Below are 54,264 nucleotides of genomic sequence, written 5' to 3' on the forward strand. Positions count from 1 at the left end.
CCATACTGTGCCGATGTCGCGCTACACCGCCCTCGTCCGGCGCCTCGGCGCCCAGCGCTGGTTCGCCGCCCTCGGCCGGCGGCTCACCCCGCTGGACCGGCGGTTGCACCGGCTCACCGGCGGCCGCTGGTCCGTCATCGGCCGGCACGGGCTGCCGTCGCTGCTCATCACCACCACCGGCCGCACCACCGGCCTGCCCCGCACCCAGCCCCTGCTGTACGCCACCGACGCGGGCGGCTACATCGTGGCCGGCTCCAACTGGGGCCAGCCTCACCACCCGGCCTGGACCGCCAACCTCCTCGCCGACCCGTCCGCCCGCGTGACCGTCGGCTCCCGCGACCTCGACGTCCGCGCCGTCCTGGTGACGGGCCCGGAACGCGACCGGCTGTGGCAGCTCATGCGCTCGATCTGGCCGGGCTACGGGGCGTACGCCGACCGGGCGGAGGGCCGGGAGATCCGCGTCTTCCGGCTGACCCCCGAGGAGTGACCCCCGGCGATCACCAGCCGGAGAACTCCTCGTCGGCCTCCCGCCGAGCTTTGCGGGCCCTCTTGCGGTCCCGGCGGGTCGGTGTGCGCCGCAGGGTCGACGGATGCGGGCGGTCGGGCCGCCGGTACTCCCGACGCCAGTCGAAGCCCCACGCGAACTCGTTGCGGGCCCACAGACCCAGCAGGGCGACCGCGAGGAAACCGCCGCCCCAGATCAGACCGGACAGGCTGTCGCCGAGGCCGCCGCGCGTGTCGCAGGGACGCATGTTCTCCGGCCTGGTCGCATCGATCTCCACGCACACCATCGCGCCGACGTCGGGGTTGCCGGGGATGCCGCGCAGCGGTGTGCTGAACGAACGGTCCTGGTAGACGTACGAGACGTAGTGCTTGTCGTCGTGGAGCTTCCCCCTCTTGTCCAGCTCCGTGAAGATGCCGGGGAGGCGCACGGTGTTCGCGTCGATGCCGCGCTGGACCGGGATCTGCTGCACGATGCCGACCACTTCGGAGCCCAGGCCGATGACGCAGATGCCGATGAGGAACCAGCAGAACGGCACGACCCGGTCGAGAAACGACGACAAGAGATTCACCCATCACCCGGCTACGGCGATGATTGTGGCAATCCCCGGCAAGCGTGCTCGGCCGGCCCGACCGACATCATGAGCCTCCGCCGGTGCGGCGCGGCACGAAGCGGCACGCCACCGCGCCGGCCGGCCGCAGGGTGATCCCGGTGGCCAGCGGCACGGGCGCCGCCGCCGTGTGCAGTGTCCCCGCCCGCAGCAGCACCGCGAGCGCGACCACCGCCTCCGTCATGGCGACGTGGTTGCCGATGCAGGCGCGCGGACCCCCGGCGAACGGGAACCACGCGTAGCGGTGCCGGGCGGCCACCGCGGCGGGGGTGAAGCGGTCCGGGACGTCGGCCGCGGCCGGGACGGGGCCGGCCGGCACCTCGTCGGCCTCGGCGCGGGCGCGGTCCTGGACCTCGGGGTGGTGGCCGAGCAGGTGGCAGGCGAACGTCAGGGCTGTCGACGTCGTCTCGTGCCCGGCCAGCAGGAAGCCGCGCGGGAGGCGGAACGGGCTGAGGCCGCCGCCGGACGTGCGCGCTGAGGACCGGGAACATCGTCCGGATCGCCGGGACGGCCGCGTCGACGCTGGTGCCGAACGGGATCCGCGCCACCACCCGCAGGGTGAACTCGGTCAGCTCGCCGTGCAGGTCCACCGTGCCCGCCGCCGCCCACCGCCGCGCCAGGCGCTGCGACTCCTCGGCCATCGCCGGCACGTACATCGCCGTGCGGCGCGGCGTGAACAGCGGCGCGAGGGTGCGGCGCTGCTGCCGCCACCGCTCGCCCGCGCTGGGTGAGCAGCCCGTCGCCCAGGTGGGCGGCGATCTCCTCGTAGAACGGGGTGATCTTCGGGTAGCCCTGCGCCGAGCAACCGCGACCCGCGCGGGCCAGGGACTGCCGCCGCCGTCATGCCGGACCTCCCGCCGCCGCCTCCAGGCTGCCCGGCCGGGCCCGGCGGGTGAAGCGCGGCGCCGATCCGCGACAGTTCCCGGCGGCGTCAGCCGAGCGCGGCGGCGTCCGGCCAGGCCATGCGCAGCTTGGCGGGGGCGCCGACGAGCCGGGCCGGGTCGCCGCCGGGCGGGGACACCGCCGCGGTCTCCACGCACGTCGCGCCGCACGCCCGGTAGAAGCCCTGGGCGGCGGTGTTCTGCCGCAGCACCCACAGGTACATCCCGCGGCCGGACGCGCCGTCGAGCACGGCGGCGGCGGCGAGCGCCAGCAGCCGGGCGCCGATGCCGCCGCGGTGCCGGTCGTGGGCGACGTGCAGGTTGTCGACGAGGCTGCCCCACGTGGCGTCGCGGTCGAACACCACGTGGGCGAAGCCGACCAGCAGGCCCTCGTCCTCGGCCAGGATGGTGCGGGTGCCGGCCGGCGCGGCGAACCGCGACCGCCACACCGCGCGGCGCTCGGCCACCAGGTCGCCGTCGAGGTACGCGTCGGTGTACGCCCCGCGGTAGTGCCGCCGCCAGCTGTCGGCGTGCAGCGCGGCCACCCGGTCGGCGTCACCGGTGCCGGCCCGGTCGGCGGGGCGGAACGACAGTGCCATGGACGATCCTCCGGGCTCTCCAGACCCCGGCGAAAGTAGCAGCCGCCCGCCGGGGCGGCGATCATCGGTGCATGACGATCGTCGAGCAGCGCGGCGTGCGGGCCCTGCTGGCCGCGGCCCGGGCGGGCGTGTCCCGCGTCGAGCCCGCCCAGGTCGAGGCGGTCGTGCGGGCGGGCGGCCTGCTGGTGGACACCCGCACCGAGACGCAGCGCCGGGAGCAGGGCGAGCTGCCGGGCGCGCTGGTCATCGACCGCACCGTCCTGGAGTGGCGGCTGGACCCCGCCTCACCGCACCGCATCCCCGAGGCCACCGGCTACGACCTCATGGTGGTCGTGGCGTGCCGGCAGGGCTACAGCTCCAGCCTGGCGGCGGCGAGCCTGCGGGCCATGGGCCTGCACCGGGCGACCGACCTGGCCGGCGGGGTCGAGGCGTGGCTGGCCGCGGGCCTGCCGACGACCACCGGTCCGGCCGACGTCCGCCGCTGACCGCGGGTGCGGGCCGGTGCCAGAATCACGGCATGGCTGAGTGGATCTACTTCCTGCACCCGCCGCGCCCGGACTTCGCGGCGACCATGACCGACGAGGAGAAGGCCGTCTGGGGCACGCACTTCGCGCGCCTGCAGCAGCTGCTGGCCGACGGCGTGCTGATCCTCGCCGGGCCGACCCTCGGCGAGACGAACACCGGGGTGGCGGTGATCGAGGCCCCGGACGAGGCCACCGCCCGCCGCATCATGGAGGAGGACCCGGCCGTCGCGAGCGGGTTCGCGACGGGCGAGCTGCGGCCGTTCCAGGTGGCGCTGCTGCGCGGCCGCGACTGACGCCGTCCCGCGGGCCCGCCGGTCGTTGACGGCGGCGGGCCCGGGGAGCAGGCTGGGCCGATGGACAAGGTGGTGCACTTCGAACTGCCCGCCGACGACGTCGAGCGGGCCCAGGCCTTCTACCGCGAGGCCTTCGGCTGGCAACTGAACTCCATGCCCGGCATGGGCTACACCCTGGTGAGCACGACGCCGACCGGCCCCGACGGCGCGCCCAGCGAGCCCGGCGGCATCAACGGCGGCATGCTGAAGCGGCAGGCGCCGATCACCGCTCCCGTCATCACCGTCGGCGTCGACGACATCGACGCGGCGCTCGCCACGGTGGAGCGGCTGGGCGGCTCGGTGGCGCTGGGCAAGCAGCCGGTGGGCGACATGGGGTTCAGCGCCTACTTCGCCGACCCGGAGGGCAACGTCGTCGGGCTGTGGCAGAACGCCTGACGCCGTGCGGGTGCTGACCTGGAACCTGTGGTGGCGCTTCGGCGGTTCCTGGCGGGAGCGCCAGCCGCGGATCGCCGCGGTCCTGGCGGAGCTGCGGCCGGACGTGGCCGGCCTGGTCGAGACGTGGTCCGGCCCGGACGGCACGCAGCCCGCCGCGCTCGCCGCCCCGCTCGGCCTCCACCACGCCTGGGCGCCGACCGCGCTGCCGCCCGCGCCCGACCCGCCCGAGGAGCCCGGCCAGGCCGGGTACGCCGTCGGGCTGGGCCTGCTGAGCCGCTGGCCGATCGCGGCGACGGAGGTGGTGGAGCTGCCGCACGACCAGCGCCCGGGCCCGCCGCCGACGGCGCTGCTGGCCACGCTCGACCACCCGGCCGGGCCGCTGCGCGTCATCGTCGCGTGCATCGAGTGGGAGCCCCGGTACGCCGCCGACCAGCTCGCGCAGGCGCACGCGCTGGCGGCGCTGGCCACCGCCGGGCGCCTGGCCGGTGACCTGCCGGTGCTGCTGATCGGCGACCTCAACGCGGACCCGTCGCAGCCGGGCCTGGCGCCGCTGACGGCGGTGCTCACCGACGCCTGGGCGGCCGGCAGCGGCGACCCGGCCGCCGTCACGCTCGCGTCGACCCACCCGGACGCGCCGCTGGAGGCGGTCGCCCAGATCGACCGCCGCATCGACCACGTGCTGGTGCGGCCCGGGCGGGTGCCGGTCACCGTCGAGCGCGCGTTCCTGGCCGGCGCCGAACCCATCGATGGGCTGCACCCGTCGGACCACCGGGCGGTGGTGGTGGACCTGCGGGTGCCGGGTGGGTGACGCCGTCAGCCGGGCGTCGCCGTGGTCAGCAGGTAGTCGTCGGCGTCGTCGTCCCAGCGCAGGCCGACGGCCTCCGCGGTCGCCGCGGCCTTGCAGAACTGCAGGAAGCTGCGGTAGCCGAGCTTCTTCTCGCTGAAGTCGGGCGCGGCCTTGAGCACCCGGTTCTTGAGGCTGGACAGTGCCACGCCGTCGCGGCCCGCCACGTCGGCCACGACGGCGCGCAGCATCGCGAACGCGGCGTCCCGGTCGCCGTGCTCCGGCAGCGTCACGCCGGGGTCGCCCTTCGCGCCGCCGTCGGTCAGCTCCACCACGCGGCGGTCGGCCAGGTGGCGCAGCAGCTCGCCGAAGGCGCGGAAGCCGTGGTCGGCCTCGTTGAAGGTGGGGTCCTTGCGCAGCAGGGTCCGCTTGAGCGTCGACGCGCTGACGGCGCCGCCGCTGGAGCTGCGCTGCAGGCCGGCCACGGTCTGGGCGACCAGCGCGGCGAGGCCGTCGGCGTCGGGGGCGTCGGCGGCGGGGGCCTCGGGTGCGGCGGCCTCGGGTGCGGGGGTCTCGGGCGTCGCCGGCCGGGGTTCGGGCCGGGTCTCCGGCGGGGCGGCCGGCCGGGTCTGCTGCGGCGCCGCCGGCTCGGCGGCGGCCGGGCGGGACCGCCGCGCCTTCGGCGGCGGCACCTCCACGCCCTCCAGGCGGTCGTAGTAGAGGAACTCGTCGCACGCCGGGGGCAGCATCGCCGAGGTGGTCCGCTCGACGCCGACGCCGATCACCCGCTTGTTCAGCTCGCGCAGCTTGTGCACCAGCGGGGTGAAGTCGCTGTCGCCGGTGCACAGCACGAACGTGGAGATGTAGTCGCGTTCGAAGGCGATCTCGAGCGCGTCGACGACCATCTTGATGTCGGCGGCGTTCTTGCGCGACGCCCCCATGCGCTGTGGGATGTCGATCAGCTCGACGTGCGACCGGGTGAGCATGCGCCGGTCGGCGTCGAAGTACGACCAGTCCGCGTACGCCCGGCGCACCACCACCCGGCCCCGCTCGGCGAGCGCGTCGGCGACGGGCTTCAGCTCGAACGCGAGGCCACCGAGGTGATCGCGCGCGCCGATCGCCAGGTTCTCGTAGTCGAGGAACAGGGCGATGCGCTCCTCTTCGTGATCCACGCCCCGCAGCCTACGCCGACCGGCGGGCCGGACCGCCGCGGACCCGCACCGGCGCTCCTGGTTCGGAAATAGCGGTATTCGCAGGTCGAGAAGTGAATTGGCATTTACGAATGAGCATGAAAATTGTTTTTCCACCGCCCGGGTTTGCCGATTCCCGTCGTTGTCGATTACGTTGATCAGGACGCGTTAACGGACGTTAATCATCGGTGTGGCGCCCCACCGAAAGCCCCCCTTGCAGTCCACATGAAGGAGCACTTCATGAAGACCAGGAAGATTGTCCTGTACCCGCTCGCCTGCGCGGCCGCCGTCGCGGCGAGTTCGCTGGTCGCCGTCTCGCCGGCCGGCGCGCACGGATACGTCTCCAGCCCGCCGAGCCGCCAGGCGCAGTGCGCCCAGGGCGCCGTGGCCTGCGGCGACGTGACCTACGAGCCGCAGAGCGTCGAGGCCGCCAAGGGCTCGACGGAGTGCAACGGCGGCGCCGAGCGCTTCGCCGAGCTGAACGACGACGGCAAGGGCTGGCCGCGCACCAGCGTCGGCACCAGCACCGAGTTCAGCTGGACGCTGACCGCGCGGCACTCGACCGCCACCTGGGAATACTTCGTCGGCGACGACCTCGTCGCGTCGTTCGACGGCGGCGGCGCACAGCCGGGCGCCACGGTCACCCACACCGTCGACCTGAGCGGGTACACCGGCGACCAGACCGTCCTCGCCCGCTGGAACGTGGCCGACACCGCGATGGCGTTCTACGCCTGCGTCGACCTGCGCGTCGGCTGATAGGTCCGGCACGGCCGTGGGCCCGCGCGAATCGTCGCGCGGGCCCACGCCGGAATGCGGTGACTACGGTCCGGTCGTCAGGTACTGGATCTCCGCGCCGCGGCGGGCCGTGCCCCCCTTGTCGTTGATGATCCGGTTGATCGTGCCCTGGCCGCCCAGCGAGACGGTGACCATGTTGGTGAACCGGATGCCCGGCTTCACCGGCGCCTCGAACGCGCGCTCGCCCACCACCGACTCGTCGAGGGTGAACACGCAGTAGCTGCCGAGGCCCCACGCCTGGTGGTCGTTGACGCTGTCGGCGACCTTGTACGCCGCGTAGCCGCGGGTGGAGCCGTTCATCCAGGCCGCCTGGTTGGGCATCTCGTACGGCATCTCGTTCTGGTAGAAGTAGGTCCGGCCGCGCTCGCCGTTCCAGACGGTCTGGTACTTCTGGAAGTGCTCGACGAACAGGCCGTACATGGTGACGTCTGCGCCGTTGACGACGAGGCCCTGGTCGGCGGTGTTGACCGACCAGCCGACGCCGTCGCCGTGGTCCGCGCGCCACAGCCACATGTGGTCGCCGATCACGTGGTTGCTGTTGATGACGAGCGTGTTGGTGGCCCGCCCGACGCCCGGCCCGCCGATGCGGAAGAAGACGTCGTGCAGCGAGATCGGGTTGCCCGCGTTGTTCGCGTTCGCGCCGGGCGCGCCGACCTCCATCAGGGTCGGTGAGGTGGTGGGGCCGGCGTCGAACATGATGCCGGCGACCTTCACCCCGGCGACGTCGGCGACCTTCATCGGCACGACGCCGTTGTCGGCGGCGAACGTGGCCAGGCCGAGGCCGAGCACGACGGTGTCGGGCCGGTTCACGGTGATGGTCTGGTTGACGTGGTGGGTGCCGGGCGTGACGAGCAGGTGCTTGCCCTGGGCCAGCGCGGCGTTGATGGTGGCGGCGATGGTGCCCGGCCGGACGACGAAGAAGTCGGCGAGCGAGATCGACGTGCCGGCGGGGGTCTTGCCGAACCAGCTGGTGCCGGTGGTGTTCTGCCGCAGCGCGGGCACGAAGACCCGGTACTCGCCGTTGGCGACGTACAGGAACGGCTTCTCCCGCACGACCGGCGTGCTGGGAATGACGGTGTGCGACGGGTTGGGGAAGTTCGGCGGCGGGGCGCCCTGCACGCCCTGGAACACCATGTTCCACACCGAGCCGGACCAGCTGCCGAACTCGCTGTTGCGCGAGTACCACTGCTGCTGGCTGCCGGACACGACCGCGCCGTCGACCTTCGTGTCGGCCATCAGGCCGCCGGACGACCAGCCGTCGCCGCCGTTCCACAGCTGGATCTGGTTCTGCGCGCCCTTCAGGTGCATGCGCCGGTACGGGGCGGCCTGGCTGACCGCGTACCGCTCGACCGTGACGCCGGCCGGCAGCTGCACGGACAGGTTCTCCGAGGTGCGCCAGAAGTTCTGGGTGGCGTTGCCGCCGAACCAGTCGGCCTCGACGCGCACGTGGCCGTTGATGGTGACGTCGTCCGGGGACATGCCCAGGCCGGCGACCTGGGTGAAGAAGCCCAGGTTGACGTCGGCGGTGTAGGTGCCCGGCTTGAACAGCACGGCGTGCCGCTCGGGGCCGAACTGGTTGGTCTCCTGGGCGTCGAAGATGGCGTCGAGGCGGCTCTGGATCGTCGCGGCGGGCGTCGCCGGGTCGACGACGAACGTGTTCGGCCCGAAGTCCGGGTTGCGCGGGTCGGTGGGCTCCACCGGGGTGACCGTGCCGGGCGTCGACGTGAGCACCCGCAGCTCCCACAGCGAGTAGCCGTAGCCGGTGGCGCGGGCGGTGCCGGTGAGCCGCACGTAGCGGGCGTCCGCCGGGGTGACGGTCACCGTCTCGGTGCCGCCGGCGCCGGTGGTGGTGCTGTGCACGGTGGTCCAGGCGGCGCCGTCCGTCGAGGCCTCGATCCGGTACGCCCGCGCGTACGCGCCCTCCCACTGCAGCACCACCTGGCAGAGCCGCTGCACCGAGCCCAGGTCGACGCGGATCCACTGCGGATCGGCGAACCGGCTGGACCAGCGGGTGCCGGCGTTGCCGTCGACGGCCTTCTCGGGGCCGGTGTCGGCGCCCTCGGAGCTGGACGCGGTGGCCGGGCGGCCCAGGGCGGCGTTCGCGGGCAGGCACGGCCCGGCGGTCGGCCCGCCGGCGACGGTCCCGTACACCTTGAACTCCCACAGCGAGTAGCCGTAGCCGCTGCCGCGGGCCGTGCCGTACAGCCGCACGTAGCGGCCGGTGCCACTGACGGTGAGCGTCTCGGTGCCGCCGGCGCCGCTGGTGGTGGTGTGGATCGGCGTCCAGGCGCTGCCGTCGGGGGACGTCTCGATCCGGTACGCCCGCCCGTACGCGCCCTCCCACTGCAGCACGACCTGGCTGACGGTGGCGGTGGCGCCGAGGTCGACGCGGATCCACTGCGGATCGCTGAACTGGCTGGACCAGCGCGTCCCGGCGTTGCCGTCGAACGCCTTGTCGGCGGTCACGTCGGCGCCCTCGGCCGACGAGGCGAGGGCGGGGCGGCCCTGCGACAGCAGGGTGTCGGCGGCGCCGGCCGCGGTGACGGTGACGGCGGTGAGCCCGGCGGCGACGGTGAGCACAGCAGCCACGGCGGCGACCAGGCGGGACCGGCGCCGGGGCCGGGCGGGTGGTGGTGGCGGGGTGGGGACGGGGATGGGACGCATGGGCCTGCCTGTCGGGACGGGGTGGCGCGGGCAGCGGCTGGGGGGACGCGGCCCGCGCCGGAACAGGGCTCCGCTCGCGGCCGCTTTCCGGGGCCGCGATTGGAGAGCGCTCTCCAAGCGTCTCGAGTGTTACGCCGATGTTGCCGGACGTCAATACGCGCCGGTCCCGGGCCCGTGGTTCCGTAACAAGTGGGTCGTTGACACCCGCGGCGCGCGGCTCGGAGAGTGGGAAACCCGTCCCCCGGATCCCGGAGCGTGCCGCGATGACCGAAACCCGCCGCCTCCCGGCGCGGCCGGTCGAGCCCGCACCCACGACCACCCCGACGGCGGGGCGGGTGGTGGGCGGGGCCGCGGGCCGGGGCGCGGGCCGGGCGGTGGGCGAGGGCGCGGGCCGGGCCGCGGTGCCGGCGGTGGGCCGGGCCGCGGCCGCCCTCGCCTTGGTGCTGGTCGCGGGCTGTGGCGGGTCACCCGCGCCGACCGCGTCACCCACCGCGGCGGCACCTCCGTCGGCGACCGCCGGCCCCGCCGCGCCCGCCGGGTCCGCCGCCGGGCGGCTCAACGGGACCGACACGGCGTGGTTGCAGCTCACCATCGCGATGGACGAGGCCCTCGTACCCCTGCTCGACCTGGCCCCGCGGCAGAGCGCGGACGCCGCCGTCCGGGCCCTGGCCGCGGACGTGCGCGCCGACCACGTGGCGGCGCTCGCGGCGTTGCGGGGCATCCGGGACGCGGCCGGGCTGGGGGGCGCGAACCCGCACGCCGGGCACCGGATGCCCGGCATGGTGACGCCCGACGTGGTGGCGGCGGCGGGGCGCGCCACCGGGCCGGCGTTCGACGTGCTGCTGCGTGACGCGCTGCTGGGCCACCTCGACCAGTGCGTCAGGGTGGCGGCCGGCGAGCGGGAGGCGGGCGCGGATCCGGAGGTGCGGCGGTGGGCGGGGCGGATCGCCGCGGACCGGGCGGCCGACCGCGAGCGGGTCGCGAAGCTGCGCTGACCCGAGCGGGCGGCCGGGGATGATCGCCCCCGAACATCCCCGGCCGCGCTCGGCGGGGGCGGGCCGTGGCCGGCCCCCGGGTCAGTGGCCGCCGCTCACGGCAACCGGTAGTCCTCCGTCAGGGCGGCCCCCCGCTCCGGCTTGTAGAGGTCGAAGCCGCGCGGGTTGCACTGCAGGCCGCCGTTGATGCAGTGGGTCAGCAGAGCGTTCAGGATCGGAGTGTCCCACGCCTGATAGAAGTCGTAGTGGAACGAGTATCCACGACCGCTCGACAGTCGCACACGCGACATGTCCCCACTGACGGGGAAGGCCATTTTGAACTCGACCATCGGCACGGCCACCGGGTGGGTGGCGGGGCAGACGCCGACGACGGGGTAGGCCATGTGGGACTTGTGGTCGGGGGTGTCCAGGTGCCGCCCGTCCCAGCAGCTGGGCGCCTGGTAGCGGATGTTGAGCTGGGTGCCGGCCGGGCAGGTCGCCGGGAAGTCCCAGTTGAAGGCGCTGTCGCCGCACTCCCAGCCCTCGACGCGGCCGGGCGCGTGCTGGAACTCGTCCCGGGTGGCGGCGGGGCTGCCGACGACGTAGCGCAGGCCGGGCGGGAACATCCGCACGCTGCGGTAGTCGATCACGCCGGACTTGTAGTAGATGACCTGCGGGCCCTCCGGCATGACGGGGGTGTCGCCGTTGAACAGCGTCGGCATCCAGTACGCGCTCTTGTCGCCGGGCGTGACGCAGGCGGTGCCGCCGGCGCGCAGCGAGTCGAGTGTGGTGGCCGCGTTCGTGGTGCGGTTGCCCAGGAACGTGTGCAGGTGGGAGGCGCCGGGCAGGCCGGGGAAGATGATCGGGTCGTCGGGCAGGTTCGTGCGGCTGACCGCGCAGTTGGCCTGGAACTCGTGGTGGGAGGCGTACGGCGGGGTGGCGGTGGACGGCACGACGCCGGTGACGGGCGGGTCGGCGAGCACGTAGCCGGGGCCGCCGGTGGGGGCCGGGCCGGCCGTGGAGGTGCCGAAGACCTTGAACTCGTACAGCGAGTAGCCGTAGCCGGTGGCGCGCTGGGTGCCGAGCATGCGCACGTACCGGCCGGTGCCGTTGACGGCGATGGTCTGGGTGCCGCCGGCGCCGTTCGTGGTGGTGTGGACGGTGGTCCAGGCGGCGCCGTCGGGCGAGGTCTGGATCTGGAACGCCCGGGCGTACGCGGCCTCCCAGTGCAGTTCGACCCGGGTGACGGCAGCGGTGGCGCCGAGGTCGACGCGCAGCCACTGCGGGTCGCTCCAGGCGCTGCCCCACCGGCTGGCGGGGTTGTCGTCGAAGGCGCCGGCGGCCGGGGACTCGCCGAGCTCGGTGGACGAGGCGAGCGCCGGCCGGTTGAGCGACAGCAGGCTCTCCGCGGCCTCGGCGGGCCGCAGCGGGGCGGCCGCGAGCAGGGCGGACGCGACGACGGCGGTGGCGGCGGCGGCGCCGAGGCGCCGCCGTCTCCGGGCGGCTGGGGATGGGGACATGGGGGTCTCCCGTGGGTGAGGACGGGCAATGAGGCTTGGAGAGCGCTCTCCATGAGCGTCCTCGACGGGTTTGCCCTCGTCAAGGCCGCTACGGTTCCGGTACCGCCGCCCCCGGCGAGCGGAGAGCGCTCTCCCGTCGTGCTATAAATCCCCCATGGAACGTCTGCCGACGCTGGAGGATGTCGCCCGCGTCGCGGGAGTCTCCCGGGCCACCGTGTCCCGGGTGATCAACAACACCCGCAACGTCGACCCGCAGCTGCACGAGGTCGTGTGGAACGCGGTCGGCGCCACCGGCTACGTGCCGAACCGGGCCGCCCGCTCCCTGGTCACCCGCCGCACCGGCACCGTGGCGCTGGTCGTCTCCGACGCCGAGAGCCACGACGACGACCCGTTCATGAGCCGGTTCTTCGCCGACCCGTACTTCGGCCGCGTCGTCGGCGGGCTGATGAGCGTGCTGCGCCCCGCCGGCCAGCAGCTCGCCCTGCAGATCGTCGGCACCGAGGACGCCCGGGCCCGGCTCGTCGGCGACCTGCGCCAGGGCCAGTCCGACGGCGTCGTCGTGCTGTCGCTGCCGCCGCACGACACGCTGCCGCGCATGCTCACCGACGCGAGTCTGCCCGCCGTCATGATCGGCCGGCCCGCCGACCCGGTGCCGATCAGCTACGTCGACCTGGCCAACGACACCGGCGCCGCGCTGGCCGCCGAGCACCTTGTGGCCCGCGGCTGCCAGCGGGTCGGGCTGATCTCCGGCCCCGTCGACGTGCCCGCCAGCCAGGACCGGATCACCGGCTTCCGGCGGGCGATGGCCCGGCGCGGGCACGCGTTCGTGCCGTCGGTGGCCGGCAACTTCACCCACGACAGCGGCGAGGCGGGCGCCGCCCGGCTGCTCGCCGACCATCCCGACCTCGACGGGCTGTTCGTCGCCAACGACCTGATGGCCCAGGGCGCCCTGCTCGCGCTGCGCGACGCCGGCCGCCGGGTGCCCGACGACGTGGCCGTGGTCGGCTTCGACGACAGCAGCGCCGCGCTGGCCGCCCGGCCCGCCCTCACCACCGTCCGGCACCCGCTGGAGGACATGGCCGCCGAGAGCGCGCGGCTGCTCCTCGCCCGCATCGACGACCCGTCACAGCGTGTGACCTCGGTCATCTACGAGCCGACGCTGGTGGTCAGAGGGTCGGCCTGAGCACCGCTGTCCGGTTTCCGGCACCGGAGAAGGCCTCATCGGGCGTCACGCCCCGTCGATGATGGCGGGTGACAGCCGCCGCCCGACCCGTGAGGACCCGATGACGCCGCCGGAGGACGACCCGTTGATCCGGCGCACCGTGCGGCGCCGGACCACCGTCCCGGCGGCGCGACGGGGCGCGCGCCTGCGGGCCGCGCTGCGCGCCGGGCTGCGGCCCGACCGGGTGCTCGCCGTCGGCATGCCCCTGGTCGCCGCCGCCGGCGTGGTGGCAATCGTCCTGCTCACCGCCGCCCACTCGATCTGGCCCGGGCTCATCGCGGTCGTCGCGGCGCCCGTCGTGGTCACCTTCTACGTCGTCACGTCCCGCCGGGGCGGCCGCCTGATCGGCGAGCTCGGCGCGGAGGTCGCCGAGCTGCGCTCGCAGGCCGCCCGGTTCCGGCTGCTCGTGCAGAACTCCTACGACGTCGTCACCATCAGCCGCGCCGACGGCACCATCACGTACATGAGCGGCGGCTCGCAGCGCATGTTCGGCCGCACCCCCGGCCAGCGCCAGGGCGCGAACATCCTCGAGTTCATCCACCCGGACGACCAGGAGCGGGTGGCCGGCTACTTCGACGAGGTGGCCCGGACGCCCGACGCGTTCGTGCTCTACCAGTGCCGCTTCCGGCACGCCGACGGCAGCTGGCGGTGGATCGAGATCCTCAGCACCAACCTGCTGCACGAGCCCAGCGTGCGCGGCATCGTCTGCAACACCCGGGACATCACCGAGAACCGCGAGCTGCAGGACCGGCTCAGCCACGACGCCAGCCACGACGTGCTCACCGGCCTGGCGAACCGGGCGCTGTTCGCCGACCGGGTCGCCGCGGCGACCGGCCGCGCGCAGCCCGGCGCCACGACCAGCGTCGTGCTCGTCGACCTGGACGACTTCAAGACCGTCAACGACACCCTGGGCCACGCCGCCGGCGACGCGCTGCTCGTGCAGGTCGCCGAGCGGATGCGCCACGAGCTGCGCCCCGGCGACGTCGTCGCGCGCCTCGGCGGCGACGAGTTCGCCCTGCTGCTCACCACGTCGCAGCCCGCCGACGTGGACCGGCTGCTCGGCCGCGTCCGCGAGCGGCTGCGCCGGCCGGCCGACATCGACGGCCGGCCCATCGCCGCGCAGGCCAGCTTCGGCATCGCCGAGGCGCAGCCCGGCGACACCGCCGGCGAGCTGCTGCGCCGCGCCGACGTCGCCATGTACGAGGCCAAGGCGCGCGGCAACGGCGACTGGCACCGCTACACCGACGGCCTGGAGGCCCGCGGCGCCGAGCGCGCCCGGGTGACCGCCGAGCTGCGCCGCGCGCTCGACGCCGGCGAGCTGCGCCTGCACTACCAGCCGGTGGTCGGGCTGCCCGACGGCGACCTGCTCGGGGTGGAGGCGCTGGTGCGCTGGCAGCACCCGGAGCGCGGCCTGCTCGGCCCGGCCGACTTCATCCCGTACGCCGAGGGCAGCGGGCTCATCGTGCCGCTGGGCCGCTGGGTGCTGCGCGAGGCCTGCCGCCAGGCCGCGCTGTGGCTGCGCGCCCACGGCGACCGCGCCCCGCGCACCGTCAGCGTCAACGTGTCGGCCCGCCAGCTGCACGAGCCCGGCCTGGCCGCCGAGATCGCCGACGCGCTGCGCGACCACGGGCTGCCCGCCCACCGCCTCGTCGTCGAGATCACCGAGTCGACCGCCGTCGAGGGCGAGGCCGCCTGGGCCACCGTGGCCCGCATCCGCGAGCTGGGCGTGCGGGTGTCCCTGGACGACTTCGGCACCGGCCAGTCCACGCTGACCATGCTGGCGCACTGCCAGGTCGACCAGATCAAGCTGGACCGCTCGTTCGCGCCGGTGCCCGGACCCGACACCATCGCGACGGCGGTGGCGCAGGTCGCCCGCGCCCTCGGCATCGAGACGGTGGCCGAGGGCGTCGAGACGCCGGCGCAGGCCCAGCGGCTGCACGCGCTCGGGTTCGCCCGCGCGCAGGGGTTCCACTTCGCCCACCCGATGCCGGCCGCGGACATCGACGCGGCCCTGGACGACCCGGCCGTGCTGGCCGCCACCGCCTGACCCGGCGCCTCACCAGGTGGCGAACACCCGCGCCTGGCCCCCGGAGCCGTCCTGGAACGGGATCAGCCCGACCACGACCGTCGCCCCGGCCGGCGGGACGCGGCCCAGGTTCGCCAGGTTCTCCAGCCCGTAGCGGTCGGCCCCGGCCAGCAGCAGGTGGGCGTCGAACGTCGTGGACCGTCCCGGGTCGATGCTGAGCGTGTCCACCCCGACGCTGCGGATGCCCCGCCGGCGCAGCAGCCACTCGCAGGCCTCCGCCCCGAACCCGGGGAAGTGCAGCGTGCCGTTCGCGTCGGCGCCCCGGTACGCGGCGGCGTCGCCGGCCCGGGCGCCCCAGCCCGAGTACATGAGCACGGCGGCGCCGCGCGGGATGCGGCCGTGCCGGCGCTCGTGCGCGCGCAGGTCGTCGACCGTGACGACGGTGTCGGGGTCGCGCGCCGCCCGGGCCGCGACGTCGACCACGACGGCCGGGGTGACCAGCTCGTCGAGGCGCAGCTCGGTGGACGTCCGGCCGCCCGGCACGAAGTGGCCGGGCGCGTCGACGTGGGTGCCGTAGTGCTCCAGCAGGCGCCACTCCTGCAGGTAGTAGCCGTCGTCCTCGATGGTCACCCACGTGCGCTTCGCGGCCTCCTCGCCGGGCGCGAACGCGGGGAACGTGGTGGTGAGCGGGTAGGTCAGGTCGCGCAGCCGCGACCCGAGCCGGGCGGCCGGCGCGGGTGACGCCTGCGCGGGCGCGGCGGCTACGAGACCGGCGGCCGCGGCCGCGGCGCCGGTCAGCGCGGCCCGGCGGGAGAGGCGGCCGGCGCGGGACTGCTGCAGACACTCCTCGGTGCACATGCAGCAGGTGTCCCGCATCCGGGCCGATCTGTCAACCGCGGCCCAGGCCGGCGTCGCGGGCCCGGACGATGGCCTCCGCGCGGTCGGCGACCTGGAGCTTGGCGAACACGTTGGACACGTTGTTGCGCACCGTCTTCGGCGACAGGAACAGCGCGCCGGCGATCTGGGCGTTGGAGCGCCCGGCCGCGAGCAGCTCCAGGATCTCCCGTTCGCGGGCGGTCAGCTGCGGGAACGGCGTCTCCGGCACGGCCGGGCCGGCGGTGAAGAACTCGGCGATGCGGCGGGCCAGCGGCGCGCCGAACACGGCGCCGCCCGCGGCGACGGTGGTGATGGCGCGGACGATCTCCTCCTGCTCGGCGCCCTTGACGAGGTAGCCGCGGGCCCCGGCCCGGACGGCCGCGAACACCGTGCCGTCGTCCTCGCTCATGGTCAGCACGACCACGCCGACGCCGGGCGCCTCGGCGGCCAGGCGGCGGGTGGCGTCGACGCCGTTGAGGCGCGGCATCTGCACGTCCATCACGACGACGTCGGGCAGCAGCCTGACGGCCGTGGCGACCGCCTCCACGCCGTCGGCGGCGGTGCCCACCACCTCGACCCCGTCGACGGAGCCGAGCAGCATGGCGAGCCCGTCGCGGAAGACCGGGTGGTCGTCGGCCACGACGACCCGCACGTCGTCGTCAGGCACGGGCCACCTCCACGGCTGCGAGCGGAAGACGCGCGCGCACCACCGTGCCGCGCTCGTCGGGGCACTCTATCCGGGTGTCGCCGCCCAGCTCGGCGGCGCGCTCGCGCAGCGAGATCAGCCCGACGCCGCTGGCCGTGCCGGCCGGGATGCCGGTGCCGTCGTCGGCGACCTCCACGATCAGGTCGCCGCCCTCGACGGCCAGCCGCACCCGGCAGACCGACGCGGACGCGTGCCGGGCCACGTTGGCCAGCGCCTCGGACGCGATCCGGTACGCGGCCACCTCGACGGCGGCGGGCAGCGCGTCGAGCGCGTCGCCCCCGTCCACGGTGATGGTGAGCCCGGGGGCCCGCAGCCGCTCGGCCTGCTGCCGCACGGCGCCGAGCAGCCCCACGTCGTCGAGCGCGGGCGGCCGCAGGTCGTGCACGAGGCGGCGCACGTCGGCCAGCGCGGCCGTGACGTCGTCGCGGGCCTGCCGCAGCAGCCGGTCGGCCTCCGCCGGCTTCTTCGCCGCCAGGTTGCGGGCGGTGTCGATGCGCAGCGCCACCCCGCCCAGGCTGGGACCCAGGCCGTCGTGCAGGTCGCGGCGCAGGCGGCGGCGCTCCTCCTCGCGGGCGGCGACGATCTGCTCGCGGCTGCGCTGGAGTTCGCCGGCCAGGTGCGAGGCCCGGGCGGCCGCGGCGGCCTGGCGGACCACGTCGGCGAGCAGCCGCTCGTCGCGGGCGCTCAGCGCGGCCCGGGCGCCGCCGCGGGGCAGCACGAGCCGCCCGACGGGCTCGCCGCGCCAGGTGATCGGCAGCACCTGGGTGTCGGCCGGCTCGACGCCGTGCGCGGCGACGATGCGCTCGCCGCCGGCCCGGTCCACCTCCACGGCCACGTACGGCGACCGGAACGCCTCGGCGACGCTCTGCGCCACGGCGACGAGCTGCACCTCGGGGGTGGGCGAGCGTTCCAGCCGCTCGGCCAGCCCGGCCACCACCCCGTACGCGTCGTCGCGGCGGCCCAGCACGAGCCGCCGCACGGCCAGCCACAGCCGGTGCCGCAGCGGCCCGTACACGGCGGTGACCAGCAGCAGCGCCACGACGGCGGCGTCGCGCTCGGCCAGCCGCTCGCCCAGCAGGGCGCTGGCCAGGCCCAGCACGCACGCGTCGACGACCAGGACGGTCACGGCGAGCGCCGCGTACACCAGCGTGCCGCCGAGCAGCCGGTCGATGTCGACGAGCTGCGGCCGCACGACGCCGATCGCCAGCGCCAGCCCGGTGACGGCGACCGCGGCGGTGAGGCCGACCGACGTCCACGCCTCCGGCAGCACGGTCGACGACAGCATGACCAGCACGTCGACGATCGCGGCCCACAGCAGCCAGCGCATCCGGGCCCGGCGCACCGGGTCGCCGGCGGCGGCGCGGTAGCGGCGCACCACCACCAGGAACGGCACCACCAGGCCGAGGGGCACGAGCGCGCGCGCCACGGCCAGCAGCGGCAACCAGACGCCGTCGGGCAGCGGCAGGGTCGTGAGGTCGAGGTCCAGCCGGGCGAACGGGGCGGGCACCGCGCCGCCGGCGTCGGCCTGGGCGATGCCGGACGGCACCACGAGCAGCACCGCCGGCAGCAGCGCCGCCCCGGCCAGCCCGGCGATGGACGCCGCCCGCCACCACCGGCCGCGCGGCAGGCGGCCGTCCGGGTACAGCAGCAGGATCAGCGGCAGCGACAGCAGCAGGGTCGCGCCGAGGCGCTGGAACACCCAGAACGCGAGGTCGGCGCCGGGCAGCACGGGGTCGTGCAGGGTGGCGTACGCGAGCCACGCGGCCGCGAGTCCGTCCAGCGCCCAGTGCACGCCGGTGACGGCGAGCACCCACGCCACCGGGTGCCGGGGCGCCCGGCGCAGCAGCAGCGCCCCGGCCACCGCCAGGGCGACACCGGACAGCCCGGCGAACCAGCCCGGGTCCAGCACGGTCTCGGCCCGGTGCGCCGCCGGCACCTGCGCGTCGAGCACCGCCGCGGCGGCGATGGCGCCGACCCCGAGCAGCACGGTCAGCGCGGGCAGGACCCGGGGCGGGCGCGCGTCGTCCTTCACCGCGCCATCGTCGCAGCGCGGGCGTCCCCCGGTCTCTGGGACTCGTGTCCCGACCTGCCCGGGACACCGCGCGGGACCCGATCGGGGGCGCGCGGCCCTGCCGGCCCGGGACGGCGTCCCGACAGAGTTCTCCTCGTCAGCGGGGCACACCGCACCGCACGGAACGAGGGACCACAGCCATGACGATCACCGCAGCCCCCGCGACCACCACGACCACCGACGCCACCACCGCCACCACGGCCGCCGCCTCGGACACCGCCCGGTTCGTCCGGCGCACCGGCGTGGCGCTCGCCGCCGGCGCCGCCATCTGGGCCGGCGCGATGGCCGCCTACAGCCCGCAGACCACCGACCCGGTCGGCATCACCGTCGTCGACCTGGGCGCGCTGCCCTTCCAGGGCGCCCTGTTCGCGCTGGTCACCGCCCAGCTGCGCACGGCGGCGACCGGCACCTCCCGGTTCGCCCGGGGGATGCTGCGCCTCGAGTACGTGCTGCTGGCCCTCGCCACGCTGTGGACGGTGCTGCACGGCGCGTTCTGGTCGCTGCGCGGCGAGCCGTGGCTGGCGGTGCTGGACGCCTTCTGGCCGCTGTCGATGCTCGGCATGTTCGCCATCGGCGTCAAGATCGCCTTCGCGAAGCGCTGGACCGGCCCGCTGCGCGGCTGGCCGCTGGTCGCGGAGAGCTGGGCCGTCGTGTCCGTGCCCGCCCTGGTGATCTTCGGGGTCGGCGTCGGCCAGGCCGTCGGCTCCCTGCACGCCCTCATCGGCTACGGCGGCCTCGGCCTGCTGCTCGCCCTGCGCCCGCACCTGACCGGCGCCCGCTGACCACCCCCACCCACGACCGGAACCGGAGTCCTCGCCATGTCGCTCACCATCACGCCCGTCCCCGCCCGCACCGACGACCCCGCCGCGCCCGCCGCCGGCACCGCCCGCCTCGTCCGCCGCGCCGGCATCGCCGTCGCCGCCGGCGCCGCCGTCTGGGGCACCACGATGTTCCTCGTCAGCCCGCAGGCCACCGACCCCACCGGCATCACCCTCGGCGACGTGGGGGCGCTGCCCTTCCAGGCCTCGCTGTTCGTGCTGGTCACCGCGCAGCTGCGGACGATGGCGACCGGCGTCTCCCGGCTGGCCCGCGGCCTGCTCCGCGTCGAGTACGTGCTGCTCGCCCTGGCCACCCTGTGGACCGTGCTGCACGCGGCCGTCCCGGCCTTCCGCGACGACCTCTGGCTGGCGGTGCTCGACGTCTTCTGGCCGCTGTCGATGCTCGGCATGTTCGTCATCGGCGTGAAGATCGCGTTCGCCGGCCGGTGGCGCGGCGCGGCCCGGGTGTGGCCGTCGGTCGCCGAGAGCTGGGCCGTCGTCAGCGTCCCCGCGATGGTGGTGTTCGGGGAGACCGCCGGGCAGTACGTCGGCGCGAGCCACCTGTTCGTCGGCTACGGCGTCCTCGGCCTGATCCTGGCGCTGCGCCCGCACCTGACCGGCGCCCGCTGACCCGCCCCGCACCCCCGCCCGGCCCCCGGCCCCGGCCACGTCCCCCGACGTGACCGGGGCCGCCGGTGCAGGATGGGGGCATGGCTGACGGCACGTACGTGAACCCGTCCGGGGAGTTCACCCGGGACCAGAACTACATCGCCACGCGGATCACCGCCGACGGGCGCGACGGCTGGCCCGTCGAGCCGGGCCGGTACCGGCTGGTCGTGAGCCGGGCCTGCCCGTGGGCGAACCGGTCGATCATCGTGCGGCGCCTGCTCGGGCTGGAGGACGTGCTGTCGATGGGCGTCGCCGGCCCGACGCACGACAAGCGCAGCTGGACCTTCGACCTGGACCCGGACGGGCGCGACCCGGTGCTCGGCATCGAGCGGCTCCAGGAGGCGTTCTTCAAGCGCTTCCCCGGCTACGAGCGCGGCATCACCGTCCCGGCGATCGTGGACGTGCCCACCGGGCAGGTCGTCACGAACGACTTCGCGCAGATCACCATCGACCTGTCGCTGGAGTGGACGGCGCACCACCGCCCGGGCGCCCCGCAGCTGTACCCGGAGCACCTGCGCGAGGAGATCGACACGGTCAACCGGGTGGTGTTCGCCGACGTGAACAACGGCGTCTACCGGGCGGGCTTCGCCGGCACCCAGGAGTCGTACGAGAAGGCGTTCGACCGGTTGTTCGGCCGCCTCGACTGGCTGTCGGAGCGGCTGGAGCGCCGGCGGTACCTGGTGGGCGACACCATCACCGAGGCCGACGTGCGGCTGTTCACGACGCTGGCCCGGTTCGACCCGGTGTACCACGGCCACTTCAAGTGCAACCGCAGCAAGCTGACGGAGATGCCGGTGCTCTGGGCGTACGCGCGGGACCTGTTCCAGACGCCCGGGTTCGGCGACACCACCGACTTCGACCACATCAAGCGGCACTACTACGAGGTGCACCGCGACATCAATCCCACCGGCATCGTGCCGAAGGGCCCGGACCTGAGCGACTGGATGACGCCGCACGGGCGCGAGTCGCTCGGCGGTTCGCCATTCGGCGAGGGCACCCCGCCGGGGCCGGTGGCGGACGGCGAAAAGGTGCCCGCGGCGCATTCTCCGCTGCCGTAAAGGCAGGTCAGGCTTACCTAAGTGATTATCGGAATGGGTAGGCGAACCTTAGTCGGAACAATTGCGGAAATTTGGCGGGGCGGCCCGGCGAATAGCGCGGAAATGCATTATCGTCGGTGCCGGATGAAGGAGGTAGCACCATGACCGACATGCTTGAGATGCCCCGCGTCTCCGAATGTTCCGTGACCGGGTGCGGTTACAACCACGACGGCTGTCACGCCTTCGCGATCACCGTGGGCGGCTCGGCCGCGCGGTGCGACACGTTCATCGACACCACCGCCAAGGGCGGCCTGGACCGGGTCATCGCCCAGGTCGGCGCCTGCCACCGCACCGACTGCACGTTCAACTCCGAGCTCGAGTGCGGCGCGCCCGCCATCCGGGTCGCGCCCGGCAAGGACATCGCCGACTGCATGACCTACGAGCCGCGCTGACCGCTCGACAGCGCTGAGCGCACCGCGCGCGACGGGCGGCCCGGGACCGACGGTCCGGGGCCGCCCGCGCCGTTGCTGCGGCTACCATCGACGGCCATGACCAGCGCCCCGGTGACCATCGACGTCGAACACCGCACCGGACCGGCGCTCACTGTCGTGCGGGTGGCGGGCGAGCTCGACTTCGGCAGCACGCCCCGGCTGACCGCCGCCCTGGCCGGCGAGCCGCGCGACGGCGGCGCCCTCGTGCTCGACCTCACCGCGGTCGGGTTCTGCGACTCCAGCGCCCTGGGCGCCATGATCTCCCTGCACAAGGCGGCCGCCGAGCGCGGCGGCCGGTTCTACGTCACGGGCGCCAACCCGCAGGTGCTGTCGGCCATCCGGGTCACGTCGCTCGACCGGCTGTTCCTGATCCGGCCCGACGTCGGCACGGTGCTGGCCGAGGTAGCGGGATGACCGGGGGCGCCGACGGCGCCCGGCGCCTGCGCGCCGTCCGCGCCGCCGGGGCCGCCCGCCGCGCGGCGGAGGCCGCCCCCGACCTGGTCGCGGGCGCCGCGCGCGCCGCGGAGACCCTGCTCGCCGAGCTGGTCGACGACGCCGGCCGGCCGCTGCTGGCCGGCGTGCGGCTGCGCCTGTCCCCCGGCGCGGACCTGGCCACCGCGGGCCACACCACGGGGACCGGCGTGCTGGTGGACCAGCCGCTCGGCGACGGCCCGGCGCTGACCGCCGAGCTGCACCCCGTCCGGCCGGGCGCCTGCGCCGACGACGTGCTGCGCACCGCCGCCGCCGGGATCCGCGCCGGGCTGCTCGCGCACGCCGGCGACGCCGCCGGCCACCGCGACGCGCTGCGCGACCAGCTCGACCGCGCCGAGGCCGCGCTCGCCGAGCACGACGCCGGGGCGTCCCGGCCGGACCTTCTCGACACCCTGCAGAGCATCGGGCGGCGGCTCACCTCCCAGCTCGACCTGGACGCGCTCGTCCAGGACGCGACCGACGCGGCCGTGGTCGCGACCGGCGCCGCGTTCGGGGCGTTCTTCTACAACCTCATCGACGACTACGGCGAGTCGTACACGCTGTACACCCTGTCCGGCGTGCCGCGCTCGGCGTTCGAGCGGTTCCCGATGCCGCGCAACACCGAGGTGTTCGCGCCGACGTTCGCCGGCGCGGGCACCGTGCGCAGCGACGACATCACCGCCGACCCGCGCTACGGGCACAACGCCCCGCACGCGGGCATGCCCGAGGGGCACCTGCCGGTGTGCAGCTACCTGGCCGTGCCGGTGGTGTCGCCGTCGTCCGGCGAGGTGCTCGGCGGCTTCTTCTTCGGCCACCCCGAACGCGCCCGGTTCACGGCGCGGCACGAGGAGCTGGCCGAGGGCATCGCCGGGTACGCCGCGATCGCCCTCGACAACGCCCGCCTGTACGGCCGCCAGCGCGCGATGGCCACCGAGCTGCAGCGCAGCATGCTGCCCGTCATCGGCACGGTGCCCGGCTTCCAGGTCGTCGGCCGCTACCTGCCGGCCGCCACCGGTTCCGAGGTCGGCGGCGACTGGATCGACGTGGTGGAGCTGCCGGCCGGGCGCACCGCGTTCGTCATCGGCGACGTGATGGGGCGCGGGGTGCCGGCCGCCACGGTCATGGGCCAGGTGCGCACGGCGATCCGCGCGTACGCGCTGCTGGACCTGCCGCCCGGCCAGGTGCTCGCGCACGTGTCCGAGCTGGCCGCGGCGCTGTCCGGCCACCAGTTCATCACCTGCGTCTACGCGGTGCACGACCCGGCCGAGGCGACGATCACGTACGCCAACGCGGGGCACCTGCCGCCCGCGGTGGCGGACCCGGACGGCCGGGTCACCGTCCTCGACGAGCGCCTCGGCATGCCGCTGCGGGTCGGCGCCGCGTTCGCCGAGCGGGAGGTGCCGTTCCCGCCCGGGGCGTCCCTGCTGCTGTACACCGACGGCCTGGTGGAGCGGCGCCGCCGGGCGCTGCCGGACACGGTCACCGACCTGGCGGCGGCCTGGCGCGACGTGGTGTCCCGGCCGCCGGAGGAGGCGGAGGCCGCCTGCGACGCCCTGATCCGCGGCCTCACCCAGGGCCGCTACGACGACGACGTCGCCCTGCTGCACGTGCGCGACCTGGCGGCGGACCGGCGCACGGCCGCGATGGCGCTGACCGCGGACAGCGACGTGGCCGCCCGCGCCCGGCAGTTCGTGCGCGACAACCTCCAGCGGTGGGACGCCGCCGCGGCCGTCGACCGGGCGCTGATGATCGTGACGGAACTGGTGGCGAACGCGGTGCGGCACACCGGCGCGCCGGTGCGGCTGCGCCTGCACGCCGGCGCCCACCGGCTCGTCATCGCCGTGGCCGACGCCGACCACCGCACCCCGCGCCGGCACGACCCGGACCTGCTGGAGGAGGGCCACCGCGGGCTGCTGCTGGTGGACGCGTTCGCGGCCCGCTGGGGCAGCCGCCCGACGCCCGACGGCAAGGTGGTCTGGGCGGAGGTCCCGCTGCACGGCTGACCCGGCGACGTTCACATCCGTCGATGGATTGGGCTAGCGTGGCGATCATGGAGCAGATCCGGATCACCCGACGCGCCCTGCTCGTCGGCGGCGCGGCCGCCGCCCTGACCGCGACGGCGCTGCGCGCCGACGCGGCGACCGGGGAGCAGCGCTTCCTCCTCGGCACGTACACCCGGTCGGGCGGCCGGGGCATCGCCGTCGGCCGGCTCGACCCGGTGACGGGCGCGCCGACGGTCGACGCGTGGACCGACGCCGTCGAGGACCCGTCGTGGCTGGCCGTCTCCGGCCCGACCCTGTACGCGGTCAGCGAGACCCCGGCGGGCGCCGCGCACGCGCTGCGCCTGGGCGCGGACGGCGCCCCGCAGCCGCTGAACAGCCGGCCGACCGGCAACGGGCCCGCCCATGCGGCGGTCTCCCCCGACGGCGCGTTCCTCGTCACCGCCATGTACGGCGGCGGCACCGTGGCCGTGCACCCGCTGGCGGCCGACGGCACGGTGGGCGAGGCGTCGGACGTCCAGCGGCACGGCGAGGGCGCGCACCCGCACCAGGTGGTGTTCGCCCCGGACGGCGCGGTGCTGGTCGTCGACCTGGGACTCGACGCCGTCGTCAGCTACGCCCTCGACGGCGACGGCAGGCTTACCAAGACGTCGCGGGCCGCGTTCCCGGCCCGCACCGGGCCGCGGCACCTGGCGTTCGACCCGGCCGGCGACCGCGCCTACGTGGCGGGCGAGCTGAACTCCACCGTGACCGTGTGCGGCTACGCCGACGGGGTGCTGACCCCCGGTGCGAGCGTGTTCACGCTGCCCCCGCAGACCGGCGTCGCGAACTTCCCCGGCGAGATCGCCGTGGCCCCGGGCGGCGGTCACGTCTACGTGTCCAACCGCGGCCACAACTCCGTCGCGGTCCTCACCGTCACCGCGGACGGCCTCACGTTCACCGATGCGCACCCCTGCGGCGGCGACTGGCCGCGTCACCTGGCGCTCGACCCCACCGGCGGCTGGCTCTACGTCGCCAACCAGCGCTCCGGCGACGTCAGCTGGTTCTCCGTCGACCCGGCGACCGGCAGGCCGACCCCGGCCGGCACGCTGGCCGCGGCCGGCGTCGCCCAGGTGCTCATCGCCTAGAGCAGCTGCAGCAGGGCCTCGATCACCAGCCAGATGCCGAAGGCGAAGAACAGCAGGGCCGCGCCGATGCGGATCGTGCGCTCCGGCAGGTGCCGGCCGAGCTGGCGGCCCACCAGGATCGCCAGGGCGTCGGCCGCGACCATGCCGACGGTCGAGCCGAGCCACGTGCCGAACCAGCCGTGCTGGGTGGCCAGGGTGATCGTCGCCAGCATCGTCTTGTCGCCCAGCTCGGCGAGGAAGAACGCCACCGTGACGGCGATGATCGCCGAGCGCCGGGTGCGGGCCGCCCGCGCCTGCTCGTCCTCGGTGAGGCTGTCGCCGCGCAGCGTCCACGCGCCGAAGGCGAGGAACGCCACGCCCGCGATCAGGGAGATCCAGTCGGTCGGCAGGGTGGCGCCCAGCCCGTAGCCCACGCCGACCGACACCGCGTGCACGACGGCGGTGGCGACGGTGATGCCGATCAGCACCGGCCACGGCTTGAACCGGGTGGCGAACGTGAGCGCCATGAGCTGGGACTTGTCGCCCAGCTCGGCGATGAAGATGACGACGAAGCTCAGTACGGTCGCGGCAAGGACGCCGTCCATGAAGACCCTTTCCCGGTCGTGGGCCGGGAGCGGGGACGCGTGGCGACCTCGACCCGGCTGATGCAGCCAGAGCCGAAGGTCTCGCCCGCCGTCGCCCGTGAGGGGCGGGGCCGCGTGGCCGGGCGCCGGAGCGCCAGTGTGTCGACCACGACGTTGGGAGCTACTCCCCTTCGCTGCATCCGAGCCTAGCCGACCCGGCGGCCCTGCCGCGCCGCGGCCTTGGTCACAGCCGGTGGCGCCGGCCACGCTGCGCCGCCCGGCATGAGGTGCGCGAGCTGCTGGTACCAGCGGTACGCCATCAGCCGGTAGCCGCGCGGCGTCGGGTGCAGCCCGTCGCGGGTGTCCGCCCAGCGCACCACGGCCATCTCGGCGAGGCGGACCCGCGGCCCGCGGGCCGCGGCGAGCAGCCGCACCTGCGAGTTGTACGCCAGCATCAGCGGCGCGGCGCGGGCCCGGCCGGGGCGGGCGGCGAACTGGCCCTGGGTGGGCGTGACGATGAGCGTGGCCACGACCACCCGCACGTCGGGCGACCAGGCGAGGATGGTGTCGACCAGGTCGGCGAGGCGCACCGGCGCGTACCCGGGGTCGATGCCCTGGATCATGTCGTTGGTGCCCAGGTCGAGCAGCACGACGTCGGGGCGGGCGGCGGCCAGCCAGCCGCCGACCCGGCCGCGCGCCTCGGTGATCGTCCACCCGCTGTGGCCCTCGTGGTCGATGTCGGGGCCGGTGCCGTCGCGCTGCGAGCCGACGAAGTCGTGGTGCACCCCGGCCGCCGTCAGCAGGGCGCCCAGCTCGCGGCGGTAGCCGTCGCGCAGGCGGTCGCCGCGGCCCAGGGTGATGGAGTCGCCGAGCGGCATGATCCGCAGCGGGCGCAGGGCGCTGCCGCGGGGGGCGCGGGCGGCGGCGGGCTCGATGCCGGCCAGCGCGGCGGCGGCCGCCGGGGCGCCGGGTGCGGCGCCGGTCCCGGCGGGCGGCGGCGCGACGCCCGCGACGGGCGGGGCGGCGGTCGCGGCGCCGGCGGCGGGCAGCGCCGCGCCGGCGGGAGCGGTGGCAGGGGCGGCCGCGGGCCCGGCGGCCGGACCGGTGGCGGGAGCGGCCGCGGGTCCGGGGGACGGGGCGGCCGGCGCGGCCGGGGCGCGGGGCGGTGGCGTGGTCCCGCAGGCGGCGAGCGCGAGCACGCCGAGCAGGGCCAGCGCGCGCAGGTGGGCGACAGTCCTCACGTACTCCGTTCGGCCGTCTCCCCTGCGCACTGCAACATCATGATCTTTTCAACAATCGGCGCAAATCGGCACGCCAGGGACGGCCGAGACGTTACGGGGCAGCAACGCGCGCGGCAGGATGGAACGCGATCGTCCCGCCACCGGAGGAGCCACCGTGAAGCTCGGCCTGCACTACTGGAACTTCGCCACCCCGGCCGACCCGGCCCGCATCGCGCCCACCCTCGGCGCCACGGCGCGCCTCGCTGAGGACGCCGGGTTCGACTCGTTCACCGTCATGGACCACTACTTCCAGATGGAGGCGTCCGCCCCGGCCGACGAGCCGATGCTGGAGGGCTACACGACCCTGGGCTACCTCGCCGCCCGCACCGAGCGGATGACCCTCGGCCTGCTCGTCACCGGCGTCATGTACCGCTACCCCGGCCTGCTGGCGAAGATCGTCACCACCCTGGACGTGCTGTCCGGCGGCCGGGCCCGGCTCGGCATCGGCGCGTCCTGGTACGAGCGCGAGCAGGTCGGCCTCGGCGTGCCCGTGGTGCCCGTGGCGGAGCGCTTCGAGCGGCTGGAGGAGACGCTGCAGATCTGCGACCAGATGTGGAGCGAGAACAACGGCCCGTACGAGGGCCGGCACTACCGGCTCGCCGAGACGCTGTGCGTGCCGCAGCCGCTCGGCCGCCCCAAGATCCCCGTGATGATCGGCGGCGGCGGGGAGAAGAAGACGCTGCTGCTGGTCGCGCGGTACGCCCAGCTGTGCAACCTGTTCGGCACCTCCCCCGACGACGTCGCCCGCAAGCTCGACGTGCTGCGCGCCCACTGCGAGGCCGAGGGCCGCGACTACGACGACATCACCAAGACCGTGCTGATGGTGCGCCCGCCGCTGGCCGACGTGGACGCCTGGCTCGCCGACGCGGAGGCGTACGCGGCCCTGGGCGTCACCGAGGTGCAGACGATGCCGGCCGGCGATCCCATCGCGTTCACCGAGCAGTTCGCCGAGAAGGTCATCCCGCGGCTCGGCTGAACACCGCCCGCCACCGGGTGCGGCCGTCGTCCCCGGTGAACCGCTCGACGTCAGCGGCCGTCAGCCCGGCGGCCGCGAACGCGTCGACCTCGTCGCGGCGCAGCCGCCAGGGCGGGCCGTCCTCCTCGTCCACGCCGTCGGGCAGCACCCCGGCGAGCAGCAGCAGCGTGCCGCCGGGGGCGACGAACCCGGCGATGTGCCGGGTGACGAGCGGGCGCAGCGACCGCGGCACCGACTGCACGGTCAGGCTCTCGACGACCAGGTCCCACGCGCCGGCCCACTGGGCGGGCGGGTCGGTCAGGTCGGCGGTGCGGTAGCGCACGGCGGAGCCGGGGTGCCGGGCCCGGGCGGTGCGCACCGCGGTCTCCGCCACGTCGAACGCGGTCACCTCGAAACCGAGCCCGGCCACGTGCTCGGCGTCGTCGCCGAGCCCGCAGCCGACGACGAGCGCCCGCCGGCCGCGCCCCTCGACCCCCTCGCGGGCGAACCACCCGGCCACGTACGGGTTGGGCCCGCCCCGGTCCCACGGGATCTCCGCCTCCCCCGCCGCGGCCTGCCGGTACAGCCGCTCGAACCACGCCGCGGGCGCCTCGTCGCTCATCGCCCCACCGTAGTCAGGCCTCGACGACCTCCCGCCCGAGCGGCCACAGCGCCGCGGGCACGAGCTTGACGTTCGCAAGCGGTCAGCGGCCGGCGTTCCATTCGAGGACGACGCGCCGGTCGTGCTCGTACCCGAGGACCGACAGGGTGCCCGTGTCCAGGCGCAGGCGGCCGCCCGCGGACGCCGGCCAGCCGATCCAGCGGGCGCCGGCCACCCGCAGGGCGTGGCCGTGGGCGACGAGGGCGACGTCGCCGCCCGCGGTGTGGCCGACGGCGGCGTCGAGGACGCGGTCGAGGCGGGTGGCGACCTGGTCGGGGCTCTCGCCGTCGGGGCAGCCGTCGGTCCACAGGTCCCAGCCGGGAACGTGGGAGCGGATCTCGCGCGTGGTGATGCCCTCGTACCGGCCGTAGTTCCACTCGGTGAGGTCGTCGGTGACGTCGGTGACGGTGAGGCCGGCGAGTTCCGCCGTGCGCAGGGCGCGGGTGCGGGGGCTGCTCAGGACGGCCGCGAAGGTGCGGCCGGCCAGGCGCACGCCCACGTCGCGGGCCTGTTGCTCGCCGACCGGGGTGAGGTCGAGGTCGGTGTACGAGGTGTGCCGCCCGTTGGCGCTCCACTCGGTCTGGCCGTGCCGGATCAGGACGATCTCCGCCATGGCCTGGACGGTACGGCATCGGGCGCGCCGCGGCCCGGGAAAAAAGTTGTGAGTGAGTGACTCACTCACCTATAGTCGCCCGGGTGAGCCGCGCCCCCCGCATGACGCCCGACGAGCGCCGCTGCATGCTCGTCGAGGCCACCCTGCCCCTGCTCGCCCGGCACGGCCTCAAGGTGACCAGCAAGCAGATCGCCGAGGCGGCCGGCGTCGCCGAGGGCACGGTGTTCAAGGCGTTCGGCGACAAGGACAACCTGGTCCGCGCCGCCCTGTCGCGCGGGCTCGACCCCGAGCCGATCCTGGCCGAGCTGGCCGCGGTCGACATGGGCGCTCCGGTGCGCGAGCGGGTCGGCGTCGTCACCGACATCCTCCGGCGCCGGTTCATCGCCGTCTTCGAGCTCATGCTCGCGGTCGGCGTCCAGGGCCCGCCGGACGAGGCGCGGCGCTGCCGCGACGACGCGCAGACGCAGCACGCCCGCATCCTCGCCGAGGTCCAGCGCATCCTCGCGCCGGACGCGGGCGAATTCCGGTTGCCCCTGCCCGACGTGGTGCGCATCATGCGCCTGCTGACATTCGCGGGTTCGCACCCGCTCATCACCGACGGGCAGCCGCTGTCCGTCGACGAGATCACCGTCGTGCTCCTCGACGGCATGCTCCGATCCGACTCGAACGGGGGCAGCACCACGTGCTGATCAGGCTACTGAGGACCTACCTGCGGCCGTACACCCGGCTGCTCACCGCCGTCGTGGCGCTGCAGTTCGTCGGCACCATCGCCTCGCTGTACCTGCCGCGGCTCAACGCCGACATCATCGACCGGGGCGTCGCGCTCGGCGACACCGGCTACATCATGCGCACCGGCGGCTGGATGCTCGCCGTGTCGCTCGTCCAGATCGCCTGCTCGATCGGGGCCGTCTACTACGGCGCCAAGGCGGCCATGAGCTTCGGCCGCGACCTGCGCGCCGGCATCTTCCACACCGTCGGCGGGTTCTCCGCCCGCGAGGTCGGCCAGTTCGGCGCGCCGTCGCTCATCACCCGCACCACCAACGACGTGCAGCAGGTGCAGATGCTCGTCGTGGTCACCTGCACGATGCTCGTCATGGCGCCCATCATGTGCGTCGGCGGCATCGTCATGGCCCTGCGCGAGGACGTCGGCCTGTCGTGGCTGATGCTCGTCGCCGTGCCGGTCATGGTGCTCGCGATCGGGCTGATCATCCGCCGGATGGTGCCCGAGTTCCGGGTCATGCAGACCCGCATCGACACCGTCAACCGGGTGCTGCGCGAGCAGCTCACCGGCATCCGGGTGGTGCGCGCGTTCGTCCGCGAGCCCTACGAGACGCGCCGCTTCGGCCAGGCCAACGCCGACCTCACCGACACCGCGCTGCGCGTCGGCAAGCTGCAGGCGCTGATCTTCCCCGTCGTCATGTTCGTCTTCAACGCCTCCAGCGTGGCCGTGCTCTGGTTCGGCGCGTTCCGCGTCGACGCAGGTGTGATCGAGATCGGCGCGCTGACGGCGTTCCTGCAGTACCTCGTGCAGATCCTGATGTCGGTCATGATGGCCACGTTCATGGCGATGATGGTGCCGCGCGCGGCCGTCAGCGCCGAGCGCATCACCGAGGTGCTCGACACCGCGTCGTCGGTGGTGTCCCCGGCCGCGCCGGTGGCCGACCTGCCCGGGCGTGGCACCGTCGAGCTGCGCCACGTCGAGTTCGCCTACCCCGGCGCCGAGGCGCCCGTGCTGCGCGACGTCAGCTTCACCGCCGTCGCCGGCCGGACCACCGCCGTCATCGGCAGCACCGGCGCCGGCAAGACGACGCTGCTCGGGCTCATCCCCCGGCTGTTCGACGCCACCGGCGGCAGCGTGCTGGTCAACGGCGTCGACGTGCGGGAGGTCGACCTCGACGCCCTGTGGGACCGCATCGGCATCGTCCCGCAGCGGCCGTACCTGTTCTCCGGCACCGTCGCCAGCAACCTGCGCTACGGCAACCCGGACGCCACCGACGACCAGCTGTGGCGGGCCCTGGAGATCGCCCAGGCGAAGGACTTCGTCGCGGCGATGCCCGAGGGCCTCGACGCCCCGATCGCCCAGGGCGGCACGAACGTGTCCGGCGGCCAGCGCCAGCGCCTGGCCATCGCGCGGGCGCTGGTGCACGAGCCGGAGATCTACCTGTTCGACGACTCGTTCTCCGCGCTCGACCTCGGCACCGACGCGCGGCTGCGGGCCGCGCTGCGCCCGGTCACCGCCGACGCCACCGTCATCATCGTGGCGCAGCGGGTGTCGACCATCGTGGACGCCGACCAGATCGTCGTCCTGGAGGACGGCGCGGTCGTGGGCGTCGGCCGGCACGCCGAGCTGCTCGAGACCTGCCCGACGTACGTGGAGATCGTGGAGTCCCAGCAGACCGTGGGAGCGGCGGCATGAGCGAGCAACCGAAGACGTCCGCCGCCCCCGCCCGGCTGCCCGGCGGCAACCGCCGGCCGGCCGGCGGCCCCCCGTGGGCGAACGCCGGGATGCCGGCCGAGAAGTCCATGACGTTCTGGCCGTCGGCGCGGCGGCTCATCCACCGGCTGCGGCCGTACCGGATGGCGCTGCTGTCGGTCGTGGCGCTCGGCGTGGCCAGCGTCGGGCTCAGCGTCTACGTGCCGAAGATCCTCGGCCAGGCCACCGACATCATCTTCAGCGGCGTCATCGGCCGGCGGCTGCCGACCGGCAGCACCCAGGAGCAGGCCGTCGACGGGCTGCGCGCCGCCGGCAACGACAACCTGGCCGACATGCTCGCCCGGATGGACGTCACGCCCGGCGCCGGCGTCGACTTCACCGCGCTCAGCACGATCCTGGCCTGGGCCGTGGTGCTGTTCGTGCTGTCCAGCGTGCTCATGTGGGCGCAGGGCTGGATCCTCGCGGGCGTCGTGCAGCGCTCCATGTACGAGCTGCGCGCCGAGGTCGAGGCGAAGCTGCACCGGCTGCCGCTGCCGTACTTCGACAACCAGCCGCGCGGCGAGCTGCTCAGCCGCGTCACCAACGACATCGACAACGTGGCGCAGACCCTGCAGCAGACGCTGAGCCAGCTGCTCACCAGCCTGCTCACCGTCATCGGCGTCATCGTCATGATGTTCTGGATCTCGCCGCTGCTGGCGCTCATCGCGCTCATCGCCGTGCCGCTGTCGATGATCGTCACCCAGCAGATCGCGAAGCGCTCGCAGAAGCAGTTCATCGCGCAGTGGACGCACACCGGCACCCTCAACGCCCACATCGAGGAGGCGTTCACCGGCCACGAGCTGGTCAAGGTCTTCGGCCGGCAGAAGGAGGTCGAGGCGACGTTCGCGGCCCGCAACGCCGCCCTCTACGACGCCAGCTTCGGCGCCCAGTTCGTCAGCGGCATCATCATGCCGTCGATGTTCTTCATCGGGAACCTGAGCTACGTGGCGGTGGCCGTGGTCGGCGGCCTGCGCATCACGTCCGGCGCGATGAGCCTCGGCGACGTGCAGGCGTTCATCCAGTACAGCCGCCAGTTCACCCAGCCGCTGACCCAGGTGGCGTCGATGGCGAACCTGCTGCAGTCCGGGGTGGCGTCCGCCGAGCGGGTGTTCGAGCTGCTCGACGCCGCCGAGCAGTCGCCGGAGCCGGCCGCCCGCGAGGCCGCGCCGACCCGCGGGCGGGTCGCGTTCGAGGGCGTCGACTTCCGCTACCAGGCCGACACGCCGCTCATCGAGGACCTGTCGCTGGTCGCCGAGCCGGGCCAGACCGTCGCCATCGTCGGCCCCACCGGCGCCGGCAAGACGACGCTGGTGAACCTCATCATGCGGTTCTACGAGCTGGACGGCGGCCGCATCACCCTCGACGGCGTCGACGTCACCGAGCTGCGCCGCGACGAGCTGCGCTCGAAGATCGGCATGGTGCTGCAGGACGCGTGGCTGTTCGGCGGCACCATCCGGGAGAACATCCGCTACGGCCGCCCCGACGCGACCGAGGAGGAGATCCGCGCCGCCGCCACCGCCACCTACGTGGACCGGTTCGTGCACAGCCTGCCGGACGGCTACGACACGGTCATCGACTCCGAGGGCGGCAACGTCAGCGCCGGCGAGAAGCAGCTCATCACGATCGCCCGGGCGTTCCTCGCCGACCCCGCGCTGCTGATCCTCGACGAGGCCACCAGCAGCGTCGACACCCGCACCGAGGTGCTGGTGCAGCAGGCGATGGCGGCGCTGCGCACCGGGCGCACCAGCTTCGTGATCGCCCACCGGCTGTCCACCATCCGCGACGCCGACCTCATCCTGGTCATGGAGGACGGCCGCATCGTCGAGCAGGGCTCGCACTCCCAGCTGCTCGCCGCGGGCGGGGCGTACCGGCGGCTGTACGACGCGCAGTTCACGTCGGCGGCGGTGGACCTCGACGAGTCGGGCGCGGCGGCCGTCATGGCGCGGTGACGACCACCGCCACCGCGCCGAGCGGGATGGTGAGGGTGCGGCCGGCGCACGGGCCGGCCGCCGGGCGCACCCGCAGGTAACCGCGCGGCGCGGGGTCGTCGACGACGTCGGCCGCGAACGGCGCGGCGCCGGTCCCGCACGCCGCCGCGACGGCGCGTCCGCCCTCGGGCGTCAGGTGCACCAGCGATCGCGTCGCCGCGGCCGGGCGCGGCAGCAGCAGCCCGAGGGCCACCGCGGTCACCGTGGCCGCGGCGGCCAGGGCCGCGGCCAGCTGCCCGGCGCGGCGGCGCCGCTCGACGGCGAGGTACTCGGCCTCCACGTTGCGCAGGATGGCGGCCGCCAGCGCCTGCGCGCCGGGCTGGGCCCCGGCGGTCACCGGCTCGACCGCGCCCGCGACCGCCCGGGCGAACAGGACCGCGGCGACGGCCCACAGCACGAGGCCGGCGACCCCGGCGGCGCGGGCGGCGGCGGTGACCCCGGCCAGCGTCCCGAGCGCGCTGGCGCCGACCAGGCCGGCCGCCAGGAACCCGCTGATCGTGAAGGCGTTCTGCGCCCGTTGCCGCAGCTGGTCCGGCAGTCCGACGAGCCGGGTGTAGTAGGCGTTCGCCAGGGCGGTGGTGGCGGCGGCCGCGAAGGCGCCGGGCGCCGGGCCGTCCGGGGTCACGACGGCTCGTCCGCGCCGCCCACGGGCTCGGCGGTCCTGTCGGCCGGCACGGGGATGGACACGGTGGCGGGCGCGTCGGCCGCCGCCGGCGCGACGTGTCCCCACTGCCGCGCCTCGTCCGCGGTGAGGCGGACGTCCTGCCGCCCGGCCCGCGCCGCCTCGATCGCCCGCCGCCCGAACGCGCCGAGGCGGAACCGCTGGATCCCCGCCGGCAGCCGCGTCGTGTCGACCAGGACCCGCCTGGGGCGCCGCGGCTCCCGGCCGGCGAAGGTCAGCATCGGGTACACGCCGCCGTCCTGGGCGGGCAGCGCCATGCAGACCTCCGGCCCGGGCGCGGCGGCCCGCCGGTCGGCCTCCCGGCAGACCAGCATGACCACCGTGCCGTCGGCCCGCTCGTCCCGGATCCACACCTCGACGCCCTCGCCGGTGGCCGGCTGCCAGAACTCGTAGGACGGCATCGCGGGGCCCCTTCCGTGGCGCCGGACGGACCCGTCGACCGTCGCCCCGGGCGGCCGGTGGTGTCAAAGGGCGCGACGGTGATCCGACACCCCGCTCAGTGGCCCAGCAGGGCGCGCAGGGCCTCGGCGTCGCGCACGGCGTGGCCGTGACCGTCGTTATTGAAGTAGGCGTACACGTCGCGGCCCTGGGCGTCCCACTCGCCGATGCGGTCGGCCCACCAGCGCAGGTCGTCCGGCGGGTAGGAGCCGGCGTACAGGTGGTCGGGGTCGGGGCCGTGCAGGCGGACGTACACCAGGCTGGTGGTGGCGCGCAGCACGCACGGCAGCCGGGCGCCGCTCATCACGGTGTACGCGGCGCGGTGGCGTTCCAGCAGCGCGTACACGGCCTCGTCGTGCCAGCTGGGGTGGCGGAACTCGACGGCGACGCGGATCCAGGCGGGCAGCCGGCCGAGCAGGTCGCCCAGGCGGTCGTCGTCGCGCTCGTGGCCCGGGGCGAGCTGCACGAGCAGCACGGCCCGCCGGTCGCCCAGCTCGTGCAGGCCGGCGGCGATGCGGTCGACCCACTCCTGCGGGTCGGCGAGGCGGCGGGCGTGGGTGAGCCCGCGCGGCGCCTTCACCGACAGCCGGAACCCGGCGGGCAGCCGGCGCCGCCACCCGGCGAACACGGCCGGGCGGGGCCACCGGTAGAAGCTGGCGTTGAGCTCGACGGTGCCGAAGCGCCGCACGTAGTGGCCGAGCCGGTCGCCGACGGGTGTGCGCGGCGGGTAGAGCACGTCCTCCCAGTGCGCGTAGCTCCACCCCGAGGTTCCCACGTGGATCGCCATACGACGGTCGTGCCCGCCGGGTGCCCGGATCAATCGGCTCGCCGTGTGCCGGCGGCCGCGGGCCGCCACACTGGTGGGGTGATCCCGCAGAGCTGGCCGCTGTTCGCCACCCTCCCCTCCCCCGCCGACGACGACGAGGTGTGGGCGGTCATCGGCTGGGAACAGCCCGACCGCCCGGGCCAGACGATGCGCGCCTACCTGGTGGCGCTCGGCGCGGGCGAGGCGGCCGGGGAGCAGCGGATCGCGTTCCCGGCCGCGGTGTGGCCGTCGGCGCAGGCGGCGCGTGAGTCCGGGCCGGGCCCGGGCGACGGCGCCTTACCGGCCGGCAACGGGCCCCGGCATTGACCGGCGGCGCCGGGACCGGCCCGGCGTTCGGGGTGGTGCTGGTGCCGCCGCCGGACGTGGCGCGGGAGATGACGGCGTACGCCCGCGCCGCCGCGGGCGACGGCCCGGTCAGCGTGCTCGGCGAGCGCCGGCCCGCGCACGTGACGCTCGCCCACGCCCGGTGCGACGCGGCGACGTTCGCGGCGTGGTGGGACGGGGTGCGCGCCGCGGTGCCGGCCACCGTCGCGGTGCGGTTCAGCGGGGCGCTGGTGGCGCCGGTGCCGCCCGGGGACACCTACGTGCCGCAGGGCGGCACCTACGTCGGGCTGGAGGCGGTGCGGCGGCCGGAGCTGGAGCTGGCGCACCGGGTGGTGCTGGGGCTGGCCGCGGGCCTGGGCGCCGCGCCGATGGGCGCGGTCGGCGACGACTTCCGCCCGCACGTGACGCTGGCCGTGCTGGGCCGCGGCGTCACCGTGACGCTGCCGCCCGTGCCGCCCGATCTGGTGGCCGGGCCGGTGGCGCTGCGGCTCGCCGCCGGGCCGCTCGGGGAGTACGGCACGTTCCCGGACCTGCGCCTGGCGTAGCGCGCGGGCCCGGGAACGGTGCCGGTCAGAACTTCTCGAGGACCACGCCGGCGCCACGCGGGTCGCCGTCGTGCACCAGCGACTCCTGGGCGGCGACGTCGTCGAAGGCGAAGCCGTAGGCCTTGCCGTCGGCGTGCGCCTCGTGCACCACCTTCGAGTAGAAGTTGGTGACGTCGCCCTGGTAGAACTGCGCGGGCTCGTACGTCGGCGCGGTGTGGATCTTGCCCAGCGTCGAGCGGTTGAACGAGGCGCACAGGCTGCGGGCGATGGGGCCGCCGACCGCGTCGTTCGGGGCGACCAGGGCGCCGTCGCAACCCCACACGTCGGCGGTGGCCGGCTTGCGGATGGAGTAGACCTGCTTGCCGGCGCCGTCGGTGAAGTTCATCGTCTGGCCGGAGGCGTCGGTGCGGCCGAAGAACTTCTTGCCCGGCTCCAGCTGGAACGGCACCACGGTCAGGGTCTGGCTCTTGTACGTGTTCCAGACGCTGCTGATGTAGCCGTCCAGGTAGGTCCGGCTGAACGTGCCGGCGTCGGCGGCCTTGCCGGGCGCCAGGGCGCGCAGCTTGACGCCGTCGTCGCGGGTCACGACGGTGCCCTTCCAGTCGGGGTCGGCCGACAGGGCGGCGAACACCTTCTCGCGGCCGCCGGGCTTGATGGCGCCGGTGACCCGGGTCTTGCCGGCGGCGGTGGTGACGCTGACGGCGTGCGGGATGGCGAAGTGGTCCACCTGCGAGCTGTTGATCCACAGGCCGCTGCTGTTGAACGTGAACTCGGTCCAGTCGAACAGCACGTCGGCGTTGTCGTCGGCCGGGTTCTGCACGGCGGGCTGGACGAGGCCGTCGGGGGTCAGCTTGAAGGTGAGCTTGTCGCCGAACGAGAAGTACAGCCGGCCGGACAGCCCGCGCGGGACCTGCACGGTGACGCCGTCGCCGTCGCGGGGGCCGTCGACGGAGACGTCCGGGGCGGGCACGGGCGGGTTGGCGCCGCCGCTCCACGGCGTGAACGCGCCGGCCCTGTCGACGTAGCCGAGCTTGCCGTTGAGCTCGCCGAGCATGTACAGGTGCACGGCCTCGCCGCGGCCGGACTTGTTCGTCACGCGCAGCGGCAGCAGGTTGGAGCCGGGCCCGGTGGTCGGGTTCGCGGGGGTGTCGCCGGCGGGCGGCGCGGTGGTGGCGGGCGGCGCGGTGACCGGGGCGGTGGTCGGCGCGGCCGGCGGGGCGGTGCTCGGCTTGCCGCTGGCCGGCGGGGCGGTGGTCGGGTTGCCGCTGCCGCCGCCGGTGCACGAGGCGCCGTTGAGCTTGCAGTTGAGCGGGCTGCCGGGGCCGACGCCGATGAGGCCGAAGGTGACCGACGCGCCGGGGGCGACCGCGCCGTTCCACTCGCGGTTGGTGAAGGCGTGGTGCTGGCCGGCGCTGGTGCCCAGGCCGTCCCAGAAGCTGCCGACCGTGGTGCCGGCGGGCAGGTCGAACTCGACCTTCCAGGAGGTGAGCGGGGTGGTGCCCTCGTTGCGGATCGTGTACTGGCCCTGCCAGCCGGCCCCCCAGTCGGAGGTCTTCGCGAACGTGGCGGTGGGCGCGGCGGCGGACGCGGGCAGCGCGACGACGACGGCCGCCGTGCCGGTGGCGGCCACCGCGGCCGCGGTGAGGATGAGTGCGCGGGATCGGCGCATGAAGTCGTGGCCTCCGGGGGACGAGGTTGATCGACGGAACGCGCCTTTTCTAACCGCCGCCGGGCGAGCGTGTCCAACCGCCCCGTCGCGGCGAGAGACCGCTCTCTTCTTGTACTAAATGGACATAACGTCTTCTTATTTTTCGTTATGAGGAAGGCGGCCGCCGGTCCCGGGCCCGCGGCGGGGCGGCGCGCGGCGGCGATCCGAGACCAAAAGTTTGCGGGCACCAAAGGTTCTCCACAGATAGCGACATCATACTTGAACGCGTTCAAGTGCAGTGCGAGACTGATCGCATGAGCGTGACCATGGAGGACACCCGGCGGGCGGGGCTGCTCGCGAGCGCCGGCCGCACCCTGCTCGCCGCATCCGCCGCCGGCCTCATGACCGGCGGCGCGACCGGCTCGATGGTGCCCGGGCTCGGCACCCTCGTCGGCGCCGCCGTCGGGCTCGCCCTCGGCTTCGCGGTCGGCCTGCTGACCGTGCCGGCGCTGCTCGCCGCCGGGCACCGCCGGCCGCACCTGGGGCCCCGGGCGGCCCGGGCGATCGTGGCCGCCTGCCCGATCGCCCTGCTGACGCTGACGGCGGCCGGGCTGCTGGCGGCTTCCGGCGCGCCGGACGCGTTGACGGTCTACGTCACCGTGACGCCGCTGCTGCTCGCCGGGCCGGCCGCGTGGTTCGCCGCGCCGTGGTGCCTGGCGCCCTGGCAGGAGGACCTCGACACGCCGCGGGCCCGGCGCGACCTCGTGCTGGCCGTGTTCGCCGCGCCCGCCGTGGTGGCGTGCGCGGTGGCGTTCACGGTGCTGAACTCCGGCGGGTGACCGTCAGGGGCGGTCGCGGTGCTGCCAGAAGTTGAGGCGGCGGATGGCCGGGCGGTCGCCCGCCGCCGCCAGCGCCCGCACCTCGTCCTCGCGCCCGTGCTCCAGCAGCAGGTCGAGCATCTTGCCGTGCGCGGCGTGCGTGTCGACGCCCGCCGCCACCAGCCGGCGCAGCTCGTCGAGCGCCTCGTCCAGCCGGCCCGAGCGCACCAGCAGCGCCGACAGCCAGAACCGGGCCCGCTCCGCGGTCGCCGCCTCCGCGCGCAGGGCGGCCTCGTCGCCGCGGCGCACGTACAGCTCCATGAGGGTGACGAACGCCGGGTCGTGGCCCGCGGCGCCCATCGCCCGCAACTCGTCGACGCGGTCCTGGTCGACCAGCACCTCGAGGGTGGCGATGGCGGCGCACCGGTCGCCGGCGTCGGCCAGGGCGTGCAGTTCGGCCTCGCGGCCGGTCGCGGCCAGCTCGGCGGTGCGGCGCGCGCAGGCCGCCTCCTCGGCGTCGGAGCCGTGCACCGCGTACCGGTGCGCGGCGCCGTAGTACGACCAGCCGGACTGCTGGTCGGCCGGCTCGGTGACATCGAATGTCATGGACATGTGGCTCCTCAGGTCGGCACCGAGGATAGCCGCTTGACGTGCACCGTCTTGTCCGTGAAACGCGGGCCGCGCGACTCGATCACCGCGGGCGCACCGAGAAGATCCTCGATGGCCTCGCGCCAGTCGCCCGGCCGCTCGGGCGTGTCGGGCACCGCCCGCTCCAGCAGGGCGGTGAGCGCCGACTGGTGCGCCAGGTCGCCCGCGCGGCCCGGCACGAGCCGGGTCAGCGCCGCGCCGTCGACGGTGTAGCCGCGGCAGATGCCCAGCGCCGGGGCCCGGCCGGGCGCGTCGAGGTGGGTGATCGCGAGCGCGTCCAGCCCGCCGCACACCTCGGCGGCGTAGCGGTGCGCGACCGCGTCGAAGTGGCCGGTGCGGAAGGCGCCCTGCCACTCCCCCGTGCCGTTGTGCGGCTCGGGCAGGCCCAGGTCCGCCTCGGTCACCAGCGGCCCCGCGCCGTGCCGGGTGGTGTACGTGCGCACCACGCCGAGGCGCAGCACGCCGGGGCACAGCGCGGCGGCGTTGGCGAACGTGGTCGTCGACCAGGTCGTGTACGGGTGCCAGCCGAACCACTCGTCCAGCAGCACCCCCTGGGCGCCCTCGAACACGCACGGTCCGGCGGCGAGCAGCTCCGGCACCAGCGCGCCGATCCGCACCGCCGCGCCGAACGCCGCGAACGCGGCCACCACGTCGTCCAGCGGCGGGGCGTCCAGCGGCCCGTACGCCGCGGTGAGCCGGTCGCGCACCGCGGCGAGCCGCCGGCGCAGCACCGCTGGGGTGCGCACGTCGGCGACCCGCGGCGCGTCGGCGTTGCTCAGGGCGTACTCGACGGTCTGCCCGACGCCCATGCCGCACGAGCCGTGCCGGGCCCGGCCGCGGCGCCGCTCGCGGACCCGGTTGGCGGCGGCGTGCCACGGCGTGGCGAGCAGCGCGTCCGGGTCGGCGCTGACCAGGCCGAACGGGTCGCCGACCCCGAGGCCGCGCAGGTGCGCGGCCTCGGCGGCCAGGGCGAGCGGGTCGACGACGGCGAACCGCGACAGGTGCGTCGGGACGCCGTGGAACGTGCCCGCGCCGAACTGGGCGAAGGTGTGCTCCCGCCCGTCCGGGGTGACCACGTTGTGCCCGGCCTGCGCGCCCCCGTTGAACCGGATCACCGCGGCGACCGGCCCCTGCGCGCAGAGCGTGTCCACGACGGTGCCCTTGCCCGCGTCGCCGTAGCCGAGGTCGACCACGGCGACGTGGGTGTCGAGAGTGGTCACAGCCGCACGGTCCCGCCGGCCGGGCCGCCCGCCGGGTCGGCCGCCGGGCCGCTGGGCCGCGGCAGGCCGCCCCGCACGACGGCGCCCCGGCCGGCGCCGACCGTGGCGAGCGCCCGGCCGACGGTGGCGCCGGCGGTCGAGCCCAGGTCGGCCAGGTCGGCCACGCCGGCGGCGAGGTCGATGGCCTCCTCGCCCAGCCCGACGGTCAGCGCGATGGTCTCGCAGACGGCGTCGAGGTCGTCGAGCTCGATGACGTTCTGCCCGAGCAGGGCCCGCCACCGGCCGAGGATCGTCGCGTCGCCGGCGTGGGCGGCGCCCGACGGCAGGATGTAGTAGACGTCCCAGCTGCGCTGCAGCTCCGCGACGATCGCCTCGACCGCGATGGGCTCGGCCAGCTCGTCGCCGATGACCGCGCGGACCTCCTTCGGCTTGACGGCCGCGTACGGCAGCTCGTCGCCGATGAGGAACAGGTAGCCGCGGCGGCCCCGCTTCCGCACGGCGTCCAGCGCGGTGTGCCGGGCCATGAAGTACATCGCCAGTTCGTACGACTCGGTGCGCTGGCCGCCGCCCCCGCCCTCCAGCACGATCTTGGCCAGGTCGTCGTCCATCCGGTTGTCGCTCTCGAACTGGCCGATCTGCAGCGGCACCCGGTCGCAGGTGGCGTCGCCGACGGCGCCGAACAGGATCTGCGGGTCGGCGGCGTAACCCTTGCGCAGCAGGAGCCCGAGCAGCTGCGGCAGCTTGGTCTGCAGCTGCCGCGGCACGCCGCGCATCGAGCCGGTGACGTCGAACAGCACGGCGATCGGCGTCGACCGCGGGTGCTCCGCGCTGTCGCGGGCCTCCCGGGCGCCGACGCCCTTCGGGTCGAGGTCGGCGTGGACGGTGCGGGCGCCGCTGTCGCTGTAGGCGAAGGCGCTCGTGCCGGTGGCCGCGCGGTAGCTCGCGGCGGCGGCGTAGACGTCGGTGGACCAGCGTCCGCTTCCCATGGTGGTGCTCCTCTCTCAGGCCGGGACCGCGTAGGGGCGGAACCGGCGGGGGCCGTACTCGGTGTGCAGCACCTCGTCGAGCTCGGCGAGCAGCGCCCAGGCGTCCTGGGGCCGCATCCGGGGCGCGGCGAGCGTGCAGCCGTCGGCGAAGCGGCGCAGGCGCTCGGGCAGCCGGGGCCCGATCAGCCGGCGCAGGGTGCCGGTGGCGAGGTGGATGTCGGTGGCGGCGGTGGCGGGCCGGCGGGCCGGCACCTCGGGCGGGTAGTGCTCGCGGTGCCGGGCGACCAGCGCGGGCAGCGGCTCGCCGGGGCGGGCCGAGTAGCACCAGTCGACGAGCACGACGCCGTGCCGCTGCGGGTGGATCAGCACGTGCTCGGGCAGCACCGCGCCGTGCACGACGCCGGCCCGGTGCGCCCAGCCGAGCCCGGCCAGCAGCCGCCGCCACATCCAGGCGGCGTCGCGCGGGTCGACGCCCCCGGGTGTGCGCGCGGCGACCTCGGCGAGGCTGACGAAGCCGTCGAGCCGCTCCAGGACGGTGACGCTGCGGCGCTCGCCGGTGGCGGGGTCCTCGTGGGTGAACGTCTCGATCAGTTCGGGGGCGTAGGCGCGGTGCCGCGGGTCGCCGTCGCGGCGCAGCCGGGTCAGCGCGTCGGCCTCGCGGCGCAGCAGGTCGCTGTCGGCCGCCGCGCGGGGCAGCTTCAGCACGCCGGCTGTGCCGCCGTCGGCGACCGGGTACAGGTCGACGATGTCGCCGGCGGCCAGTCGCGGGCCGAGGGTCCAGCGGTGCCGCCGGGTGGTGAGCACGCCGCCGCCGGTGTGCAGGGCGGTCAGCCGGGCGAAGGCCGCCGCCGCTTCCGCGCCGCGACCCGCGGGCGCGACGTCGGGGTGCACCATCTTCACGAGCCGCCGGTACGACGCCACCGCCGTCAGCTCCTCGCCGGTGCGCGCCCCGGCGATGAGCGCGACGGCCTCGTCGAACGTCATCGGACCCGCTCCTCGGTGGCGGGCCGCAGCAGGGCCGGGTGCAGCAGCGTGGCGTCGCCGGCGCGGTACAGCTTCGGGCGGGGGCCGCCGCGCTCGGCGCCCCGCTCGGCGGTGCGCCCGGTGCCCTCGACGAAGCCGGGCACGGACAGCACCTTGCGGTGGAAGTTTCCGGCGTGCAGGTCCTCGCCCCAGACCGCCGCGTAGACGGCGCGCAGCTCGGCGATGGTGAACTCGTCCTGCACGAACGCGGTGGCCAGCGGCGTGTACTCCAGCTTGGACCGGGCTCGCTCGAGGCCGTCGGCCAGCACGGTGTCGTGGTCGAACGCCAGCGCGCCCGCCGCGGCCACCGGCACCCAGTGGGCGGCGGCCGCGTCGCCGCCGGCCCGCGGGTCGGGCAGGCTGGGCGCGAAGGCGAGGTAGGCGACCGACACGACGCGCATCCGCGGGTCGCGGCCCGGGTCGCCGTACGTGCGCAGCTGCTCGAGGTGGACGCGGTCGAGGGCCCGCTCGCCGGCGCGCAGGCCGGTCTCCTCCGCCAGCTCGCGGCGGGCGGCCGCGTCGAGCGTCTCGTCCTGCACGAAGCCGCCGGGCAGGGCGCGCCGGCCGAGGTAGGGGTGGCCGGCGCGGTCGACGAGCAGGACGTGCAGGGCGCCCTCGCGGATGGTCAGCGCCACGACGTCGACGGTCACGGCGATCGCCGGGTAGTCGGCCGGGTCGTACTCCGCCAGGAACTCGCGCTCGGTCTTTCTCGTCATGAGAACAACCTAGCGCATTCTCAACCTGAGTACAACCGCCGTGGCGGGCTCAGTCCAGGAAACGCACCAGGGCGTCGTCGACCGCCGCCGCCTCCCGCCAGGGCAGGCTGTGGTGCGTCGCGCCCGGCAGCACCTCGACGACGGCGGACGGGAACAGCTCGCGGGCCTGCCGCGCCACCCGGGCCGGGTCGTGCGACCGGCTGCGGCCGGCGACCAGCACCGCCAGCGGCGCCGACAGCGCGCCGACGTCCGGGCGGCGCGGCGGCACCGGGCGCGCCGCCCGGAACGCCGTCGCCGCCAGCACCTGCAGGTCCGCCCACTCCCCCGCCGGGCCGCCCGTCTCCCACGCCAGGAACCGGCGCACCCGCGCCTCCGTCGGGCGCAGCAGCATCGGCGCCGCCCGCAGCAGGTAGCGCGGCGCGAAGCCGCCGAACACCGACGTCGGGTCCAGCAGCGCCAGCCGGCCCACCCGGCCCGGCGCGTGCACGGCCAGGGCGGCCGCCTGCCAGCCCCCGTACGAGTGCCCGCACACGTCGGCCCGGCCCACGCCGAGGCCGTCCAGCACCTGCGTCAGCCAGTCCAGCAGCGCCGCCCGGGTCGTCATGGGGCGGCCCGCCGGCACGCTGCGCCCCGCGTCGCCGAGGTGGTCGACGGCGTACACCCGGCGGACCGCCACCAGCGCGCCCACGTTCGCCCACCACGACGCCGACGTGGCGCCGCCGCCGCTGAGCAGCAGCAGCGGGGGCCGGTCCGGGCGTCCGGCGGCGTTGACCCGGGTGGTGCCGTACTGCGTCGGCACGTCAAGCGGCGTGACCGGCACCGGCCAGCGGGCCAGCGCCGCGTCGTAGGCGGCGCCGAAGCGGCGCTCGTCATCGGCGGTCCGGAAGGCGGCGGACGTCGACGTCGTCATGCCGGGCAGCCTGCCAGACCCCCCGCCCGCGCGGATCCGGGTGATTCCCCCACTCCGTGTGCGGGTACCGGGAGCCTCATGGCGGAACTCACCTGGCTGGGCGTCGTGCGGCACGGCGAGAGCACCGGCAACGTCGCCGCGACGGCGGCCGAGGCCGCGGGGCTGGAGAACATCGACATCCCGGAGCGCGACGCGGACGTGCCGCTGTCGGACACCGGGCGGGAGCAGGCCGCGGCCGTCAACGCCTGGCTGCGCACCCTCGACGCGCCGCCCGACGTGGCGATCGTGTCGACGTACCTGCGCACCCGGCAGACCGCCGAGATCGCCCTCGAGGGCCTCGGCGTGCACGCCGTGCGCGACGAGCGGCTACGTGACCGCGAACTCGGCGTGCTCGACCTGCTCACCGGGCACGGCGTGCGCACCCGGCTGCCCGCCGAGGCCGAGCGCCGCAGCCGGCTCGGCAAGTTCTACTACCGGCCGCCGGGCGGCGAGTCCTGGGCCGACGTGGTGCTGCGGCTGCGCAGCCTGCTGCGCGACGTGCGCGAGGACCACCCCGGCGGGCGGGTCCTGTTCGTCGGCCACGAGGCGATCGTGCTGCTCATCCGCTACCTGGTCGAGGGCCTCGACGAGGAGGCGCTGATGGCCGTCGCCCGCGAGCACAGCATCGCCAACTGCTCGATCAGCGTCTGGTCCGGCGAGGACGGCCTCAAGCCCGCCCTGTTCAACCACGTCGCGCACCTGCGCGCCGAGGGCGCCCCGCCCACCCGGGAGGAGGGCGTCGATGCCGAGCCCGTCTGAGTCCCCGGTCGAGCAGGTCGTCACCCCCCGGGTGCTGCGCGCGTGGCCGCTGCCGGACCCCGCGGGCGGCAAGGAGTCCCGCGGCACCGTGCTCGTCGTCGGCGGCTCCCGCTACACCCCCGGCGCCGTGCTGCTCGCCGGCGTCGCCGCGCTGCGCGCCGGGGCCGGGCGGCTCCAGCTCGCCGTCGTGCAGTCGACCGCCGCCGCGCTCAGCATCGCGGTGCCCGAGGCCAAGGTCGTGGGCCTGCCCGAGACCGACGCCGGCTCGGTGTCGGGCGACGTCCCGCAGCACGTGCTGGAGATGGCGGGCAAGGCCGACGTCGTCACGATCGGCCCCGGCCTCGACGACATCGACGAGACCACCCGGCTCATGGAGGCCCTGCTCGGCGCGGTGCGCCCCGGCACGCCGGTCGTGCTGGACGCGTACGCCCTCGGCGCGCTCAGCGCGCACCCGGAGCTGCTCGCCGGCCGCGACGTGCGGGCGGTGCTGACCCCGAACACCACGGAGGCCGGCCACCTGCTGGGCCGCGACCCCGGCGACGACCTGGCCGCGGCCGCCGCCGAACTGGCCGGGCGGCACGGCGCGGTCGTCACCCTGTACGGCCACATCGCCACGCCCGACGGCCGGGCCTGGCGCGAGGAGAGCGGCGACGTCGGCCTCGGCACCTCCGGCAGCGGCGACGTGCGCGCCGGGATCGTCGCGGGCCTGCTCGGCCGCGGCGCCGACCCAGCGCAGGCGGCCTGCTGGGGCGCGTACGTGCACGCGGGCTGCGGCCGCCGCCTCGCCCCGCGGCACGGCCACCTGGGTTACCTGGCGCGGGAGCTGGTCGACGAGGTCGCCGCCACCATCGCGATGGTCTGAGCCGGCGGCCCCGGACACACGGCGGGCGGGACCGGATCGGTCCCGCCCGCGGCGCGCGTGCCCCCGGTCAGCGCCGGTGCGTCGTGTCCTCGTCCAGGTCGATCTGCTCCTTGCGGACCTCGCCGCCGACGGTCTCCTGCTCGGTGACGGTCTCCTTGTTCAGGCGCACCCGCTCCACCGGCACGGCCTCGGTGTCCACCACCGGGCGCTCCGCGCGCAGCGTGACCTCGTGCTCCTCCTCGGAGATCGCCGGGCCGTCCATCGCCCGGTCGACGTTGCCCTCGGTGATCGGCTCGCGCTCCAGGCGCACCTCTTCGCGGCTGACCGGGACGGTGACCTGCTCCTGCTCGGTCACGACGTACTTGCGCAGCCGGGCCTTGCCCCGCTCCTCGGTCTGCGTGCCGGCGACCAGGCGCTCCTCGGAGCGGGTCATGGCGTCGTCGGTGTTCGGCCCGGAGGTGTCGTGGCCGGCCGTGCGGGTCTCCGTGCCGGTGTCCCGCGCGTAGGTCTCCGACGTGTCCGTGGTCCCCGTCCGGGCGTAGGCCGAGTCGGTGTCGGTGTAGCCGGCGGTGCCCGGGCGCCCGGTCGACTCGGCGGAGATGCCGTAGTAGCGGTACAGCTCCTGCTCCTCCTCCGGCGTCAGGTCGCCGTCGGCGTCGATGCGCGGGGCGTTCTTGACCCGGTCCTTGTCGTACGGGACCTGCACCCGGTCGCCGGTGAAGGAGGCCTCGGTCAGCGGCACGAAGGACTCCTTGGTGCCGAACAGGCCGGTCTTCACCGACACCCACTCCGGCGAGCCGGAGGCGTTGTCCAGGTAGATCTGACCGGCGGTGCCGATCTTCGAGTCGTCCGCGCCGTACACGTCGGTGCCGCGGATCCGGCCGATGTCCTCGGAGGTGATCATGATCGGGTGTTCCTTCCGTCGTGGCGGGGGGAGCCGCCGTTTTCGGGTGTGGTCGCCCGCCGCACGGCGCGTCGCGCGCCGGCGGTCGGGGTGGTGCTGTGGTGCGGGACGACTAGTGGCCGAGGCCCGCCTTGTCGACCCGGCGGTGGAAGCGCATCCCGGCGAGGCCGCCGAGGATCGCTCCGATGAGGGCGGTCAGCAGGGCCGCCACGATGGCGATGATGCCGCCGGTCGTGAGCGCGCCCTCGTCGACCGGGATGCGCGGGAAGCCGTTGAGGCGGCCCAGCACGTCGAACTCGTTGCCGAGCACCGCCGCCGCGATCGCGACGACGACCGCCACGACGACGGCCCAGACCCACACGGCGATGCCCTGCTTCATGCCGTTGAAACGCGCCATCCGGCCGGCCACGTAGCCGCCGCAGTAGTAGGCGATCAGCAGCACCGCCAGCAGCAGGATGCCGCTGACCAGGCCGATGGTGTCGGCCTGCTGGGTGGCCTGCTGGGCCGCCTGGTCCGGGTCGGTCTCGGTGGCGACGCCCAGGGCGGCGCCGGCGCCGGCGAGCAGCGCGGTGAGGATCACGGCGGTGCCGGTGGCCGTCAGCCAGCCGAAGAACGCCGAGCCCCACTTGATGCCGCCGAAGCTCTCCTTCTCCCGCTGCACGACCGTGTGCCGGTCCTGCACGGCGCGGGCGCCGTGATCGCCGTGCCCATCGCGCACGCCGTCGCGGTCGAGGTCGCGGTCGCCCGGGCCCATGCCGGTGTCCCGGTCGGCGTCGCGCCGGGTGCTGCCGGTGGAGTTCTCTGCGCTGGTGCTCATGGTGTGCTCCGGGGGTGTCCGAGAAGCGTGCGTCCACTTGTCGGCTGCCCTCACCCGGCTCCGGTAAACGGCCGGACTCATATTTGTCATGCAGCACGCGACGCGCCCCCGGGAGGATCATCCTCCCGGGGGCGCGCCGGTGTGGCGTCAGGCGGCCGGGCTGAGCGCCGGGCGGCGCAGGGTGGTGGTGACCAGGACGATCGCGGCGGCGTTGAGCGCGATGCCGACGGCCGCGACCACCATGATCACGCCCGGGACGCCGTCGGCCACGAACGCCGGCAGCGCCGTGAGCGCCGACAGGACCCGGGTGACGACGATCGCCGCGACGCCGCCGCGGCGGCCGGTCCAGGCGAGCGCCACCCCGGCCAGCGTGATGAGGCCGAGGACGGCGCAGGCGATGCCGACGGCCATCGGTGGGTGCTCCCCGTCGCTGGTGAGCGGCGTGCTGAGGTCGCCCAGGCCGAGCAGGACGGCCAGGACGACACCGGTGACGAAACCCTTGCTGCGGTGCATGGTGTGCTCCCTCGTAAGACGACTGGGAGCACTCTCGCCCGGCGCGGCGGTGCGGCACATCGCGGCTGCTGCGGGTCCGTGTTCCGTGCTGGCACGTATGCCCTTCCGGCGCGCCCGGGCCTAGCGTGGGCCCATGCCCCGCGTGCTCGCGTACACCGCCGCCGTCGTCGCCGTGCTGCTCGCCGCCGCCGGGGCCGGGCTGGCCGTGGCGAGCGGCGAGCCGGGCGCCGGGTGGTACGTGGCGGGCGGGGCGGTGCTGGGGGCGGCGTCCGTGGCGCTCGGCCTGCTGGTGGCGCACCGCCGCCCGCGCAACGCGGTCGGCCCGCTGCTGGTGCTGGTCGGGCTCGTGCCGATCTGGCTGACCGGCTCCGACCTGTACGAGGCGGCGGCCGCGAACAGCCCCGCGCTGCGCCCGGTGCTGGAGCCGGTGCTGGCGCTGCACGACGGCGACTGGATGTGGCTGTACGTGCCGCCGGCGCTGCTCGCCCTGCACTTTCCCGACGGCCGGCTGCCGGGCCCCCGCTGGCGCTGGGTGGCGGCCGGGCTGATCGCCGTGCCGGCGGCGTTCACGCTGCTCGTCGCGGGCGACCCGGCGGCGGAGGGGCCCCGGCTGTACACCCTGCCGGGCTGGGCCCTGTGGCCCGCGCTCGCGCTGTTGCCGGTGCTGCTGGGCCTGCTGGTGGCGACGGCCGCGTCGATGGTGCAGCGGTACCGGCGGGCGGACGACCCGGTGCGCCGGGCGCAGGTGCGCTGGTTCGCCCTCGGCGCGCTGTTCGTGCCGGCCACGCTGCTCACCTGCTGGCTGAGCTACCTGCTGCTGAGCGGCCCGGACCTGGTGCTGGCGGGGCTGGCGGCGACGTACCTGGCGGTCCCGGCGGCGACGGCGGTCGCGGTGCTGCGCCACGACCTGTACGACGTGGACCGGGCGCTCAGCGGCGCGATCCGCTACGGCATCCTGTCCGCCGCGCTGCTGGCGTTCTGGACGGCGGCGACGGTCGTCGGCGGCCTGGCGCTGGGCCGGCAGTCGGTGCCGGCGGCGGTGGCCGCGACGACGGCGTGCGCGCTGGCGCTGGCGCCGCTGCGGACCCGGCTGCGGCGGTGGGTGGACCGCCGGTTCTACCCGCGGCGCGAGGCGGCGCTGAGCGCCATCGACGAGTTGCGCCGGCGCACCCACGACGGCGCCGCCCGCCCCGAGGAGCTGGGCGCGGTGCTGCGGACGGCGCTGCGCGACGAGCACCTGCGCGTCGGCTACCGGGTGCCCGGCGTCGCGGCCGTGGTGGACGCCGACGGCCACCCGCTGGCCCGCGGCGACGACCCGGCCGTTCCGGTGCTGCTGGGCGGCACCGAGATCGGCGTGCTGACGTACCGGTCGGCGGGCTCGCGGGAGCTGCTGCGGGAGGTGGCGGCCGCGGCCGCGCTGCTGGTGGAGGTGGTGCGGCTGCGGCTGGAGCTGGGGGTGGCGCTGCGCGAGGTCGCGTCCAGCCGGTCGCGGCTGCTCACCGTGTCGTACGAGGAGCGGCGGCGGCTCGAACGCGACCTGCACGACGGCGCCCAGCAGCGGCTGGTGTCGCTGGGCATGGCGCTGCGGCTGGGCCAGCGGCACCTGGACACCACCGACGTGGACGCCCTCATCGACAGCGCGGTCGCCGAGCTGGGCGCGGCCGTCGCCGAGTTGCGCCAGATCGCCCACGGGCTGCGCCCGAGCAGCCTCGACGACGGCCTGGCCAACGCGCTGACGATGCTGGCCGGGCGGGTGCCCGCCGCCGTCGAGCTGGAGCTGCCGCCGGACCTGCGCGCCGAGGCGCTGCCGGACGTGGTCACGACGACGGCGTACTACGTCGCCAGCGAGGCGGTGGCGAACGCCGTCAAGCACGCCCGGGCGGCCAGCATCGGCCTGCGGGTGGAGCGCGGCGCCGACCGGCTGACCGTGCGCATCCGCGACGACGGGTGCGGCGGGGCGCTGCTGCGGCCGGGCGCCGGGCTGGCCGGGCTGGCCGACCGGGTGGCGGCGGCCGGCGGCGGGCTGGTGCTGACCAGCCCGGCGGGGCGCGGCACCGTGGTCGAGGCGCACCTGCCGGTGGCGGGGTGACGGGCGTGCGCATCGTCATCGGTGAGGACTCGGCCCTGTTCCGGGAGGGCCTGGCGGCGCTGCTGGCCGACGCCGGGCACGACGTCGTGGCGAAGGCGGGCGACGCCCCGGCGCTGGTGCGGGCGGTCGACGAGACGGCGCCGGACCTCGCGATCATCGACATCCGGATGCCGCCGGACCACACCGACGACGGCGCGCGGGCGGCCCGGCAGGTCCGCGCGGCGTGGCCGGAGCTCGGGATCGTGCTGCTGTCCCAGCACGTCGAGACCCGGCACTCGGTGGACCTGGTGAGCTCCGGCCGGTTCGGCTACCTGCTCAAGGACCGGGTGCTCGACGTGGACGACTTCCTCGACGCGCTGCGCCGGGTGGCCGCGGGCGGCTCGGCGCTCGACCCGGAGGTCGTCGGCCGGCTGATCGGCAGCCACCCGCTGGCCGCGCTGAGCGCCCGGGAGCGCGAGGTGCTGTCGCTGATGGCGGAGGGCCGCACGAACGTGGGCATCGCCCGGCGGCTGTGGCTGACCGAGCGCACGGTCGAGACGCACGTCGGGTCCATCATGGCCAAGCTGGGCCTGCCCGCCGGCGACGAGAACCACCGGCGGGTGCAGGCGGTGCTGGTCTACCTCAACCGGTGAGCGGGGCGGCGCAGCGCGATGTGCGGCGGGCCGCCCGGCACCAGGCGCAGGTCCGGGTCGGTCACCTCGAAGCCGAACCGGCGGTAGAACGGCACGTTCGCCGGGTCCGACGTCTCCAGGTACGCGGGCACGCCGTCGCGGTCGGCGCGGTCCAGCCCGGCCTGCACGATGCGGGAGCCGAGGCCGCGGCCGTGGCGTTCCGGCCGGACCCCGAGCACCACCAGGTACCAGTGCGGCTCGGCGGGGTGCGCCCGGGCGCCGTTGCCGCCGATGGCGGCGAACGCCGGGAAGCAGCGCGGCGCGGCGGCGAAGGTGCGGGCCAGCGCGGGCAGCGCCCGCACCTTCCGGGCGGCGCTCCACGGGTACGCCCCGGGCGGCAGCCACACGCCGACGGCGCCCGGGGTGACCGGGTCGTCGGCGTACGCGCCGCCGTAACCGATCGCGTCGCGGATGGTGGCCTCGAAGAACGGCCGCAGCGCGGCGCGGCGCCGGACGCGGTCGGGGAAGACGTGCCGGAACGCCGGGTAGTCGGCGTGGCTGGCGATCAGCACGCCGGCGGCGGCGCGGTGCTCGCCGGGGCGCAGGACGGCGGGGGTGTTCACGGTCGGCGGCTTCGACGCACCATGCCTGACGATAACCAGGCGGCGCCCCGTTCCGGCAGTGCGGAACGGGGCGCCGCTCGTGGTGTGCCCGAGGTGCGTCCTAGTCGAGCAGTGCCGTGACCGTGCCGGCGGCGACGGTGCGGCCGCCCTCGCGGACGGCGAAGCCCTGCCCGACGTCGAGCGCGACCGCCTTGCCCAGCGAGACGGTCACCTCGGCCGTGTCGCCCGGCAGCATCATCGGCAGGTCGCCGATGTCGATGCCGCCGGACACGTCGGTCGTGCGGAAGTAGAACTGCGGCCGGTAGTTCGCCACGAACGGCGTGTGCCGGCCACCCTCCTCCTTCGTCAGCGCGTACAGCTGCGCCGTGAAGGCGCGGTGCGGCGTGACGCTGCCGGGCAGCGCCACGACCTGGCCGCGCTCGACCTGGTCGCGCTTCACGCCGCGCAGCAGCACCGCGGCGTTGTCGCCGGCCTCGGCCTCGGCGAGGCTCTTGCCGAACGTCTCCAGCCCCGTCGCCACCGTGGCGATCGTGTCGCCCAGGCCGACCACCTCGACCGGGTCGCCGACGCGCAGCGTGCCGCGCTCCACCTTGCCGGTCACGACGGTGCCGCGGCCGCTGATGCTCAGCACGTTCTCGATCGGCATCAGGAACGGCTCGCCGAGCTCGCGCGGCGGCACCGGGACGTAGTCGTCGACCGCCTGCAGCAGGTCCACGACGGACTGCACCCACCGCGGGTCGCCCTCCAGCGCCTTGAGGGCGCTGACGGCCACGATCGGCACCTCGTCGCCGGGGAAGCCGTACTCGGTCAGCAGTTCCCGCACCTCCAGCTCGACGAGCTCGAGCAGCTCGGCGTCCTGCACGGTGTCCGCCTTGTTGAGGGCGACCACGAGGTACGGCACGCCGACCCGGCGGGCCAGCAGCACGTGCTCGCGGGTCTGCGGCATCGCGCCGTCCTGCGCCGAGACGACGAGGATCGCGCCGTCCACCTGCGCCGCCCCCGTGATCATGTTCTTCACGTAGTCGGCGTGGCCCGGCATGTCCACGTGGGCGTAGTGCCGGGTGGCGGTCTCGTACTCGACGTGGGCGATGTTGATGGTGATGCCGCGGTCGCGCTCCTCGGGCGCCCGGTCGATGCCCTCGAAGTCCACGTACCGGTTGGCGGCCGGGTCGCGGTCGGCGAGGACCTTCGTGATGGCGGCCGTCAGGGTCGTCTTGCCGTGGTCGACGTGACCCATCGTGCCGATGTTGAGGTGGGGCTTGGTCCGGATGAACTGGCTCTTGGCCATGGTGCGTCCTCACTGGGTGCGAAGAACGGAAAGGGTGTCGTGGATCGCCGGGGTGACCCCCGCGCCGGAACCGCGCGCAGCCACCCTCCCCCGGGCGGTTCCGCTGCGCGGACGGGGAGGGTCAGCTTCGGGTATCGGCGCCGGCGTGCGCGCACACCGGGACGGCCGGCAGGACGAGACCTGCGGCCTTCACGGCACCGGTGCGGGCGAACATGGCGATCACGCTAGGCCTGAACCGCGCGGCGGCCCACCGAATTCCCGCCTAGGTTGGGAGCCATGGACGTGTTCACGGAAGCCTACGGACGCCTGCCGGACCTGATCACCGCGGCCGTCGACGGCCTCGGCGCGGACCAGCTGACCTGGACGCCGCAGCCCGGCGCCAACCCGATCGGCTGGCTGGTGTGGCACCTGACCCGGGTGCAGGACAGCCACGTCGCCGAGCTGACCGGCCGGCCGCAGGTGTGGGAGTCCGACGAGGTGGCGGCCGGCTTCGGGCTGACCCCGGACCCGGAGAACACCGGCTACGGGCACGGCCCGGCCGAGGTGGCGGCGGTGCGCCCGGCGAGCGCGGCGGTGCTGACCGGCTACTACGGCGCGGTGCACGAGCGCACCCTGGAGTTCCTGTCCGGACTGACGGCGGCCGACCTGGACCGGGTGGTCGACGAGGCGTGGGACCCACCGGTGACGCTCGGCGTGCGGCTCGTCAGCATCCTGGACGACGACGTCCAGCACGCCGGCCAGGCGGCGTACGTGCGCGGCCTGCTGCCGTAGCGCGGAGGGCGTTTTCGCAGCTCACCGGCGTTCATGTTACCTGCAGGTAACTGTAAAGTGAAGACGTTACTTTTACGTCCGTCCATGTCACGCTGCTCATCACCGGAGCTCCGGCCCCCGTCCCACCCATGGACCGGAGGCCACCACGATGGTCAGACGACTCGCCGCCCTCATCGTCCTGCCCCTGCTCGCCACCCTCCTCGCCGCGACCCCCGCCCGGGCCGCCAGCGTCGACTACGTCGCCCTCGGCGACTCCTACGCCGCCGGCACCGGCGCCACCGGCGCGGGCGGCCTGTGCTTCCGCAGCGCCGCCGGCTACCCCGGCCTCTGGGCCGCGCGCAACGACCCGGCCAGCTACCGCACCGTGGCGTGCAGCGGCGCCACCA

General features: G+C 75.3%; 56 protein-coding genes and 3 pseudogenes (1 of these 59 only partly in view). 29 read left to right on the plus strand and 30 right to left on the minus strand.

Going from position 1 to position 54,264, the window contains the following annotated elements; genetic code table 11:
- Positions 1-13 precede the first annotated feature (13 nt).
- Positions 14-487, plus strand: a complete 474-nt coding sequence (locus tag Sya03_RS23595) for a nitroreductase/quinone reductase family protein (protein ID WP_203940582.1) — start codon at positions 14-16, stop codon at positions 485-487.
- 10 nt (positions 488-497) lie between these two features.
- Here the strand turns inward: Sya03_RS23595 and Sya03_RS23600 are convergent, their stop codons facing one another.
- From Sya03_RS23600 to Sya03_RS23610, 5 genes and pseudogenes are all read right to left on the minus strand, one after another.
- Complete coding sequence (locus Sya03_RS23600; protein WP_203940583.1) at positions 498-1,064, minus strand: hypothetical protein; 567 nt, start codon at positions 1,062-1,064, stop codon at positions 498-500.
- A 76-nt stretch (positions 1,065-1,140) separates the two neighbouring features.
- Positions 1,141-1,431, minus strand: a complete 291-nt coding sequence (locus Sya03_RS23605; protein ID WP_239107793.1) for a cytochrome P450 — start codon at positions 1,429-1,431, stop codon at positions 1,141-1,143.
- 9 nt (positions 1,432-1,440) lie between these two features.
- Positions 1,441-1,536: pseudogene (locus tag Sya03_RS31895) on the minus strand (cytochrome P450); the annotation flags it as partial.
- Between the two features lie 103 nt (positions 1,537-1,639).
- Positions 1,640-2,152, minus strand: a pseudogene (locus tag Sya03_RS31900) (cytochrome P450); the annotation flags it as partial.
- A complete protein-coding gene (locus Sya03_RS23610) occupies positions 2,044-2,592 on the minus strand; it encodes a GNAT family N-acetyltransferase (RefSeq protein WP_203940584.1) in 549 nt (182 codons plus the stop codon). The gene Sya03_RS23610 and the pseudogene Sya03_RS31900, both read right to left, overlap by 109 nt.
- Before the next feature lie 71 nt (positions 2,593-2,663).
- On the opposite strand from Sya03_RS23610, the gene Sya03_RS23615 reads away from it, so the two are divergent.
- Genes Sya03_RS23615 through Sya03_RS23630 form a run of 4 tightly spaced genes read left to right on the plus strand, consistent with a single transcriptional unit; the run spans position 2,664 to position 4,652 of the window.
- Positions 2,664-3,077 (plus strand): rhodanese-like domain-containing protein, encoded by a 414-nt coding sequence (locus tag Sya03_RS23615; RefSeq protein ID WP_203940585.1) that lies wholly within the window; start codon positions 2,664-2,666, stop codon positions 3,075-3,077.
- Between the two features lie 32 nt (positions 3,078-3,109).
- Positions 3,110-3,409, plus strand: coding sequence for a YciI family protein (locus tag Sya03_RS23620; protein ID WP_203940586.1), 300 nt, complete (start codon positions 3,110-3,112; stop codon positions 3,407-3,409).
- A 60-nt stretch (positions 3,410-3,469) separates the two neighbouring features.
- Positions 3,470-3,844, plus strand: a complete 375-nt coding sequence (locus Sya03_RS23625) for a VOC family protein (protein ID WP_203940587.1) — start codon at positions 3,470-3,472, stop codon at positions 3,842-3,844.
- A gap of 4 nt (positions 3,845-3,848) precedes the next feature.
- On the plus strand, positions 3,849-4,652 hold the full coding sequence (locus tag Sya03_RS23630) for an endonuclease/exonuclease/phosphatase family protein (protein WP_203940588.1): 804 nt from the start codon (positions 3,849-3,851) through the stop codon (positions 4,650-4,652).
- Positions 4,653-4,657: 5 nt separating this feature from the next.
- On the opposite strand, the gene Sya03_RS23635 is transcribed toward Sya03_RS23630, so the two are convergent.
- Positions 4,658-5,800 (minus strand): NYN domain-containing protein, encoded by a 1,143-nt coding sequence (locus Sya03_RS23635; protein WP_203940589.1) that lies wholly within the window; start codon positions 5,798-5,800, stop codon positions 4,658-4,660.
- 258 nt (positions 5,801-6,058) lie between these two features.
- On the opposite strand from Sya03_RS23635, the pseudogene Sya03_RS23640 reads away from it, so the two are divergent.
- Positions 6,059-6,568: pseudogene (locus Sya03_RS23640) on the plus strand (lytic polysaccharide monooxygenase auxiliary activity family 9 protein); the annotation flags it as partial.
- A 69-nt stretch (positions 6,569-6,637) separates the two neighbouring features.
- On the opposite strand, the gene Sya03_RS23645 reads toward Sya03_RS23640, so the two are convergent.
- Positions 6,638-9,277 (minus strand): discoidin domain-containing protein, encoded by a 2,640-nt coding sequence (locus Sya03_RS23645; protein WP_203940591.1) that lies wholly within the window; start codon positions 9,275-9,277, stop codon positions 6,638-6,640.
- A gap of 263 nt (positions 9,278-9,540) precedes the next feature.
- Here Sya03_RS23645 and Sya03_RS23650 point away from each other — a divergent pair, with 263 nt between their 5' ends.
- Positions 9,541-10,272 carry a DUF305 domain-containing protein gene (locus tag Sya03_RS23650; RefSeq protein WP_203940592.1) on the plus strand — a complete coding sequence of 244 codons (732 nt, stop codon included), beginning with the start codon at positions 9,541-9,543 and terminating at the stop codon, positions 10,270-10,272.
- A 95-nt stretch (positions 10,273-10,367) separates the two neighbouring features.
- On the opposite strand, the gene Sya03_RS23655 is transcribed toward Sya03_RS23650, so the two are convergent.
- Positions 10,368-11,771, minus strand: a complete 1,404-nt coding sequence (locus Sya03_RS23655) for a DUF1996 domain-containing protein (RefSeq protein WP_203940593.1) — start codon at positions 11,769-11,771, stop codon at positions 10,368-10,370.
- 154 nt (positions 11,772-11,925) lie between these two features.
- On the opposite strand from Sya03_RS23655, the gene Sya03_RS23660 reads away from it, so the two are divergent.
- A complete protein-coding gene (locus Sya03_RS23660) occupies positions 11,926-12,954 on the plus strand; it encodes a LacI family DNA-binding transcriptional regulator (protein WP_203940594.1) in 1,029 nt (342 codons plus the stop codon).
- Between the two features lie 100 nt (positions 12,955-13,054).
- A complete protein-coding gene (locus Sya03_RS23665) occupies positions 13,055-15,040 on the plus strand; it encodes a putative bifunctional diguanylate cyclase/phosphodiesterase (RefSeq protein WP_203940595.1) in 1,986 nt (661 codons plus the stop codon).
- Positions 15,041-15,049: 9 nt separating this feature from the next.
- On the opposite strand, the gene Sya03_RS23670 is transcribed toward Sya03_RS23665, so the two are convergent.
- Genes Sya03_RS23670 through Sya03_RS23680 form a run of 3 tightly spaced genes read right to left on the minus strand, consistent with a single transcriptional unit; the run spans position 15,050 to position 18,633 of the window.
- Positions 15,050-15,877 carry a cyclase family protein gene (locus Sya03_RS23670; protein WP_203940596.1) on the minus strand — a complete coding sequence of 276 codons (828 nt, stop codon included), beginning with the start codon at positions 15,875-15,877 and terminating at the stop codon, positions 15,050-15,052.
- Positions 15,878-15,908: 31 nt separating this feature from the next.
- Positions 15,909-16,562 carry a response regulator gene (locus tag Sya03_RS23675; RefSeq protein ID WP_239107794.1) on the minus strand — a complete coding sequence of 218 codons (654 nt, stop codon included), beginning with the start codon at positions 16,560-16,562 and terminating at the stop codon, positions 15,909-15,911.
- Positions 16,555-18,633, minus strand: coding sequence for a sensor histidine kinase (locus Sya03_RS23680; protein WP_203940597.1), 2,079 nt, complete (start codon positions 18,631-18,633; stop codon positions 16,555-16,557). The genes Sya03_RS23675 and Sya03_RS23680 overlap by 8 nt, the downstream gene beginning before the upstream one ends.
- 179 nt (positions 18,634-18,812) lie before the next feature.
- On the opposite strand from Sya03_RS23680, the gene Sya03_RS23685 reads away from it, so the two are divergent.
- The 7 genes from Sya03_RS23685 to Sya03_RS23715 all read left to right on the plus strand — a co-directional run bounded on the left by Sya03_RS23685 (position 18,813) and on the right by Sya03_RS23715 (position 25,285).
- A complete protein-coding gene (locus Sya03_RS23685) occupies positions 18,813-19,454 on the plus strand; it encodes a hypothetical protein (RefSeq protein ID WP_203940598.1) in 642 nt (213 codons plus the stop codon).
- 36 nt (positions 19,455-19,490) lie between these two features.
- Positions 19,491-20,120, plus strand: coding sequence for a hypothetical protein (locus Sya03_RS23690; RefSeq protein ID WP_203940599.1), 630 nt, complete (start codon positions 19,491-19,493; stop codon positions 20,118-20,120).
- Positions 20,121-20,200: 80 nt separating this feature from the next.
- Positions 20,201-21,217 (plus strand): glutathione S-transferase family protein, encoded by a 1,017-nt coding sequence (locus Sya03_RS23695; protein WP_203940600.1) that lies wholly within the window; start codon positions 20,201-20,203, stop codon positions 21,215-21,217.
- A gap of 140 nt (positions 21,218-21,357) precedes the next feature.
- Positions 21,358-21,648: a DUF1540 domain-containing protein gene (locus Sya03_RS23700; RefSeq protein ID WP_203940601.1), complete on the plus strand. Its 291-nt coding sequence runs from the start codon at positions 21,358-21,360 to the stop codon at positions 21,646-21,648.
- Between the two features lie 96 nt (positions 21,649-21,744).
- Entirely contained in the window at positions 21,745-22,101 is a 357-nt protein-coding gene (locus tag Sya03_RS23705) for an STAS domain-containing protein (protein WP_203940602.1), read from the plus strand.
- Positions 22,098-24,161: an ATP-binding SpoIIE family protein phosphatase gene (locus tag Sya03_RS23710; RefSeq protein WP_203940603.1), complete on the plus strand. Its 2,064-nt coding sequence runs from the start codon at positions 22,098-22,100 to the stop codon at positions 24,159-24,161. The genes Sya03_RS23705 and Sya03_RS23710 overlap by 4 nt, the downstream gene beginning before the upstream one ends.
- A 47-nt stretch (positions 24,162-24,208) precedes the next feature.
- Positions 24,209-25,285, plus strand: coding sequence for a lactonase family protein (locus Sya03_RS23715; RefSeq protein ID WP_203940604.1), 1,077 nt, complete (start codon positions 24,209-24,211; stop codon positions 25,283-25,285).
- Here the strand turns inward: Sya03_RS23715 and Sya03_RS23720 are convergent.
- Positions 25,282-25,869: a TMEM165/GDT1 family protein gene (locus Sya03_RS23720; RefSeq protein WP_203940605.1), complete on the minus strand. Its 588-nt coding sequence runs from the start codon at positions 25,867-25,869 to the stop codon at positions 25,282-25,284. The two genes, Sya03_RS23715 and Sya03_RS23720, sit on opposite strands and share 4 nt — an antisense overlap.
- Before the next feature lie 185 nt (positions 25,870-26,054).
- On the minus strand, positions 26,055-27,089 hold the full coding sequence (locus Sya03_RS23725) for an SGNH/GDSL hydrolase family protein (RefSeq protein WP_203940606.1): 1,035 nt from the start codon (positions 27,087-27,089) through the stop codon (positions 26,055-26,057).
- Between the two features lie 154 nt (positions 27,090-27,243).
- Between Sya03_RS23725 and Sya03_RS23730 the strand changes: the two genes are divergently transcribed.
- Entirely contained in the window at positions 27,244-28,104 is an 861-nt protein-coding gene (locus Sya03_RS23730) for an LLM class F420-dependent oxidoreductase (protein WP_239107795.1), read from the plus strand.
- Here the strand turns inward: Sya03_RS23730 and Sya03_RS23735 are convergent.
- Both Sya03_RS23735 and Sya03_RS23740 read right to left on the minus strand, forming a co-directional pair.
- Positions 28,085-28,705 carry a class I SAM-dependent methyltransferase gene (locus Sya03_RS23735; protein WP_203940608.1) on the minus strand — a complete coding sequence of 207 codons (621 nt, stop codon included), beginning with the start codon at positions 28,703-28,705 and terminating at the stop codon, positions 28,085-28,087. The genes Sya03_RS23730 and Sya03_RS23735 overlap by 20 nt on opposite strands.
- Positions 28,706-28,787: 82 nt before the next feature.
- Positions 28,788-29,357, minus strand: a complete 570-nt coding sequence (locus tag Sya03_RS23740) for a histidine phosphatase family protein (RefSeq protein ID WP_203940609.1) — start codon at positions 29,355-29,357, stop codon at positions 28,788-28,790.
- 83 nt (positions 29,358-29,440) lie between these two features.
- Here Sya03_RS23740 and Sya03_RS23745 point away from each other — a divergent pair, with 83 nt between their 5' ends.
- Genes Sya03_RS23745 through Sya03_RS23755 form a run of 3 tightly spaced genes read left to right on the plus strand, consistent with a single transcriptional unit; the run spans position 29,441 to position 33,779 of the window.
- Positions 29,441-30,046, plus strand: a complete 606-nt coding sequence (locus tag Sya03_RS23745; protein WP_203940610.1) for a TetR/AcrR family transcriptional regulator — start codon at positions 29,441-29,443, stop codon at positions 30,044-30,046.
- Entirely contained in the window at positions 30,040-31,773 is a 1,734-nt protein-coding gene (locus Sya03_RS23750; protein WP_203940611.1) for an ABC transporter ATP-binding protein, read from the plus strand. The genes Sya03_RS23745 and Sya03_RS23750 overlap by 7 nt, the downstream gene beginning before the upstream one ends.
- Complete coding sequence (locus Sya03_RS23755) at positions 31,770-33,779, plus strand: ABC transporter ATP-binding protein (protein WP_275411478.1); 2,010 nt, start codon at positions 31,770-31,772, stop codon at positions 33,777-33,779. Before Sya03_RS23750 ends, Sya03_RS23755 begins: the two co-directional genes overlap by 4 nt.
- Here Sya03_RS23755 and Sya03_RS23760 read toward each other — a convergent pair.
- From Sya03_RS23760 to Sya03_RS23770, 3 genes are all read right to left on the minus strand, one after another.
- Positions 33,766-34,443 carry a hypothetical protein gene (locus Sya03_RS23760; RefSeq protein WP_203940612.1) on the minus strand — a complete coding sequence of 226 codons (678 nt, stop codon included), beginning with the start codon at positions 34,441-34,443 and terminating at the stop codon, positions 33,766-33,768. The two genes, Sya03_RS23755 and Sya03_RS23760, sit on opposite strands and share 14 nt — an antisense overlap.
- Positions 34,440-34,901 (minus strand): hypothetical protein, encoded by a 462-nt coding sequence (locus Sya03_RS23765; RefSeq protein ID WP_203940613.1) that lies wholly within the window; start codon positions 34,899-34,901, stop codon positions 34,440-34,442. Before Sya03_RS23765 ends, Sya03_RS23760 begins: the two co-directional genes overlap by 4 nt.
- A gap of 95 nt (positions 34,902-34,996) precedes the next feature.
- Positions 34,997-35,713: a DUF72 domain-containing protein gene (locus Sya03_RS23770; protein ID WP_203940614.1), complete on the minus strand. Its 717-nt coding sequence runs from the start codon at positions 35,711-35,713 to the stop codon at positions 34,997-34,999.
- A gap of 90 nt (positions 35,714-35,803) precedes the next feature.
- On the opposite strand from Sya03_RS23770, the gene Sya03_RS23775 reads away from it, so the two are divergent.
- Positions 35,804-36,070 (plus strand): hypothetical protein, encoded by a 267-nt coding sequence (locus Sya03_RS23775; protein WP_203940615.1) that lies wholly within the window; start codon positions 35,804-35,806, stop codon positions 36,068-36,070.
- On the plus strand, positions 36,067-36,633 hold the full coding sequence (locus Sya03_RS23780; protein WP_203940616.1) for a 2'-5' RNA ligase family protein: 567 nt from the start codon (positions 36,067-36,069) through the stop codon (positions 36,631-36,633). Before Sya03_RS23775 ends, Sya03_RS23780 begins: the two co-directional genes overlap by 4 nt.
- Before the next feature lie 25 nt (positions 36,634-36,658).
- Here Sya03_RS23780 and Sya03_RS23785 read toward each other — a convergent pair whose 3' ends face one another.
- On the minus strand, positions 36,659-38,302 hold the full coding sequence (locus tag Sya03_RS23785) for a beta-1,3-glucanase family protein (RefSeq protein ID WP_203940617.1): 1,644 nt from the start codon (positions 38,300-38,302) through the stop codon (positions 36,659-36,661).
- 293 nt (positions 38,303-38,595) lie between these two features.
- On the opposite strand from Sya03_RS23785, the gene Sya03_RS23790 reads away from it, so the two are divergent.
- A complete protein-coding gene (locus tag Sya03_RS23790) occupies positions 38,596-39,120 on the plus strand; it encodes a hypothetical protein (RefSeq protein ID WP_203940618.1) in 525 nt (174 codons plus the stop codon).
- Between the two features lie 3 nt (positions 39,121-39,123).
- Here the strand turns inward: Sya03_RS23790 and Sya03_RS23795 are convergent, their stop codons facing one another.
- Genes Sya03_RS23795 through Sya03_RS23820 form a run of 6 tightly spaced genes read right to left on the minus strand, consistent with a single transcriptional unit; the run spans position 39,124 to position 44,602 of the window.
- On the minus strand, positions 39,124-39,705 hold the full coding sequence (locus Sya03_RS23795) for a hypothetical protein (protein WP_203940619.1): 582 nt from the start codon (positions 39,703-39,705) through the stop codon (positions 39,124-39,126).
- Between the two features lie 14 nt (positions 39,706-39,719).
- Entirely contained in the window at positions 39,720-40,967 is a 1,248-nt protein-coding gene (locus Sya03_RS23800; protein ID WP_203940620.1) for an adenylosuccinate synthetase, read from the minus strand.
- A complete protein-coding gene (locus Sya03_RS23805; RefSeq protein ID WP_203940621.1) occupies positions 40,964-41,953 on the minus strand; it encodes a hypothetical protein in 990 nt (329 codons plus the stop codon). Before Sya03_RS23805 ends, Sya03_RS23800 begins: the two co-directional genes overlap by 4 nt.
- Positions 41,954-41,968: 15 nt before the next feature.
- Positions 41,969-42,937 (minus strand): lipopolysaccharide kinase InaA family protein, encoded by a 969-nt coding sequence (locus tag Sya03_RS23810; protein ID WP_203940622.1) that lies wholly within the window; start codon positions 42,935-42,937, stop codon positions 41,969-41,971.
- Positions 42,934-43,692, minus strand: a complete 759-nt coding sequence (locus Sya03_RS23815; protein WP_203940623.1) for an NUDIX hydrolase — start codon at positions 43,690-43,692, stop codon at positions 42,934-42,936. The genes Sya03_RS23810 and Sya03_RS23815 overlap by 4 nt, the downstream gene beginning before the upstream one ends.
- 49 nt (positions 43,693-43,741) lie before the next feature.
- Positions 43,742-44,602, minus strand: a complete 861-nt coding sequence (locus tag Sya03_RS23820; protein ID WP_203940624.1) for an alpha/beta fold hydrolase — start codon at positions 44,600-44,602, stop codon at positions 43,742-43,744.
- Positions 44,603-44,680: 78 nt separating this feature from the next.
- Between Sya03_RS23820 and Sya03_RS23825 the strand changes: the two genes are divergently transcribed.
- Together Sya03_RS23825 and Sya03_RS23830 are read left to right on the plus strand one after the other, a co-directional pair.
- Positions 44,681-45,400: a histidine phosphatase family protein gene (locus Sya03_RS23825; protein ID WP_203940625.1), complete on the plus strand. Its 720-nt coding sequence runs from the start codon at positions 44,681-44,683 to the stop codon at positions 45,398-45,400.
- Positions 45,384-46,262 (plus strand): NAD(P)H-hydrate dehydratase, encoded by an 879-nt coding sequence (locus Sya03_RS23830; RefSeq protein WP_203940626.1) that lies wholly within the window; start codon positions 45,384-45,386, stop codon positions 46,260-46,262. Before Sya03_RS23825 ends, Sya03_RS23830 begins: the two co-directional genes overlap by 17 nt.
- Before the next feature lie 67 nt (positions 46,263-46,329).
- Here the strand turns inward: Sya03_RS23830 and Sya03_RS23835 are convergent, their stop codons facing one another.
- The 3 genes from Sya03_RS23835 to Sya03_RS23845 all read right to left on the minus strand — a co-directional run bounded on the left by Sya03_RS23835 (position 46,330) and on the right by Sya03_RS23845 (position 48,496).
- On the minus strand, positions 46,330-47,166 hold the full coding sequence (locus tag Sya03_RS23835) for a DUF2382 domain-containing protein (protein WP_203940627.1): 837 nt from the start codon (positions 47,164-47,166) through the stop codon (positions 46,330-46,332).
- A gap of 112 nt (positions 47,167-47,278) precedes the next feature.
- Entirely contained in the window at positions 47,279-47,983 is a 705-nt protein-coding gene (locus Sya03_RS23840; protein WP_203940628.1) for a hypothetical protein, read from the minus strand.
- A gap of 147 nt (positions 47,984-48,130) precedes the next feature.
- A complete protein-coding gene (locus tag Sya03_RS23845; RefSeq protein ID WP_203940629.1) occupies positions 48,131-48,496 on the minus strand; it encodes a hypothetical protein in 366 nt (121 codons plus the stop codon).
- A gap of 133 nt (positions 48,497-48,629) precedes the next feature.
- Between Sya03_RS23845 and Sya03_RS23850 the strand changes: the two genes are divergently transcribed.
- Positions 48,630-50,585, plus strand: a complete 1,956-nt coding sequence (locus tag Sya03_RS23850; RefSeq protein ID WP_203940630.1) for a sensor histidine kinase — start codon at positions 48,630-48,632, stop codon at positions 50,583-50,585.
- Between the two features lie 5 nt (positions 50,586-50,590).
- Positions 50,591-51,217, plus strand: a complete 627-nt coding sequence (locus Sya03_RS23855) for a response regulator transcription factor (protein ID WP_203940631.1) — start codon at positions 50,591-50,593, stop codon at positions 51,215-51,217.
- Here Sya03_RS23855 and Sya03_RS23860 read toward each other — a convergent pair.
- Both Sya03_RS23860 and tuf read right to left on the minus strand, forming a co-directional pair.
- Positions 51,202-51,819, minus strand: coding sequence for a GNAT family N-acetyltransferase (locus tag Sya03_RS23860; RefSeq protein WP_203940632.1), 618 nt, complete (start codon positions 51,817-51,819; stop codon positions 51,202-51,204). The two genes, Sya03_RS23855 and Sya03_RS23860, sit on opposite strands and share 16 nt — an antisense overlap.
- 100 nt (positions 51,820-51,919) lie before the next feature.
- Positions 51,920-53,107: an elongation factor Tu gene (gene tuf, locus Sya03_RS23865; RefSeq protein ID WP_203940633.1), complete on the minus strand. Its 1,188-nt coding sequence runs from the start codon at positions 53,105-53,107 to the stop codon at positions 51,920-51,922.
- A gap of 276 nt (positions 53,108-53,383) precedes the next feature.
- Here tuf and Sya03_RS23870 point away from each other — a divergent pair, with 276 nt between their 5' ends.
- Both Sya03_RS23870 and Sya03_RS23875 read left to right on the plus strand, forming a co-directional pair.
- Positions 53,384-53,878: a mycothiol transferase gene (locus tag Sya03_RS23870; protein ID WP_203940634.1), complete on the plus strand. Its 495-nt coding sequence runs from the start codon at positions 53,384-53,386 to the stop codon at positions 53,876-53,878.
- Between the two features lie 148 nt (positions 53,879-54,026).
- Positions 54,027-54,264, plus strand: partial view of an SGNH/GDSL hydrolase family protein gene (locus tag Sya03_RS23875; protein WP_203940635.1) — the start only. The gene runs 536 nt beyond the window's last position; only the first 238 of its 774 coding nucleotides appear in the window; it begins with the start codon at positions 54,027-54,029; its stop codon lies beyond the right edge, outside the window.

The sequence above is a fragment of the Spirilliplanes yamanashiensis genome, from assembly GCF_016863475.1.
Lineage (GTDB): Bacteria > Actinomycetota > Actinomycetes > Mycobacteriales > Micromonosporaceae > Spirilliplanes > Spirilliplanes yamanashiensis.

Bases quoted from the DNA above. Each gene is read 5' to 3' on its own strand.
- Sya03_RS23845 (WP_203940629.1), bottom strand. From the start codon at position 48,496: ATGCACCGCAGCAAGGGTTTCGTCACCGGTGTCGTCCTGGCCGTCCTG.
- Sya03_RS23655 (WP_203940593.1), bottom strand. From the start codon at position 11,771: ATGTCCCCATCCCCAGCCGCCCGGAGACGGCGGCGCCTCGGCGCCGCC.
- Sya03_RS23765 (WP_203940613.1), bottom strand. From the start codon at position 34,901: ATGCCGTCCTACGAGTTCTGGCAGCCGGCCACCGGCGAGGGCGTCGAG.
- Sya03_RS23850 (WP_203940630.1), top strand. From the start codon at position 48,630: ATGCCCCGCGTGCTCGCGTACACCGCCGCCGTCGTCGCCGTGCTGCTC.
- Sya03_RS23810 (WP_203940622.1), bottom strand. From the start codon at position 42,937: ATGACGTTCGACGAGGCCGTCGCGCTCATCGCCGGGGCGCGCACCGGC.
- Sya03_RS23695 (WP_203940600.1), top strand. From the start codon at position 20,201: ATGGCTGACGGCACGTACGTGAACCCGTCCGGGGAGTTCACCCGGGAC.
- Sya03_RS23700 (WP_203940601.1), top strand. From the start codon at position 21,358: ATGACCGACATGCTTGAGATGCCCCGCGTCTCCGAATGTTCCGTGACC.
- Sya03_RS23650 (WP_203940592.1), top strand. From the start codon at position 9,541: ATGACCGAAACCCGCCGCCTCCCGGCGCGGCCGGTCGAGCCCGCACCC.
- Sya03_RS23825 (WP_203940625.1), top strand. From the start codon at position 44,681: ATGGCGGAACTCACCTGGCTGGGCGTCGTGCGGCACGGCGAGAGCACC.
- Sya03_RS23870 (WP_203940634.1), top strand. From the start codon at position 53,384: ATGGACGTGTTCACGGAAGCCTACGGACGCCTGCCGGACCTGATCACC.
- Sya03_RS23715 (WP_203940604.1), top strand. From the start codon at position 24,209: ATGGAGCAGATCCGGATCACCCGACGCGCCCTGCTCGTCGGCGGCGCG.
- Sya03_RS23795 (WP_203940619.1), bottom strand. From the start codon at position 39,705: ATGACATTCGATGTCACCGAGCCGGCCGACCAGCAGTCCGGCTGGTCG.
- Sya03_RS23815 (WP_203940623.1), bottom strand. From the start codon at position 43,692: ATGACGAGAAAGACCGAGCGCGAGTTCCTGGCGGAGTACGACCCGGCC.
- Sya03_RS23710 (WP_203940603.1), top strand. From the start codon at position 22,098: ATGACCGGGGGCGCCGACGGCGCCCGGCGCCTGCGCGCCGTCCGCGCC.
- Sya03_RS23685 (WP_203940598.1), top strand. From the start codon at position 18,813: ATGACGATCACCGCAGCCCCCGCGACCACCACGACCACCGACGCCACC.
- Sya03_RS23720 (WP_203940605.1), bottom strand. From the start codon at position 25,869: ATGGACGGCGTCCTTGCCGCGACCGTACTGAGCTTCGTCGTCATCTTC.
- Sya03_RS23735 (WP_203940608.1), bottom strand. From the start codon at position 28,705: ATGAGCGACGAGGCGCCCGCGGCGTGGTTCGAGCGGCTGTACCGGCAG.
- Sya03_RS23595 (WP_203940582.1), top strand. From the start codon at position 14: ATGTCGCGCTACACCGCCCTCGTCCGGCGCCTCGGCGCCCAGCGCTGG.
- Sya03_RS23610 (WP_203940584.1), bottom strand. From the start codon at position 2,592: ATGGCACTGTCGTTCCGCCCCGCCGACCGGGCCGGCACCGGTGACGCC.
- Sya03_RS23690 (WP_203940599.1), top strand. From the start codon at position 19,491: ATGTCGCTCACCATCACGCCCGTCCCCGCCCGCACCGACGACCCCGCC.
- Sya03_RS23615 (WP_203940585.1), top strand. From the start codon at position 2,664: ATGACGATCGTCGAGCAGCGCGGCGTGCGGGCCCTGCTGGCCGCGGCC.
- Sya03_RS23660 (WP_203940594.1), top strand. From the start codon at position 11,926: ATGGAACGTCTGCCGACGCTGGAGGATGTCGCCCGCGTCGCGGGAGTC.
- Sya03_RS23790 (WP_203940618.1), top strand. From the start codon at position 38,596: ATGAGCGTGACCATGGAGGACACCCGGCGGGCGGGGCTGCTCGCGAGC.
- Sya03_RS23805 (WP_203940621.1), bottom strand. From the start codon at position 41,953: ATGGGAAGCGGACGCTGGTCCACCGACGTCTACGCCGCCGCCGCGAGC.
- Sya03_RS23670 (WP_203940596.1), bottom strand. From the start codon at position 15,877: ATGTGCACCGAGGAGTGTCTGCAGCAGTCCCGCGCCGGCCGCCTCTCC.
- Sya03_RS23645 (WP_203940591.1), bottom strand. From the start codon at position 9,277: ATGCGTCCCATCCCCGTCCCCACCCCGCCACCACCACCCGCCCGGCCC.
- Sya03_RS23835 (WP_203940627.1), bottom strand. From the start codon at position 47,166: ATGATCACCTCCGAGGACATCGGCCGGATCCGCGGCACCGACGTGTAC.
- Sya03_RS23840 (WP_203940628.1), bottom strand. From the start codon at position 47,983: ATGAGCACCAGCGCAGAGAACTCCACCGGCAGCACCCGGCGCGACGCC.
- Sya03_RS23665 (WP_203940595.1), top strand. From the start codon at position 13,055: ATGACGCCGCCGGAGGACGACCCGTTGATCCGGCGCACCGTGCGGCGC.
- Sya03_RS23785 (WP_203940617.1), bottom strand. From the start codon at position 38,302: ATGCGCCGATCCCGCGCACTCATCCTCACCGCGGCCGCGGTGGCCGCC.
- Sya03_RS23820 (WP_203940624.1), bottom strand. From the start codon at position 44,602: ATGACGACGTCGACGTCCGCCGCCTTCCGGACCGCCGATGACGAGCGC.
- Sya03_RS23620 (WP_203940586.1), top strand. From the start codon at position 3,110: ATGGCTGAGTGGATCTACTTCCTGCACCCGCCGCGCCCGGACTTCGCG.
- Sya03_RS23830 (WP_203940626.1), top strand. From the start codon at position 45,384: ATGCCGAGCCCGTCTGAGTCCCCGGTCGAGCAGGTCGTCACCCCCCGG.
- Sya03_RS23755 (WP_275411478.1), top strand. From the start codon at position 31,770: ATGAGCGAGCAACCGAAGACGTCCGCCGCCCCCGCCCGGCTGCCCGGC.
- Sya03_RS23705 (WP_203940602.1), top strand. From the start codon at position 21,745: ATGACCAGCGCCCCGGTGACCATCGACGTCGAACACCGCACCGGACCG.
- Sya03_RS23740 (WP_203940609.1), bottom strand. From the start codon at position 29,357: ATGGCGGAGATCGTCCTGATCCGGCACGGCCAGACCGAGTGGAGCGCC.
- Sya03_RS23625 (WP_203940587.1), top strand. From the start codon at position 3,470: ATGGACAAGGTGGTGCACTTCGAACTGCCCGCCGACGACGTCGAGCGG.
- tuf (WP_203940633.1), bottom strand. From the start codon at position 53,107: ATGGCCAAGAGCCAGTTCATCCGGACCAAGCCCCACCTCAACATCGGC.